The sequence below is a fragment of the Paraburkholderia sp. PREW-6R genome (assembly GCF_039621805.1).
Lineage (GTDB): Bacteria > Pseudomonadota > Gammaproteobacteria > Burkholderiales > Burkholderiaceae > Paraburkholderia.
On record NZ_CP155074.1, the window covers coordinates 2,062,149 to 2,118,520 of the forward strand.

At 62.9% G+C, this 56,372-nt stretch carries 53 protein-coding genes and 2 pseudogenes (1 of these 55 only partly in view); 21 read left to right on the forward strand and 34 right to left on the reverse strand.

The window, feature by feature from the left end; translation table 11 throughout:
* A protein-coding gene (locus AAGS40_RS24390; RefSeq protein ID WP_345815580.1) for a methyl-accepting chemotaxis protein crosses the window boundary here: on the reverse strand, positions 1 to 10 show its beginning. Its footprint begins 1,613 nt before the window's first position; 10 of the gene's 1,623 nt are visible here — the first part of the coding sequence; the start codon lies at positions 8 to 10; its stop codon lies beyond the left edge, outside the window.
* A gap of 270 nt (positions 11 to 280) precedes the next feature.
* On the opposite strand from AAGS40_RS24390, the gene AAGS40_RS24395 reads away from it, so the two are divergent.
* Entirely contained in the window at positions 281 to 715 is a 435-nt protein-coding gene (locus tag AAGS40_RS24395; RefSeq protein WP_345815581.1) for a PaaI family thioesterase, read from the forward strand.
* 28 nt (positions 716 to 743) lie between these two features.
* Here AAGS40_RS24395 and AAGS40_RS24400 read toward each other — a convergent pair whose 3' ends face one another.
* The 7 genes and pseudogenes from AAGS40_RS24400 to AAGS40_RS24430 form a co-directional block, all read right to left on the reverse strand.
* Positions 744 to 1,592 (reverse strand): ureidoglycolate lyase, encoded by an 849-nt coding sequence (locus tag AAGS40_RS24400; RefSeq protein WP_345815582.1) that lies wholly within the window; start codon positions 1,590 to 1,592, stop codon positions 744 to 746.
* A gap of 46 nt (positions 1,593 to 1,638) precedes the next feature.
* On the reverse strand, positions 1,639 to 2,382 hold the full coding sequence (locus AAGS40_RS24405; RefSeq protein WP_345815583.1) for an SDR family oxidoreductase: 744 nt from the start codon (positions 2,380 to 2,382) through the stop codon (positions 1,639 to 1,641).
* 45 nt (positions 2,383 to 2,427) lie between these two features.
* Entirely contained in the window at positions 2,428 to 3,264 is an 837-nt protein-coding gene (locus AAGS40_RS24410) for an amidohydrolase family protein (protein ID WP_345815585.1), read from the reverse strand.
* A gap of 7 nt (positions 3,265 to 3,271) precedes the next feature.
* Entirely contained in the window at positions 3,272 to 4,312 is a 1,041-nt protein-coding gene (locus AAGS40_RS24415) for an aldo/keto reductase (RefSeq protein ID WP_345815587.1), read from the reverse strand.
* A gap of 73 nt (positions 4,313 to 4,385) precedes the next feature.
* Positions 4,386 to 5,705 carry a UxaA family hydrolase gene (locus AAGS40_RS24420; RefSeq protein ID WP_345815588.1) on the reverse strand — a complete coding sequence of 440 codons (1,320 nt, stop codon included), beginning with the start codon at positions 5,703 to 5,705 and terminating at the stop codon, positions 4,386 to 4,388.
* A gap of 42 nt (positions 5,706 to 5,747) precedes the next feature.
* Positions 5,748 to 6,074: a UxaA family hydrolase gene (locus AAGS40_RS24425; protein ID WP_345816560.1), complete on the reverse strand. Its 327-nt coding sequence runs from the start codon at positions 6,072 to 6,074 to the stop codon at positions 5,748 to 5,750.
* A 33-nt stretch (positions 6,075 to 6,107) separates the two neighbouring features.
* Positions 6,108 to 6,395, reverse strand: a pseudogene (locus tag AAGS40_RS24430) (hypothetical protein); the annotation flags it as partial.
* A 362-nt stretch (positions 6,396 to 6,757) separates the two neighbouring features.
* Here AAGS40_RS24430 and AAGS40_RS24435 point away from each other — a divergent pair.
* Positions 6,758 to 7,546, forward strand: a complete 789-nt coding sequence (locus AAGS40_RS24435; RefSeq protein ID WP_345816562.1) for an IclR family transcriptional regulator — start codon at positions 6,758 to 6,760, stop codon at positions 7,544 to 7,546.
* A 182-nt stretch (positions 7,547 to 7,728) separates the two neighbouring features.
* Positions 7,729 to 8,274: a hypothetical protein gene (locus AAGS40_RS24440; protein ID WP_345815589.1), complete on the forward strand. Its 546-nt coding sequence runs from the start codon at positions 7,729 to 7,731 to the stop codon at positions 8,272 to 8,274.
* 7 nt (positions 8,275 to 8,281) lie between these two features.
* Here the strand turns inward: AAGS40_RS24440 and AAGS40_RS24445 are convergent, their stop codons facing one another.
* The 5 genes from AAGS40_RS24445 to AAGS40_RS24465 form a co-directional block, all read right to left on the reverse strand.
* Entirely contained in the window at positions 8,282 to 10,813 is a 2,532-nt protein-coding gene (locus tag AAGS40_RS24445) for a GNAT family N-acetyltransferase (protein WP_345815590.1), read from the reverse strand.
* Between the two features lie 241 nt (positions 10,814 to 11,054).
* On the reverse strand, positions 11,055 to 12,656 hold the full coding sequence (locus AAGS40_RS24450) for a peptide chain release factor 3 (RefSeq protein WP_345815591.1): 1,602 nt from the start codon (positions 12,654 to 12,656) through the stop codon (positions 11,055 to 11,057).
* 811 nt (positions 12,657 to 13,467) lie between these two features.
* Positions 13,468 to 13,761: an H-NS histone family protein gene (locus AAGS40_RS24455; protein WP_345815592.1), complete on the reverse strand. Its 294-nt coding sequence runs from the start codon at positions 13,759 to 13,761 to the stop codon at positions 13,468 to 13,470.
* Positions 13,762 to 14,143: 382 nt separating this feature from the next.
* The gene (locus AAGS40_RS24460; protein ID WP_345815593.1) at positions 14,144 to 14,347 is read right to left on the reverse strand and encodes a hypothetical protein; all 204 of its coding nucleotides are present in this window, start codon (positions 14,345 to 14,347) and stop codon (positions 14,144 to 14,146) included.
* A 543-nt stretch (positions 14,348 to 14,890) separates the two neighbouring features.
* Positions 14,891 to 15,127 carry a hypothetical protein gene (locus tag AAGS40_RS24465; protein WP_345816563.1) on the reverse strand — a complete coding sequence of 79 codons (237 nt, stop codon included), beginning with the start codon at positions 15,125 to 15,127 and terminating at the stop codon, positions 14,891 to 14,893.
* A gap of 469 nt (positions 15,128 to 15,596) precedes the next feature.
* On the opposite strand from AAGS40_RS24465, the gene AAGS40_RS24470 reads away from it, so the two are divergent.
* The 3 genes from AAGS40_RS24470 to AAGS40_RS24480 all read left to right on the forward strand — a co-directional run bounded on the left by AAGS40_RS24470 (position 15,597) and on the right by AAGS40_RS24480 (position 18,441).
* Positions 15,597 to 16,997: a GntP family permease gene (locus AAGS40_RS24470; RefSeq protein WP_345815594.1), complete on the forward strand. Its 1,401-nt coding sequence runs from the start codon at positions 15,597 to 15,599 to the stop codon at positions 16,995 to 16,997.
* A gap of 81 nt (positions 16,998 to 17,078) precedes the next feature.
* Complete coding sequence (locus AAGS40_RS24475; RefSeq protein WP_345815595.1) at positions 17,079 to 17,351, forward strand: hypothetical protein; 273 nt, start codon at positions 17,079 to 17,081, stop codon at positions 17,349 to 17,351.
* 439 nt (positions 17,352 to 17,790) lie between these two features.
* Entirely contained in the window at positions 17,791 to 18,441 is a 651-nt protein-coding gene (locus tag AAGS40_RS24480) for a hypothetical protein (protein WP_345815596.1), read from the forward strand.
* A gap of 126 nt (positions 18,442 to 18,567) precedes the next feature.
* Here AAGS40_RS24480 and AAGS40_RS24485 read toward each other — a convergent pair whose 3' ends face one another.
* Positions 18,568 to 18,876 carry a DUF3253 domain-containing protein gene (locus AAGS40_RS24485; protein ID WP_345815597.1) on the reverse strand — a complete coding sequence of 103 codons (309 nt, stop codon included), beginning with the start codon at positions 18,874 to 18,876 and terminating at the stop codon, positions 18,568 to 18,570.
* 119 nt (positions 18,877 to 18,995) lie between these two features.
* Here AAGS40_RS24485 and AAGS40_RS24490 point away from each other — a divergent pair, with 119 nt between their 5' ends.
* From AAGS40_RS24490 to AAGS40_RS24520, 7 genes and pseudogenes are all read left to right on the forward strand, one after another.
* Positions 18,996 to 19,397, forward strand: a complete 402-nt coding sequence (locus AAGS40_RS24490; protein WP_345816565.1) for a RidA family protein — start codon at positions 18,996 to 18,998, stop codon at positions 19,395 to 19,397.
* A 413-nt stretch (positions 19,398 to 19,810) separates the two neighbouring features.
* Entirely contained in the window at positions 19,811 to 20,338 is a 528-nt protein-coding gene (locus tag AAGS40_RS24495) for a DinB family protein (protein WP_345816566.1), read from the forward strand.
* A gap of 313 nt (positions 20,339 to 20,651) precedes the next feature.
* A complete protein-coding gene (locus tag AAGS40_RS24500) occupies positions 20,652 to 20,903 on the forward strand; it encodes a hypothetical protein (protein WP_144112933.1) in 252 nt (83 codons plus the stop codon).
* 382 nt (positions 20,904 to 21,285) lie between these two features.
* Positions 21,286 to 22,278 (forward strand): DedA family protein/thiosulfate sulfurtransferase GlpE, encoded by a 993-nt coding sequence (locus AAGS40_RS24505; RefSeq protein ID WP_345815598.1) that lies wholly within the window; start codon positions 21,286 to 21,288, stop codon positions 22,276 to 22,278.
* Between the two features lie 98 nt (positions 22,279 to 22,376).
* Positions 22,377 to 24,101, forward strand: coding sequence for an FAD-dependent oxidoreductase (locus AAGS40_RS24510; protein WP_345815599.1), 1,725 nt, complete (start codon positions 22,377 to 22,379; stop codon positions 24,099 to 24,101).
* Positions 24,102 to 24,269: 168 nt separating this feature from the next.
* Positions 24,270 to 24,536 (forward strand): hypothetical protein, encoded by a 267-nt coding sequence (locus AAGS40_RS24515; protein ID WP_345815600.1) that lies wholly within the window; start codon positions 24,270 to 24,272, stop codon positions 24,534 to 24,536.
* A 148-nt stretch (positions 24,537 to 24,684) separates the two neighbouring features.
* A pseudogene (locus AAGS40_RS24520) lies at positions 24,685 to 24,909 on the forward strand (hypothetical protein); the annotation flags it as partial.
* A 449-nt stretch (positions 24,910 to 25,358) separates the two neighbouring features.
* Here the strand turns inward: AAGS40_RS24520 and AAGS40_RS24525 are convergent.
* From AAGS40_RS24525 to AAGS40_RS24545, 5 genes are all read right to left on the reverse strand, one after another.
* Complete coding sequence (locus AAGS40_RS24525) at positions 25,359 to 25,616, reverse strand: hypothetical protein (RefSeq protein ID WP_345815601.1); 258 nt, start codon at positions 25,614 to 25,616, stop codon at positions 25,359 to 25,361.
* A gap of 295 nt (positions 25,617 to 25,911) precedes the next feature.
* Positions 25,912 to 28,935, reverse strand: a complete 3,024-nt coding sequence (locus AAGS40_RS24530; protein WP_345815602.1) for an FAD-linked oxidase C-terminal domain-containing protein — start codon at positions 28,933 to 28,935, stop codon at positions 25,912 to 25,914.
* 22 nt (positions 28,936 to 28,957) lie between these two features.
* On the reverse strand, positions 28,958 to 29,707 hold the full coding sequence (locus AAGS40_RS24535) for a 2-keto-4-pentenoate hydratase (protein ID WP_345815603.1): 750 nt from the start codon (positions 29,705 to 29,707) through the stop codon (positions 28,958 to 28,960).
* Between the two features lie 44 nt (positions 29,708 to 29,751).
* Positions 29,752 to 31,038, reverse strand: coding sequence for an MFS transporter (locus tag AAGS40_RS24540; RefSeq protein WP_345815604.1), 1,287 nt, complete (start codon positions 31,036 to 31,038; stop codon positions 29,752 to 29,754).
* A gap of 185 nt (positions 31,039 to 31,223) precedes the next feature.
* Positions 31,224 to 32,444 carry an aminotransferase class V-fold PLP-dependent enzyme gene (locus AAGS40_RS24545; RefSeq protein ID WP_345815605.1) on the reverse strand — a complete coding sequence of 407 codons (1,221 nt, stop codon included), beginning with the start codon at positions 32,442 to 32,444 and terminating at the stop codon, positions 31,224 to 31,226.
* A gap of 161 nt (positions 32,445 to 32,605) precedes the next feature.
* On the opposite strand from AAGS40_RS24545, the gene AAGS40_RS24550 reads away from it, so the two are divergent.
* Positions 32,606 to 33,319 (forward strand): GntR family transcriptional regulator, encoded by a 714-nt coding sequence (locus AAGS40_RS24550; RefSeq protein WP_345815606.1) that lies wholly within the window; start codon positions 32,606 to 32,608, stop codon positions 33,317 to 33,319.
* 88 nt (positions 33,320 to 33,407) lie between these two features.
* Here the strand turns inward: AAGS40_RS24550 and AAGS40_RS24555 are convergent, their stop codons facing one another.
* The gene (locus AAGS40_RS24555; protein ID WP_345815607.1) at positions 33,408 to 34,046 is read right to left on the reverse strand and encodes an HD domain-containing protein; all 639 of its coding nucleotides are present in this window, start codon (positions 34,044 to 34,046) and stop codon (positions 33,408 to 33,410) included.
* Between the two features lie 234 nt (positions 34,047 to 34,280).
* Here AAGS40_RS24555 and AAGS40_RS24560 point away from each other — a divergent pair, with 234 nt between their 5' ends.
* Entirely contained in the window at positions 34,281 to 35,243 is a 963-nt protein-coding gene (locus tag AAGS40_RS24560) for a GlxA family transcriptional regulator (RefSeq protein WP_345815608.1), read from the forward strand.
* Between the two features lie 79 nt (positions 35,244 to 35,322).
* The gene (locus tag AAGS40_RS24565; protein WP_345815609.1) at positions 35,323 to 36,081 is read left to right on the forward strand and encodes an SDR family oxidoreductase; all 759 of its coding nucleotides are present in this window, start codon (positions 35,323 to 35,325) and stop codon (positions 36,079 to 36,081) included.
* Positions 36,082 to 36,498: 417 nt separating this feature from the next.
* Here AAGS40_RS24565 and AAGS40_RS24570 read toward each other — a convergent pair whose 3' ends face one another.
* The 5 genes from AAGS40_RS24570 to AAGS40_RS24590 all read right to left on the reverse strand — a co-directional run bounded on the left by AAGS40_RS24570 (position 36,499) and on the right by AAGS40_RS24590 (position 42,655).
* Positions 36,499 to 37,794: an MFS transporter gene (locus AAGS40_RS24570; RefSeq protein WP_345815610.1), complete on the reverse strand. Its 1,296-nt coding sequence runs from the start codon at positions 37,792 to 37,794 to the stop codon at positions 36,499 to 36,501.
* A gap of 50 nt (positions 37,795 to 37,844) precedes the next feature.
* Positions 37,845 to 38,756: an NAD(P)-dependent oxidoreductase gene (locus AAGS40_RS24575; RefSeq protein WP_345815611.1), complete on the reverse strand. Its 912-nt coding sequence runs from the start codon at positions 38,754 to 38,756 to the stop codon at positions 37,845 to 37,847.
* A complete protein-coding gene (gene ilvD, locus AAGS40_RS24580) occupies positions 38,753 to 40,480 on the reverse strand; it encodes a dihydroxy-acid dehydratase (protein ID WP_345815612.1) in 1,728 nt (575 codons plus the stop codon). Before ilvD ends, AAGS40_RS24575 begins: the two co-directional genes overlap by 4 nt.
* Positions 40,481 to 40,545: 65 nt before the next feature.
* Complete coding sequence (locus AAGS40_RS24585) at positions 40,546 to 41,325, reverse strand: SDR family oxidoreductase (protein WP_345815613.1); 780 nt, start codon at positions 41,323 to 41,325, stop codon at positions 40,546 to 40,548.
* A 10-nt stretch (positions 41,326 to 41,335) separates the two neighbouring features.
* A complete protein-coding gene (locus AAGS40_RS24590; protein WP_345815614.1) occupies positions 41,336 to 42,655 on the reverse strand; it encodes an MFS transporter in 1,320 nt (439 codons plus the stop codon).
* A 238-nt stretch (positions 42,656 to 42,893) separates the two neighbouring features.
* On the opposite strand from AAGS40_RS24590, the gene AAGS40_RS24595 reads away from it, so the two are divergent.
* Positions 42,894 to 43,859: a LysR family transcriptional regulator gene (locus AAGS40_RS24595; RefSeq protein ID WP_345815615.1), complete on the forward strand. Its 966-nt coding sequence runs from the start codon at positions 42,894 to 42,896 to the stop codon at positions 43,857 to 43,859.
* A 242-nt stretch (positions 43,860 to 44,101) separates the two neighbouring features.
* Here AAGS40_RS24595 and AAGS40_RS24600 read toward each other — a convergent pair whose 3' ends face one another.
* From AAGS40_RS24600 to AAGS40_RS24615, 4 genes are read right to left on the reverse strand one after another with little or no spacing between them, the layout of a single operon-like run.
* On the reverse strand, positions 44,102 to 44,467 hold the full coding sequence (locus tag AAGS40_RS24600; RefSeq protein ID WP_345815616.1) for a response regulator: 366 nt from the start codon (positions 44,465 to 44,467) through the stop codon (positions 44,102 to 44,104).
* Between the two features lie 23 nt (positions 44,468 to 44,490).
* A complete protein-coding gene (locus tag AAGS40_RS24605) occupies positions 44,491 to 45,033 on the reverse strand; it encodes a hypothetical protein (protein ID WP_345815617.1) in 543 nt (180 codons plus the stop codon).
* Positions 45,030 to 45,764 carry a methyl-accepting chemotaxis protein gene (locus AAGS40_RS24610; RefSeq protein ID WP_345815618.1) on the reverse strand — a complete coding sequence of 245 codons (735 nt, stop codon included), beginning with the start codon at positions 45,762 to 45,764 and terminating at the stop codon, positions 45,030 to 45,032. The genes AAGS40_RS24605 and AAGS40_RS24610 overlap by 4 nt, the downstream gene beginning before the upstream one ends.
* A gap of 49 nt (positions 45,765 to 45,813) precedes the next feature.
* Positions 45,814 to 48,222, reverse strand: a complete 2,409-nt coding sequence (locus AAGS40_RS24615) for an ATP-binding protein (RefSeq protein WP_345815619.1) — start codon at positions 48,220 to 48,222, stop codon at positions 45,814 to 45,816.
* A gap of 449 nt (positions 48,223 to 48,671) precedes the next feature.
* Here AAGS40_RS24615 and AAGS40_RS24620 point away from each other — a divergent pair, with 449 nt between their 5' ends.
* A complete protein-coding gene (locus AAGS40_RS24620) occupies positions 48,672 to 50,090 on the forward strand; it encodes an inorganic phosphate transporter (RefSeq protein ID WP_345815620.1) in 1,419 nt (472 codons plus the stop codon).
* A gap of 153 nt (positions 50,091 to 50,243) precedes the next feature.
* A complete protein-coding gene (locus AAGS40_RS24625; protein ID WP_345815621.1) occupies positions 50,244 to 50,519 on the forward strand; it encodes a hypothetical protein in 276 nt (91 codons plus the stop codon).
* On the opposite strand, the gene AAGS40_RS24630 is transcribed toward AAGS40_RS24625, so the two are convergent.
* From AAGS40_RS24630 to AAGS40_RS24640, 3 genes are all read right to left on the reverse strand, one after another.
* Positions 50,516 to 51,034 (reverse strand): hypothetical protein, encoded by a 519-nt coding sequence (locus tag AAGS40_RS24630; RefSeq protein WP_345815622.1) that lies wholly within the window; start codon positions 51,032 to 51,034, stop codon positions 50,516 to 50,518. The genes AAGS40_RS24625 and AAGS40_RS24630 overlap by 4 nt on opposite strands.
* Before the next feature lie 218 nt (positions 51,035 to 51,252).
* Positions 51,253 to 51,732, reverse strand: a complete 480-nt coding sequence (locus tag AAGS40_RS24635) for a nuclear transport factor 2 family protein (RefSeq protein ID WP_345815623.1) — start codon at positions 51,730 to 51,732, stop codon at positions 51,253 to 51,255.
* 11 nt (positions 51,733 to 51,743) lie between these two features.
* Positions 51,744 to 52,421, reverse strand: a complete 678-nt coding sequence (locus AAGS40_RS24640) for a TetR/AcrR family transcriptional regulator (RefSeq protein WP_345815624.1) — start codon at positions 52,419 to 52,421, stop codon at positions 51,744 to 51,746.
* 120 nt (positions 52,422 to 52,541) lie between these two features.
* On the opposite strand from AAGS40_RS24640, the gene AAGS40_RS24645 reads away from it, so the two are divergent.
* On the forward strand, positions 52,542 to 53,192 hold the full coding sequence (locus AAGS40_RS24645; RefSeq protein WP_345815625.1) for a YceI family protein: 651 nt from the start codon (positions 52,542 to 52,544) through the stop codon (positions 53,190 to 53,192).
* Positions 53,193 to 53,269: 77 nt separating this feature from the next.
* Here AAGS40_RS24645 and tdh read toward each other — a convergent pair whose 3' ends face one another.
* Positions 53,270 to 54,301, reverse strand: a complete 1,032-nt coding sequence (tdh, locus tag AAGS40_RS24650) for an L-threonine 3-dehydrogenase (RefSeq protein ID WP_345815626.1) — start codon at positions 54,299 to 54,301, stop codon at positions 53,270 to 53,272.
* 13 nt (positions 54,302 to 54,314) lie between these two features.
* Entirely contained in the window at positions 54,315 to 55,514 is a 1,200-nt protein-coding gene (locus tag AAGS40_RS24655) for a glycine C-acetyltransferase (protein ID WP_345815627.1), read from the reverse strand.
* A 159-nt stretch (positions 55,515 to 55,673) separates the two neighbouring features.
* On the opposite strand from AAGS40_RS24655, the gene AAGS40_RS24660 reads away from it, so the two are divergent.
* A complete protein-coding gene (locus tag AAGS40_RS24660; RefSeq protein ID WP_345815628.1) occupies positions 55,674 to 56,312 on the forward strand; it encodes an XRE family transcriptional regulator in 639 nt (212 codons plus the stop codon).
* The last annotated feature ends 60 nt before the right edge of the window (positions 56,313 to 56,372 follow it).

A 56,372-nucleotide genomic window follows, 5' to 3' on the forward strand; every position in this document is an offset into this window, starting at 1 on the left:
TGCTGAACATCGTGAATCACCTGAGAGCAAAGAATGACGGGACCTACGCCTAGGGTTAACGGCAATCGGCAATTTTGCTTGAGGTCAATGGCGGTGAGGATCCGCGCGGACGCGCCTTTCATCGGCCAACGTCGCGATTCACGTCATTCGGCGCAACAATGCCAAAGAGATATTTCTGATTCACCTTGACGGCGTCTATAGGCGCTTCCTAGAGTGGGTAGGGACTGCACAACGCACGTCAGTGCGTATCCCACTGCGGGCCCTGCCCGAAGGAAACACGATGACCGACCTTCTCGACCGGGCTCGCGGCGCATTGCATGCCCAGCCATTCAGCATGCTGCTAGGCGCCGAGTTGATGCACACGGGCACCCATGAACTGACGCTCAGCCTGCCGATTCGCGACGACCTGCGGCAACAGCATGGCTTCGTGCATGGCGGCGTCATCAGCTATCTCGTGGACAACGCGCTGACGTTCGCGGGCGCGCTCTCGCTGGGTCCGAAGGTCGTGACGGGCGAGTACAAGATCAACTACTTGCGCCCGGCGATAAACGGCACGCTGATCGCGCGTGCGAAAGTGGTGTACGCAGGGCGCCATCAGGCGACCTGCCAGTGCAACGTGTATGTGATGGATGGCGACCGTGAAAAGCTGGTAGCCGTGGCGCAAGGCACGGTGAACCGAATCGGCGACACCGGCGCGCACGAGCCGGCGGGCTGATCGCACAGCCCGCCGTTCCTGCAGCGAATTATTCTGCCGCGTAAGTTTTCTGCGTCTGCTCGCCGAGGCCTTCGATGCCGAGGCGCACCGTCTGCCCCGGTTTCAGATAGACCGCTTCCGGCTTCACGCCCATGCCCACGCCCGGCGGCGTGCCGGTCGAGATCACGTCGCCCGGTTGCAGGCTCATGCACTGCGATACATAGGAGACCAGCTTCGCGACGCCGAACACCATCGTCTTCGTGCTGCCGTTCTGATAACGGTGGCCGTCCACTTCGAGCCACAGGCTCAGATTCTGCGGATCGGCCACTTCGTCGCGCGTGACCACCCACGGGCCGATCGGGCCGAACGTGTCGAAGCCCTTGCCCTTGTCCCACGTACCGCCGCGCTCAATCTGCCATTCGCGTTCCGAGACGTCGTTGATCACGCAATAGCCGGCGACGTAATCGAGCGCGTTGGCTTCGTCCACGTACTTGGCAGGCTTGCCGATCACGACGCCCAGTTCCACTTCCCAGTCGGTCTTCTTCGAACCACGCGGAATTTCGATGTCGTCATTCGGGCCGATGATCGCGCTCGTCCACTTGTTGAAGATGACCGGTTCGGTCGGCACCGGCAGGTTCGATTCCGCCGCGTGGTCCGCGTAGTTCAGGCCGATACAGATGAACTTGCCGATCTTGCCCACACACGGTCCCATGCGCGGATTGCCTTCCACGACCGGCAGCGAGGCCGGGTCGAGCGCGCGCAGTCTGGCGAGGCCCGCATCGGTCAGCGCGGCGCCGTCGATATCGTCGATCACGCCAGACAGATCGCGAATCTTGCCTTGCGCGTCGAGCAAACCTGGCTTTTCCTGGCCCTTCGGGCCATAACGAAGCAGTTTCATCTGGCACTTCCTTATCAGTGGTGTTCGATTCGTTGATGGGCGGCGGTCAGTTCGACCAGCCACCGTCGATCACGTGCGCGTGACCCGTGGTGAACGACGACTCGTCGGAAGCGAGATACAGCGCCAACGCGGCGATCTCTTCCGGCTTGCCGATGCGGCCCATTGGCTGACGCGCAACAAAGGCCGCCTGCACGGCTTCGAGCGATGCGCCCTGCGCCTCGGCCTGCGCGACGATCCGCTGTTCGAGCGAGGGCGAGTGCACCGTGCCCGGGCAGATCGCGTTACAGCGTACACCACGCGTGATGTAATCCGCAGCGACGGACTTGGTCAAGCCGATCACAGCCGCCTTCGACGCGCTATAGGCGAAGCGGTTCGGCACCCCCTTCACGCTCGACGCCGCCGACGACATGTTGATGATCGAGCCGCCTCCGCGCTCCAGCATGGCCGGCAAAAACGCGCGGATCATGCGGTACATCGCCTTTGCGTTCAGGTCGAACGCGAAGTCCCAATCTTCCTCGCTGCATTCGAGAATCGTGCCGGCGTGCACATAGCCCGCGCAATTGAACAGCACGTCGACGGCGCCTATTTCAGCGGCCAGCGCCTTGATGGCTTCGCCGTCGAGCACGTCGAGCTTGCGCGCCTCGACCGGCTTGCCGGCCAGGCCGTCGAGGCGAATATCCGTCGCGATCACGCGCGCGCCTTCGCGCGCGAACATCTCCGCGGTGGCGAGCCCGATACCTTGTCCCGCTGCGGTGATCAGTGCCGTCTTGCCGGCCAGTCTTTGTGTCATCTGCGACTCCAGGTGAAAAGGCTTCGAATCGTCAAAAGTGAGCGGCTATTCTCCCAGCCTGTAGAACGCGACGGCGTTGCCGCCGAACACCGCATCGCGCTCGGCCTCGTCCAACGACGCGAGCAGCGACTCTGCCGTCGAATGCCACTGCGCGTAATCGCCGTTCAGATTGAGTACGGGCCAGTCGCTGCCCCACATCAGGCGCGTAGGACCGAACGTCGCGAGAAGATGCTCGACATACGGCCGCAGCGTTTCCTCGCTCCAGCCCGGCGCCGCTTCGGTGGCGAGACCCGACAGCTTGCACTGCACGTTCGGTAACTGCGCGAGCCGTGTGATCGCGTCGGCCCAGCTTTGCCAGCCAGCGCGGCCATCCCGGACCGGCGGCTTCGCGCCGTGGTCGATCACCATGCGCAGCGCGGGAAAGCGCTTTGCCAAGGTTTCGACATGCTCGGCGTGACGCGCATAGATCAGCGCGTCGAACGCAAGGTCGTGCGCGATCAGGGATTCGATCGCAGGCGTGAGATCGGGGTTCGCGATCCACGTGTCGTCGGGCAGATCCTGCAACATGGGCCGCACGCCCTTGAACTTCGGATCGTGTGCAAACGCCTCAATCAATGCCGGCGCGGTGGGCAACAGCAACGGCACCCAGCCGACCACTCCCGCGATCGACGTCTCGCTACGCGCGAGATCGAGCAGATAACGCGTTTCGTCGATGGTGGGCGCGGCCTGCACGACGACTGTTCGCCCGATGCCCGCCTGCTCGCGCAACGGCTTGAGATCGGCCGGCGCGAACGGCCGGTACAGCGTCTTCAAGTCCGGAGTAAGCCACTCGTAGTCGCCCCGCGCGGGGTCCCAGTAATGCTGGTGAGCGTCGATGGACATCGTCGAATCAATCCTCTGGCGCGGGCGCACGCGGGTCGAGCAAGCCCTGTTCGCGCAACGCGGACCACAGGCCCGCCGGAATCGGCTGTTCGAACGACGCCGCGTTTTCACGCAATTCGTCGGCACTGCGCGCGCCGGTCAGCACGGTGGCGACCGCCGGATGCGCATACGGAAACTGCAAGGCGGCGGCCGCGAGCGGCACGCCAAACGAACGGCACACCGCCTCCAGCCGTGCAACGCGCTCGATCACCTCGCGCGGCGCATCGCCGTAATTGAATTTCAGATCGCCCTCGACGCCGCGCGCCAGAATGCCCGAATTAAACGCGCCGCCTAACAGGATGCTGACGCCGCGCTGCTCGCAGGCCGGCAACAGGTCCTCCAGCGTGGTCTGTTCGAGCAGCGTATAACGCCCCGCGAGCAACGCGCAATCGATATCGAACTCGGCCAGCGCATCGAGGATGACCGCGCCTTCATTGACGCCAAGCCCCACCGCTTTCACCGCGCCGGTGGCGCGCAACCTGTCGAGTGCGCGAAAACCGCCGCCTTCGGTCAACTGCTGCCAGTAGTGTCCGTTGTGCTCGCCATGCGTGACGCGGCCAATGTCGTGTACCAGCAGGATGTCGATCTGGACAATGCCCAGCCGCTGCTGGCTGTCTTCGAACGAACGCAGAATGCCGTCGTGCGTGTAGTCGTAGATCGCCTCGAAAGGGAGTGGGTTTTGCCAGCCTTCCCTGTCGTCGAGCGGCGTGGTGCGCGGCACGAATCGACGCCCCACTTTCGTGGACAGCACGTAGTCGGCACGGGGATAGCGGCGCAATACGTCGCCCAGCCGATGTTCGGCTTTGGTATTGCCATAGTGCGGCGCGGTGTCGAAGTAGCGCACGCCGGCGTTCCACGCTGCGGCGACGGTTGCGTGGGCTTCCTCGTCGGAAAGATCGCGGTACAAGCCGCCTAACGGCGCCGTGCCAAGGCCCAGGCCGGTCACTTTCAGGCCGGTGCGGCCAATCTCGCGCAGCCGCGTGATCTTCGAGCCGGTAGTTGCCGTCATCGGGCGCGTCTCCTGTTGTAATGATGGTGTGGCGGTAAGCAAGCGCGACTGAGGTTACGCGCGCTCGCGCCGTTCAATGCGGCTCAATTGCCACCACACGGTGCATCTGACCCGTGCTTGGCGAAACCGGCAAACACGCCGGTCCGACCGGCTCGAACGTCTTGTAAGTCAGAATGAATTCCTGATGTCCGAGCGTTTCCGACTTCGACGCCGCGCCGAGCGACACGGCCACGGTCTGCTCGAATACTTCGCGACCCACTTCGTCGAGCGTACCGCGGCCTTCGAGAATGCGGCCCGCGTCCACGTCCATGTCGCCGGAAAGATTGCGATACGTGGCCGGATTTGCGCAAATCTTGATCACCGGCGAGATCGCCGAGCCGACCACCGAGCCGCGTCCCGTCGTGAACAGGATCACGTGCGCGCCGCACGCGATCAACTCGCCGATTTCGGCGTTGTCGCTGATATTCGGAAAGCCGAAGCGCGGCTCGCCGTCGGGCACGACGTCGAGCAGGTAAAGACCGCCGGTGGGCGGCACATCGCCGGGTTTGACGATGCCGACAATCGGTGACGCGCCACTCTTCGCATACGCGCCGAGCGACTTTTCCTCCAGCGTGGTGAGGCCGCCGTCCGCGTTGCCGACCGCAAAACTGCCGTGACCGAGAATCGAGTAGTAGCGCGCCGCCTTGGCCACGCATGCGACGATTTCCTCGCCCAACTCCGGTCGCGCCGCGCGGGTCTTCATATGAAACTCGCAGCCCACCAGTTCGCCCGTTTCCTCGAAGATGCACGTGGCGCCCGCGTCGATCAGATGATCGAACGCACGGCCAACGGCGGGATTGGCGGTAATGCCGCTCGTGCCGTCCGAGCCGCCGCAGATCGTGCCCACCACCAGTTCGCTCAGCGCCATCGGCACCCGTTGCTGCGCGGCGAGTTGTCCGCGCACGCCGCGAATCCAGTCCACGCCGTATTGGATCGTGCTGCGCGTGCCGCCCTTCTCCTGAATCGTCAGCACTTCGACGGGACGGCCGCTTGCGCGCACCACATCGACGAGATAGTGCTTGTTCATACTCTCGCAACCGAGCGACACGAACAGCACGGCCCCCACGTTGGGATGCGTGGTCAGCCGCTCCAGCATCTTTTCCGCGTAGCCGTTCGGATAGCAGCCCGGAAAGCCGATCAGATGAACCGGCGGGTCGCGCTCGGCGGACGGGTCGTCGAACGCGTCGAGCGGCTCGCGAAACTGCGTGACGATTTCACGCGCGACGTGGTGCGCGCATTCGACCAGATAGGCGACCGCGACTACATTGCGGATACCCTTGCGGCCGTCGCTGCGCAGATAACCTTGCAGCATGGGTGGCGAGGCGGCGGCAGATGCTACGGAAGTGTCAGTCATGATCGTTCCAGCGCAGCGCATGGCCGCGTGATAGTGAGCGCATCAGTGATGGATGAACTCATGGCCCGCGTCGTGCGTATAGGTGGGCAGGTAGTCGCTTTCGAGGTTATGCGTGTGCAGATGCTCGCCGCGCGCCACCGCGCCGGTCACATGACCGATCACGGCGCCATAGCGCAGCACTTTGTCGTCTTTCGCAAGCTGCCGGCGCGCGAGTTTATGACCCAGGTCGATGGTCCTCGCGAGCGTCACGATCTCGCCTTCAATCTCGATCTGCGTGCCCGCGTCGAGGCGTGCTGCCGCGATCAGACAGTTGTCGGCGGGACTGAGCAGTATGAGTCGCGGATCAGTGGACAACAAGGGGCTGGTCAAATGGGTTCTCCGTGAAGCTGCGGTTTGGTTCCGGCCTTCGCCACTCGCAAGACGCACCACCCTCAGCGAGCCGAGAATGATCGCGCCGTAGATCGCCCGAATCCCGAATGACGGCACGCGCACCAGCGTCAGCAGGTTCTGTACGACGCCAGGCAACAATACGCCGGAGCGTACGCCGAGCCGGTGGGAATGCAACACAAGCGCGGCAATCGCAAACGCCGCGGCCGCGAGCTACACCGAAAGCGGCGGTGAGAGCACGTTCGTGGCTGCAAGCGAGGAAAACGACGGTGGCATATCGAGCGATGTGCCGCCTCTGCGGGCCGACCACGATGCCTTGCACGCCGAAGTTCAGGCGGCGGCCGCCGCGACGGCAAAGGACGAACTGCGCAACAGGCGGATGGCCGCTTGCGGCCCGCTCGCGAGCGATAGGGTTGTCTCCTGACTGCTTATCAATGTGGGAACTGCGTGAACCGGAACATGCGTCCTGCGCTGGTTACCAGTCATGGTGGTCATTCATTCACCAATGAACGTATTATTCATATACGGACTTTTCGAAGTCAAGGGATGTGCACTGCACCAAGCGTCCGTGTTTTCCCTAGGCGGCCGTCGCCTGTTAGGAGATTCGCGACGCACTTACGCTCGTGCACCAGATAATGAGAAGAACTTACGTACACTCGCTTGCAATGGACGCAGAAGACAAAGACGACGCCGACCGATACCGCGCTCCCGCGCTCGATAAAGGTCTCGATATCCTCGAACTGCTCGCCGAGCAGAAAGAAGGGCTTACGCGCGCCGAAATCACCAAGCTGCTGGGACGCAACGCGAGCGAGATGTACCGGATGCTCGAACGGCTGGTCGCACGGCAGTACGTGGTGCGCTCGGCCGGCGGCGATCGCTATTCGCTGAGTCTGAAGCTATATGCACTCGCGCATCGTCATCCGCCGATGAACCGGCTGATCTCCGAAGCGCTGCCGCTCATGCAGCGCTTTGCCGATGCTGCGGAGCAATCGTGTCACCTCGTTGTCTACGACCGTGGCAATCTGCTGGTCATCGCGCAAGTGGATGGACCCGGCACGTGGGGCATGTCGGTGCGGCTAGGCTCGCGCGTCGGTTTGATCGACACGGGTTCGGGCCGCGTGATGCTCGCGCTTCAAAGCGTCGAACAACGCGAACAGATGCTGGCCGAACATACGAAGGTAAAAGGCGAGGTGACGATCGATCGCGACGCTCTGGAAAACGCTTGCGAACGGATCCGGCTCGCCGGGTTTTCGCAGAAGGACAGTCAGCAGACGTTCGGCGTGACCGACGTGACGTTTCCGATTCTGGGCCCCTCCGGCCAGGCCATTGCCGCGCTCACCTGCCCGTATTTGCGGCGCATCGACGAATACGTTGCGCCGACGCTGGAAGCAGCCACGTCGCTACTGCGCGAGACGGTACAGGCGCTGTCCATGTTCCGCGAACGCGCGGCCTGATTTTCAGGCTTGCAGAGCGCAACGAACCGTCACGAGCCGTCACGAGCCGTCACGAGCTGTCGCGGGCTATCACGGGCCGCACGCACGATCGGCCGTCAGCCGTTTTCGCACATGGTTTAGAATGGCGACCCTCTCAAAAATCACGCCGCATGAGACCCCTTGTGCGCGCTCATCGACTAGCAATGGCGAAACTTCTGACCGATTCCGAATTCCAGCGTTTCTCTGAACTTCAGCAGAAGCAGTCGAGCTTCACGATCACGCCCGAGGAAGCCGACGAACTGCGCGATCTCGTCGCTCACGCGCAAAAGCGCCGTGACGATCGCGCAGCGGCGATGCAAAGCATCGAGACTTTCATCCGGCAATTCGACATCAGCCCGGACGAACTCTTTTCGCCGGAACAGATCGGCGAAGCGGCCCGCACCTATGGGCTGATCCCGGCCGCGAAGAAGGAACGCGTTCTGCCGCCGCAGTTCACGTACAACGGCAAGCCGTATCAGTGGACCTCGCGTGCGCTGCCGGACGACATCCGCGTGCCGCTTTTCGACGCGTTCAAGGCGGGTGAATCGGTGAAGTCGTTCATCGCCACAGCGAAGGATGCAACCCGCTGTGCGGCGACCATCGCGCGTCTGGAACGTGAGACCGGCGCGGTGTATGCGGATGCGTGGCTGGAAGAGCTGTCGGTGACGCGGGCACAGGTCAATGACGCGGCGGGGAAGCTGGCCGCTTGAGCGTTCGCTACGCGCTCGCAGGCTGAGCGGCTTCAGGCGCGGGCCCGTCCAGCGCCAGTCTGAAGCCCACCACCGCCGGGTCTTCGGTTTGCGTGATCGTGAAACCGAAGGCCCTCGCGAGCGAAATCATCGGCGTGTTTTCGCGCAACGCTTCGCCAACGAGCCAATGGATGCCGCGCGCTTTCGCATACCGGATGATCCTGTCCATCAATAGCCGGCCCAGCCGCCGGCCTTTCTGATCGGAACGCACCGCAACCGCAAACTCGGCCGTCTCGTTGTCGGGATCGGCAACGGCGCGCACCACGCCGAGTGTCCGTTCGAACCCTTCGCTGTGGACGGTAGCGATCAGCGCCATTTCGCGGTCATAGTCGATCTGGGTCATGCGCGCCAGTTGCGAATGGTCGAAACTGCCCACCGTGCCGAAAAAGCGCAGCCGTAAATCCTCCGGCGTCATCGCCTCGACAAAATCGTGGTGGGCGGCTTCGTCTTCCGGACGGATCGGCCGCACCGTGACGCGTAACCCCTGCCAGTCCAATGTTTCCTCGAAGCGGCGCGGATAAGGCACGATCGCGAGGCGGCTGCGCCTCGCAGCAATGCTGAGCACCGGGTCCACTACCGCGACGTGATCGCGGTACACGCTCAGCGTCAACGACAGCCCGACGATCTCCTTCACATCGCACACCGCTTGCGATAGCGCCGTAAGGGCGGCCAACGCAGGCTCCGGCGCAACGAGCCGCGCGTACGGTGAACGCGTGACGATGTCGCGCGCAAGCACGGGGTTCAGCGGTGGCAGCCCATACACGCGCAACGGCTCGGAAACCCCGTCCGACGATGGCGCCGTGAAGCGGAACACCGGGCCGAAATTGTCGTCGTCGTGGAGGTCGACGGCGATGCCGACGATCGGCTTTGTCTCCGGCACGGCTTGCTCGCACGCGCCGGTCTTCCCGACTTGGTGCGCAACTGTGTCGCCGCTGCTCGCTGTGCCCTCTTCCGCGCCTTTGGCCACGTTCGTCTCGGCGACCTTGGCCGCCCGCCGCTCGGCAAAACCGGAAGGCGCCGAGTCTGCCGGCCGGCGTTCGACCTGGAGCCCAAACCGCGACAGCAACCGCGCCGCTGCGTCGCCGGTTAGCTGGTGCTCACCTGCCGCGAGCGCCTCGCGGGCCTGCGCCTGCGCGGCGTCGATCGCTTCCGGCACTTGTGCCGGCAGACCTTCCGGCGTCTGCATCAGCAATTCGCGCCCCATCCGATAATCGACGAGACGGGCGAACGCGCGGGCGAGCCGCTGCGGCGTGGTATGCACCGGAATGCCTTGTGCGTGCAGCGCGTCGCGCGTGGCGGAATCCACGCCGCCGAAAAAGCATGCAAGCAGTCCGCGATACGCAACGCCCTGACTGGCGATCAGCGCCCGCGCGACTTCGCCGACCGGCGCGCTGTGCGTCGATGCATGCACGACGAACGCCGTGCCTGTGCTGCGATGGTCGGCGAGCAGTTTGAGCGCCGTGCCGAAGTGTTCGGGCCGCGCGTCGTCGCCAAGCTGCAACGGATTGCCGCCGACCGCGTGCGGCAGCACCGCTCGCAATGCACCCGACGCCTCGGGCGGCCACGTCGCCAACGTGTCGCCCGCCGCGGCGAACGCGTCACGGGCAAGCGTGGCGAGGCCGCGGTCGCTCGTAATGAGCGTCGCACTGGCGCCCGCCGCTACGCGGCCCACGCCGAGCGTTTCGATTTCGTCGAGCAGATCGTCGAGCGAGTCCACGCGCACCATGCCCGCGCGCCGGAACGCGGCGGTGTAAAGCGGGTCGGCGGGATCGGCACGTCCCGAGCGCAGCGCCAGTACCGGCTTGTTACGCGCCGCCGCACGAGCCGCCGACATGAACTTGCGGGCAGCCCGCACCGTCTCCAGTTCGAGCAGGATCGCGCGCGTGCCGGGGTCGCTCGCCAGATAATCGAGCACGTCGCCGGCGTCGACGTCCGCTTCGCCGCCGAGCGCGACTGCATGCGAGAAACCCAGCCCACGTGCGCGCGCCCAGCCGAGCACGGCGTTCGTCAACGCGTTCGACTGCGACACCCAGGCCACGCCGCCCGCCTTCACCGTGCACGAAGGTGCGCCGAGTTGCGCGTGCAGCGCCGGCGACACCACGCCGAGACTGCCCGGTCCGACGATTCTCAGCAGGTGTGGCCGCGCCGCCGAAAGCGCGTGGCGCAGCGCGAGCCGATCGTCATCGCTGCGCGCTTCGCCGACGATGATCGCCGCGCGCGTGCCCAACCCGCCGAGCTGATGGATGATGCCGGGCCACGTGTCGGGCGGCGTGCAGATCAGCGCGACGCTGGGCGGCTCGGGCAGATCGCCCGCGTTGTGAATCACGGGGCGGCCGTCGAGCGTCTCGTATTTCGGATTGACCGGCCATAGCGGCCCCTGGAAGCCGCCTTCCAGCACGCGCGCCCACACCATCGCGCCGATGCTGCCCGCACGCGCTGACGCGCCGATCACAGCGACGGACTTGGGGCGAAACACGGCGTCGAGATTGCGAACGGTCACAGGCGCTCCGTGAATGGACGACGCGGCGGCAGATGGCACGCGCCTTCGTCAGAATAGGCGAAGTCGCGGGATGGCGCTTTGGGTCGTCGTCATGGCGCGCACCCAAACACGTTCAGGCGTTTGCGGGATGGATGCGGGGGGGGGATTGAAGCGGGATTGAAGCGGGATGAAGCCGCCCGGCATCGAGCGGCTGTGGGGCCGCGCGACAGAGATGCTCGCGCGGGCACCCGTCATGGATGCTTTACATCGCTTTCTTGAACGGCGCGCCCGAATGCTCGCGCAATTCATTGAACACGATCTTCGGCCAGGCCTTCTGCGCGACTTCGATTTCCGACACATGCGAAGCGAGATACGTCGGCGCGTCCGATGCGTCGAGTGCAATCCGCGCCGCGTAGGAATCGGTGAAGCGGCGCAATTCCGCCGGATCGTCGCTTGTGACCCAGCGCGACATGCGGTAACGCGCCGGCGCCATCCGCACATCGACCTTGTATTCCGTCGACAGGCGGTGCGCCACCACTTCGAACTGCAGTTGCCCGACCGCGCCGAGAATCATCAGGCCGCCCACTTCGGGACGGAACACCTGAATCGCGCCTTCCTCGCCGAGTTGCTTGAGCGCCTCGCCAAGCTGTTTGGCGCGCATCGGGTCGACCACTTCCACCGTCTGGAAAATTTCCGGCGCAAAGAATGGCAGGCCGACGAACTGCAACTGCTCGCCTTCGGTCAACGTATCGCCGAGACTCAGCGTGCCGTGGTTCGGAATACCGATGATGTCGCCCGGATACGCCTCGCTCACCGTCTCGCGGCGCTGCGACAGGAACGTCACCACATTGTTGGCGCGAAACGTTTTGTTCGAGCGCGTCACCTTGACGGCCATGCCGCGCTCGAAACGCCCTGAACATACGCGAATGAACGCCACGCGGTCGCGGTGCGCGAGGTCCATGTTCGCCTGCACCTTGAATACGACGCCAGTGAACTTGGGTTCGTCCGGCATGACCGGACGCTGCACGGTCATGCGCATGGAAGGCGGCGGCGCGAGATCGACGAGCGCGTCGAGAATTTCCTTCACGCCGAAGTTGTTGATTGCCGAGCCGAACAGCACCGGCGACTGGTCGCCCGCCAAAAACTTTTCGCGATCGAAATCGGGCGTCGCGCCGGTGATCAGGTCGATCTCTTCTTTCGCCTTGACCCACGCATGGCCGAAGCGGCGCTCGCCTTCCTCGTCGCTCAAAGCCTGCAGCGTTTCCACTTCGCCGCCCGCCTTTTCTTGCCCGGCACGGAACAGGCGAACCTGATCGCGTTGAATGTCGTAGACGCCCTGGAAATCCTTGCCCATGCCGATCGGCCAGGTGAACGGCACGGCGGCGACGCCCAGATGCTGCTCGATTTCATCGAGCAGTTCGAGCGGCTCGCGCACTTCTCGGTCGAGCTTGTTGATGAACGTGACGATCGGCGTCTTGCGGCTACGACACACTTCGAGCAGTTTCAGCGTCTGCGCTTCAACGCCGTTCGCGCCATCGATGACCATCACGGCCGCGTCGACCGCAGTCAGCACGCGGTAAGTGTCTTCAGAGAAGTCTTCGTGGCCCGGCGTGTCGAGCAGATTGATGACGGCGTCGCCGTACTCGAACTGCATCACCGAACTGGCTACCGAAATGCCCCGCTGCTTTTCGATCTCCATCCAGTCGGACGTCGCGTAGCGGTTGCTCTTGCGGCCCTTCACGGTGCCGGCGATCTGGATCGCGCCCGAGAACAGCAGCAGCTTCTCTGTGAGCGTGGTCTTACCCGCGTCCGGGTGGGAAATGACCGCGAACGTGCGGCGGCGTTTAAGTTCGGAGACTGACATCGGGTCTGGCGGTCACGGATAGGGGTTCAGGCGGTTCCGGGCGACTTGCGGCGGCCGGTGTGCCGCGTCTGGCGCGGCGGCGTCGAGCTGCGGGCGTGGGCCGCAACCCACATCACATGGCCACTTCGCCGCGTCGGAATCAGGTCACGAACAAGCGTTCGACCATACGGGAATCGCCGGCGCAGAACAGCGCAGGGAACGAATGATACACGTCATAGGCCGCGGCGTAGGGAAAAGGCGGGTGGTGCGGCGCTTCGGCCGTAGGCGGCAAGGCGCGCCGGCTGTCTGCGTGGGAAATCGAAGAGTCGCTGCATTAGATGAGATGCGGAGGTCGGATTTCTGCATTCGGCGTACGCAAAGGTGAGCGTTTTCGGGACCTGATGTCACGGCGCTGGAATCGCAGCTAACGGTGAACCTGCAGGCTTCGGCTTCCGCACCAAAAACCTTGGACCAACCGGGAAACAAAACACTTGGCACGAAAACGGAATGACCTTGCGGCGCGCAGCGCAAATGTTTCGGATCGCCTGGGAACGCCCGTCCGCAAAGGCCGATGCGGGTTTTCGGCTTGTCGCCTTAAGCAACGCCCGCACTCGAAAAATTGATAGAACACGGTGCAGCAGATGGCAACACCTGGCTCACCGAACCAAAGCACGTCATTGGCAAACGCCTGGCGGGTGATACGAATCACCGGGCTCATTCATCCAAAGGTGAGCGTTTTCGGGACCACACCAACGGTGCGGCAAATTCTCCGCCCGGCATCACTTCAAACAAGCGGCGCATTCGGTCCGAACGTGCCGACAGCGGCGTTATCTCAGGTTTTGATCAGAAAGCGTTCGCGATCCTTGCCGGCGAGCCACGCTGGCGAGCGCCCACGTCCGCTCCATGTCTGGCCGGTTGTCGGATCGCGGTACCTCGCGACCGACGTGGCCTTGCGGCCGGCAACCGGTTTGCCTGTGAAACCGAGTTCTTCGGCGGTCAGATCGTACTCGGCGATCTTCTGTTTGATCTCCGCGATGGCCTGCGCGACTTCCTGCTCGCGCGCCGCAGCGACTTCCTGATGGAGCTTCTCGAGTTGAGCCGTCAATTGCTTGTAAGAGGCTGCCATGGCGATGCTCCGGTCGATTTGACAGACTGCAGTGCGGACACTATCAGACGAATAATGCGTCGGATAGGAAAACGCGAAGCGGACGGTGCGCGCGGCTACAACCAAGGGAACCGTGCGCGCAGGCATTGGTGCGTGCGCGCGCGGCAGGCCGCCGCTTTTCGGCAGGCACCACGGGCCGGCGCTTCGAACGCACGACAAGCCCCTTCTGTCAGCAGGAGGGCGTCGGCGCGTTTACAGCGCTGTTACTGAACGCGATCGAGATCAGCGTGTCGCGCTCCAGCGGCAGTTGGGCATCCTCGTCGCGGGGACGAAGCGGCTCGAATGGCTCAGCGCCCCGCGCTCATACGAGCACGACGACGTCGCCATGCCGTTGCACGGACGGTCAGCTTTTTTCTCGTTGTTCCAATGCCGAAAGGGCAGCGTTCAGACGTTTAACCCGGCTGGCCTGGGCCGGAACTCGCACGGCGCCCGACACCGACTCGATGCGATTACGCCAATAAGATAACGGGATACGATCTTCAGCAGAGATATGCGAAATGACGTGCTCAAGATGTTGAATATCTTTTTCCAGCTGATGGTGATTCATTGCTTTTTCTTCCCCGGATTACTTTTATAGAAACATTTTTGAGAGCAAGCGTACAGCACAAACCATGCCGCGCGCCAGAAAATAATCAACCAAGGAAAATGTTTCTCGTCGATCAATAAATCAAGCGAGGTAATCAGCAAAATATGCCTGAGACGCGCTTTCCCAAGTCCGCAGAACCAGAATACTGCTGACCCACTTCGCGTTCCGTTGGCTTCCGCACCGAATTCGCAGAATGGTGAACCGAATGTGTTTTTTACAAAATAACCCAGTAACGAATAATCCAACCACCGGTTTAAATTTATTATGCAGTGCGGTCGAACAGGTAAGCCTTTCTCCAGAAAGTGGCAAAGCGTTTCCGCATGCAGACATTTATACCGGCAAACGGAGAAACCGGGTTATTTGCTTATTTGTATGCCGCTAGTCGGTAAATCGTGGAGTGGACGACAATGGCACGCCGCAGAAACAGGCGGCGCGGAAGAGGTCAGATCGGCGCGTGCGCGAGAGGCACGCAAGCTCGATCTGGAAGAAAAGGCGGCTGCAGTGTTATTTGGCGCGGCAGGCGTAGAGCAGATTGAGCGTCCCGTTTTCGCTCGACTGACTCACGACGTCGAACGCGCCATTACAGGCCGCACTGGCCTGCTGCACGCATGAGTCCGATCCCACCGGGCACTGAACAAGCGTGGTTGGGCGTCCATCCGACAGGAACAGCGGCGGGCTGCTGCTGCAGGCGCTCAGCGCGGCAAAGCTGCCGACTGCCAGCGCGGCGAGAGCGAGCCGCATAGGTAACACCAATGTGCGCTTAGGCGCCGCTTCGCGCATGCGTGTGCGCAACGTTTGCCGCGCGCTTTCGGTACGTTCCATGTGTGCCATTTGATACCCCGATCACGACTCGTTCTTCGATCGCCCGATTGTGCCACGCGGCAATTGCGCTGAGTCATCCCGGCATGGTCCGACTTCATCAATCTTCGATACGACGGGTGGCAGTCATCTTGCAGCGCGTAGCGCAGCCCAGCTCACGGTTCGCAAACCAACGCCCGCGTGGACAAGGTTCCACCTCGTCGACGCCGCACCAGCCCAATGACGTTCCATTCTGAAGACGTTTGGGTACAATCTGCTGCACTGCGCCATGCCGAATGCCGGCCACTGGGCCATCGACCATGACAGCGCGCGCGGCACAAGCCTGCACTGACTGCCGCGCCGCCGCGCGTTGAATGGCGTACACGTAAAACAACCAAGTTTTGGAGACTCAATGTCCTTTGTCATCGTCCTCGCCGCCCTGGCGTTTCTGATGTTTGCCGCCTATCGCGGCTACAGCGTGATCCTCTTTGCGCCAATCGCCGCGCTCGCTGCCGTGCTGCTGACCGATCCGGCCGCCGTCGCGCCGGTCTTCACCGGCATCTTCATGGACAAGATGGTCGGCTTCGTCAAGCTGTACTTCCCCGTGTTTCTGCTGGGCGCCGTATTCGGCAAGGTGATCGAACTGTCCGGTTTCTCGGAGTCGATCGTGGCCGCCGCGATCCGCTACATTGGTCGCTCACGCGCCAATGCGGTAATCGTCGCAGTGTGCGCGCTGCTCACCTACGGCGGCGTGTCGCTGTTCGTGGTGGTGTTCGCGGTCTATCCGTTTGCCGCGGAACTGTATCGCCAGAGCAATATTCCGAAACGGTTGATGCCAGGCGCAATCGCACTCGGCGCGTTCTCGTTCACGATGGATTCACTGCCCGGCACACCGCAAATCCAGAACATCATCCCGACTACCTTCTTCAAGACGACGTCGTGGGCCGCGCCGGCGCTCGGTGTCATCGGCTCGCTGTTCATCATCGTGGTCGGTCTTACGTATCTGGAGTGGCGCCGCCGCCAGGCCATGGCAACCGGCGAAGGCTACGGCACGGAGCTGGTCAACGAGCCGGAGCGCGTTGAGTCGAAACAATTGCCGCATCCGCTGCTGGCCGTCGCGCCGCTCGTTCTGGTTGGCGTGGCCAACTTCCTGCTGACGCGCTGGATTCCGAACTGGTACGGCGCGTCGTACACCATCGCGCCGGACATCCTGCCGGGCATTCATGCACCGGTCACGACGACGATTAAAAGCGTGGTCGCTATCTGGGCCGTGGAAGGCGCGCTGCTGCTCGGCATCGTGCTGGTTATCGTGACGGCGTTTGGCCGCGTGAGCGAGCGTTTTGCGATCGGCACGAAGGCGGCCGTCGCGGGTGCGCTGCTGGCCTCGCTGAACACTGCGTCGGAATACGGTTTTGGCGGCGTGATTGCCGCATTGCCGGGCTTCCTCGTGGTCGGCAACGCGCTCAAAAGCATTCCGAATCCGCTCGTCAATGCCGCAGTGTCGGTCAGTTCACTCGCAGGCATCACCGGTTCCGCATCCGGCGGCATGAGCATCGCGCTCGCGGCCATGTCGGATACGTTCATCAAGGGCGCGGAGGCCGCGCATATTCCGATGGAGGTGCTGCACCGTGTCGTCGCGATGGCGAGCGGCGGCATGGACACATTGCCGCACAACGGCGCGGTCATCACGCTGCTGGCGGTCACCGGCCTGACGCACCGTCAGTCGTATCGCGACATTTTCGCGGTGACGGTTATCAAAACGCTGGCGGTGTTCTTCGTGATCGGCGTGTATTACGCGACCGGGCTGGTTTGAGTCGCAGTTGAGGGTACTCCTTGCCGGGTTGCCAATGCCCACTTGCGCTAGACTCCTTCGAGCAACGGCAAGGAGACTTCAATGATACGCAAGACACTCAATGCCTCGCGGCTTCAGCAGGAAGTTGACCGGCGAATCCATCGATTGCAGGCCATCGTCGGGGACGGCGTCAAGATTCGTGTGCCTCGGCCTCAGTTGCAAGACCCGGATAAGAGCGGCTGTAACTGGACCATGACGCACTTCGGCAACGCGCTCGGCTTTGACCGTGACATCGAGGGCGTGCTGAAGTCCGTACGCGCTGAATATAACCTGAGTACGGAAGTCAAACAGTCCGGCAATCCGTTCGATGACTAACCGCGAATGACATCGGTTCGCTATCTGTCTTTACGCGTGCGACACGGGCGTCCGCTTACGCTCGACATTGCGATTGGCTGAGAAATGGACCTATGGATTCAACCTTGTGCGCGATGTGCCGAACTCGCCGGAATGTCAGCGACCAAGCCCCCACATCAAGACCTGGCGCTCGACGGGCGAGGCGTCACGCCGGATCCGCGAGCACAGGAGCATTACACGTGTGGCAGATGTCGCGCCGCGTTCGCACGCATACGGTCAGGGCCGTCCAATCGGCAAATCTGGATGCTTCTGAATGCAGGTCAGCACTAGCGCACTGCAAACCAAGCGGCGCCGCCAAGACATTCAATGAATGTCGCGCACTCCGCTTCCAGCGGCGCATCGCCGCGGTCCGCGGCCAGGCGTGGCCCGCTGAACACTCACTGGCTCAGAGGAGAAAACAGTGCATCTGAAAGACGGGTCCGCCTGGCTGCTGTGCATGGCCGCGCTTGCGTCGACCGCTGCGCAGGCAAGCGACATTCAATGCTCGACCACGCAGCAACCGGCAGAGCGTGTGATCTGCGACCATGCCATTCTGAACAACGAATACGACGACATTTTCGCGCAGCAACAGACGCTGTTAAGCGCCGGAAAGGTGTCGCCCCAGCAGATCGCCCTGTGGCGGCAATCGCGGAACGTTTGCACCGACGTCCACTGCATCGACACACTATTCGCGCAATGGAAAGCCACCGCTAAAGCGATTCAGACCAGTGCTGCGACGGCACAGGCTCCCGCTCTGGTCCCGCCAACCGCTTTGGCGCCGGTCGGACCGACGTCTGACGCCTACCCTGGCGATTCCACTGCCAATGCGCTTGCTGCTTCTGAAGCAACGCCCATCTCCGAAGCGTCTTTGGTGCGTCAAGGCAGTGCGGCAGGCGTTGCGCTTCCGCAACCCGTCGCGAGTCAAGCCTCTTCGCCCGGCGCTGCTTCCGCTGCGACCGGCGCGAGCGAATCTCATGCAGGCACGGCAGGATTCAACAGTGTTGTCGCGCCTGTCGTGCTCATCGCTATAGCGCTCGGCGCGTTTTTGTATCGCCGCAGCAGAAGATCATGACGCAGTGGCGAAAAACGTAGCGTCTCTTAAAAGTATGCGCTGACAACGTTTTCACTCACGGACTCCTCGCAAATCAGATCGTGGCGCCACGTGTAGTCAAAACGGTTGAATCCAACGCCGAGCGTTTTATTCGTCGCCCGGTTCCGGTGCGCCGCCAGCACCGCCGCGCTCAAATGCGGGCCCGCGCCGAAGCCGGATGGGCCCGTGGTCGATCTGCGCGGGTGGTACTGCCGCATCGCCTTGCGTAATGCGGATCACGTGCGCCCGCGCGAGCCGTGCCGCCACGGTGCGCACGGCGGGCATCAGCGCTCGCCAGCATGCCTCGTCCGACGACAGCGCGCGTGCTACGTCCGATGGACAGATCGACGCCTGGGCCCGTCGCGCCGACAGCAATGCCAGCAGCTTCTGCTCGATATCGCGCTCGTCATGATTCATGTGCCCGACCTGCTTGCTGTGTCCTCACGCGGCGCCCACGCGAACATGCCGCGCCGCCGCGCAATTTGATGAGTTAGCCTAGCGCCTCGTTCCTCGACATGGAAACCGCGTCCATCGCCATGAGTTCAAAACCCGCTTTCTGGATGATCCCGACCGCGCCGACACCGGTCGGCCCGTTTTCCCATGCCACCGAAGCCGAAGGCTGGGTCTTTCTCACCGGCCAGATGCCGACCTCGCCGAGCGACGATACCGCGCCGCTCCCCGAAGGCGTGGTCGCCCAGACCCGACGCGTCATGGACAACCTTGTGCTGGTCTTGCAGGGATTGGGCCTGGATTTGCAGCACGTGGTCTCGGCCCGCATTTTTCTGACTGAGTTCAAGCGCGACTATGCGCCGATGAACGACATTTACCGCGCCTACTTTCCTGCCGACGCGCTGCCCGCGCGCACGTGCATCGGCGTCACGGCGCTCGCGCGCGACGCGCTCGTGGAGATCGACTTCATCGCGCGACGGCCGGGGTGAGCAAACCGCCGCTGAACACCCGCGTCGATCCAGATTCGAAGGCGCTCGAAACAGCGGTGGCGCCCCAGCCGCGTGCGCCATCACCCGACATTGATCTGATAGATCGGCGTTACTCCCACCTCGACAGTGCACTATTGGCGCAGCACGATACACGTGTCAGTGCCCAGGTGTTTGCGTAGGGCCGGCTGACCCGAGTAACAACGGCGTTTAGCGGCCCGTCCCATTCCGGACGGGCTATTTTTTTGGGCGCAAGCGTCGGCTGCCTTACCCTTTGAAGAAGTGTGCTCCGGTCTCGCGCGAGGCCGAACGCTCACGCCAACGGGCAGTCCGAATGTCATCACTTGTCCCTGGAGACCGGCTTGACACTTTCGCAGCGTTCCGGCGCCGATCCGCTGACGTCGCACTTCACGGCGATGGCGCGCAATAACGCGTGGTCGAACCTGCGTCTCTACCGCGCGTGCCTGACGCTGAGCGATGACGACTTCGCCGCGCGCAGAGTCAGCTTCTTTCCGTCGCTTCAACTCACGCTCAACCATATCCTGCTGGTAGACCGCTACTACTTCGACGCGCTGACCGCGGGCGGCGCAGGTCTCACCATTTTCGACAATGAACTGCCCTATCCCCGCGCAGCGGATCTGTGGGATGCACAGGCGCGGAGCGACGAGCAACTGCTCGCCTTCTGTGCATCGCTGACCGGCGCGGATTTACAACGCGAGGCGCGGATCGATCGCGGTCCGTCGGTTGGGGTCCAGCGGGAGACGGTCGGTTGCGTGCTGCCGCATGTATTCGTCCACCAGATTCATCACCGCGGGCAGGCTCACGCGATGTTGAGCGGCACACCGGCCGCGCCGCCGCAGCTGGACGAATTTTTCCTCGACGCCGACGCCCCGCTGCGCGCCGCCGAACTGCGCTCGCTCGACAGCCGGCGGCCGACGCGTTAGCGCGTGATCGGGCTTGCGTGTCGCCCGGCGCTTAACCCCGATGCGCGTCACCAGCATGACAGCGGGCGAGAACGCTTGCGCCGGCTTGGGGCATGAAAAATGCATCTCTGGTTTGCCGGAGTCGCGTTAAACTGGTTGAGAAAGCAGACACCGCGGCGGGCGACGCCCGCGCGTCGTACGAGGCGCGGCGCGAGTAAGGCAGGCAGGCGCGGGTGAACCGCCGGGAAAAGCGAAGCGTCAGCTTGGCGCGACAGACGGCGCACCCTCCTGCCCGTACAATGGTTCGATCAACAACGGATTAAGGACAACTTCGATGCGCACTACCGGGTCCTCCGGGTCAATGGCCCTGCTCACCGAATACGACGACGCAACGTCGCGCGAACTTCGCTCGCTGCGCCTCGAATCGACAGAAGACGGCAAAGGCATTCTTTTGATCGAAGTCGATGAACGCAAGCCTGGTATACACCGCGAAGTGCGCTATGAAATCACGCCGGCTGAATTGATTGCCGCGATTCGCGCGCACGGCGCCGAGTTGCCGGGCGAGCAGCATAATCATCGTCAATAGAGCGGGCCGCATGGCATAGCGCTTCGGCGTTTATGCCACGCGCAGCTCCAATCTGCTTCACGTTGCGTCACGCGTTGCTTTCTATATGGTATGAAAATCGTGGCCGGATCAGCCGATCCGGCCACCATAGCGAAACCGGGTCGCGCATGTTCTCCGCGCCCGCTGGTGCAATACAGCGCGTCACCGCTTTCGCCTGATTTTCCTGGGCTGGCACTCAGCGCCTTTGATCAACTTTTCGCACGTAGTCATCGTGCGCCTGGCACCCGAATAATGGATACGACTTCACGGCGTTTGCACGTCGCGAAAATGCGTCCATAATCCTTGCATTCTCCTGCGCTTTTCCCTACTGCGCCGCGCCCGAAAGGGCGGCGGATGTAAGCCAATGCTACATGATCTTGTCGAGCAATATGGGCCGGCGCTCGTGTTCGCCAATGTGCTGGCCGCCTCGCTCGGGCTTCCGGTTCCGGCATTGCCGTCGCTGGTGCTGTTCGGCGCAATGGCGGCCATGCATCCGGGGTCGGTGGGCACCCAGTTGGCGCCGGTGCTGATCCTGTCGATATTCGCCACGCTGATCGGCGATAGCGCATGGTATCTGGCCGGACGCATTTACGGCGGGAACACGTTGAAAGCGATTTGCCGCCTGTCGCTCTCGCGTGACACCTGTGTCAAGAAGACCGAACGCTTTTTTGGGCGCTGGGGTGTGCGGGTGCTCGCCGTGGCAAAGTTCGTCCCGGGGCTGTCGATTGTGTCGATTCCGATGGCAGGCGCAATGGGCACGCGTTATCGCACGTTCCTCACGTACGACGGCATCGGCGCGGCACTCTGGTCCGGCACCGGCCTGATCGTCGGCGCGCTGTTTGCGCAGCAGATCGACATGATGTTCGCCATCGCCGGCCGGCTTGGCCGCACGGCTGGCCTCGTGGTCGTCGGGCTGCTGCTGGTGTATGCGGCTTACCGCTGGTATCGCCGTCGGCAGCTGATTTCGAAACTCGCGTCCGCGCGTATCGAAGTCGACGAACTCGCCGCGCTCGTCGCCGCCGGCAAGACGCCGGTTCTTTTCGACATCCGCTCGCAGGAAAAGCGCAAGCTCGATCCGTGGGTGATTCCCGGCTCGCAATTCGCCGATGAGCGGCAACTCGACGAGATCGTGGCAACCTATCCGCACGATCAGAAGTTAGTGATCTACTGTTCATGCCCGAATGAGATTTCCGCGGCGTGGATGGCCAAGCAACTGAACGAAGCCGGCTTCGCCGATGTGCTCCCCTTGCGCGGCGGCATGGAAGCCTGGCGCGACTCGGGCAAGCCGGTGGACGCGCTGCCCGAGATGCCGCCGCCAGTCGTCGCGGTCGAGGACGCCGCGCCGAAGGCCATATAGCGCAGCGGCGCATCCTGACGCGCGCCTCGCGCGCCGCGCCGCTTCGCGTGCCATTCGATCAGTCTCGATCAATCAATGAACACCGAAGGAGCGGTTCGATGCTTTCGACTCAAGAACCTGAAGCACCCGAAACCCAGCAGCAGGAGGTCGTGGCCGACGCGCCGTTCTCGTCGCTCGCCACGCGTATGCATCAGATGTTCCCCACGCTCACGTGCGCGGAGATTGATCGTCTGCGCCCTTTTGGCGAAGTGGGCCACTGGGACGCAGGCGAGCTACTGTTTGAAACCGGTTACACCGGACCCGGCATGTTCGTCATTCTCGAAGGACGCGTGAAGGTTTATCAGCGCGACGGCATCGGCCGTGAAGTGATGATTGGCGAACACGGCGTGGGGAAATTCCTGGCCGAAGTCGGGCAACTGTCGGGGCGCCCGGCGCTGGTCAACGGAATGGCGCTCGACGCGGTGGATGCACTGCTGATCCCGCCGGAACGTCTGCGTGCATTGATCGTCGCCGAGGCCGAACTCGGTGAGCGGATCATGCGCGCGCTGATTCTGCGGCGCGTATCGCTGATCGAAAAAGGTGCGGGCGGCCCGATCCTGATCGGCAATAGCAGCGATTCGCGGCTCGTGATGCTACAAGGGTTCCTGTCGCGCAACAGCCATCCGCATTCCGTGATCGACGAACGCGACGAAGACGCGCTGCGTCTGATCGAGCAGTTCGCGGCGCAAAAAGAAGACATGCCCCTCGTCATCTGCCCGGACGGCACGGTGCTGCGTCACCCGAGCATGCCCGAACTGGCTACGTGCCTCGGCCTGCTGCCCGACCTCAACGACTCGCATGTGTACGACGTGGCGATCGTCGGCGCGGGCCCGGCAGGCCTGGCCACCGCGGTGTATGCGGCGTCGGAGGGTCTTTCGGTCATCGTGCTGGATAGCCGGGCGCCTGGCGGCCAGGCGGGCGCCAGTTCGCGGATCGAAAACTATCTTGGCTTTCCGACCGGCATCTCCGGCCAGGCATTGGCGGGCCGTGCGTTCGTGCAGGCGCAGAAGTTCGGCGCTCACGTCGCAATTCCGGTCAACGTGAAACGGCTGCACTGCGATACGTCGCCGCATCGGCTGGAACTGAAGTGCGGCGGCCACATTTCGGCACGTGCAATCGTGATTGCGAGCGGTGCGGTGTACCGGCGCCCCGCGCTGGAAGGGCTCGATCGTTTCGACGGTCGCGGCGTCTACTACTGGGCGTCGCCGGTCGAAGCCAAACTGTGCAAGCGCCAGGAGATCGTGCTGGTGGGCGGCGGCAATTCGGCCGGCCAGGCCATCGTCTATCTGGCGACACATGCCGCCAAGGTGCACGTGCTGATCCGCCGCAGCGGCTTCGAGGCGACCATGTCGCGCTATCTGATCGATCGTATCCGCTCGCTGCCGAATGTATGCGTGCATCCGAATTCGGAAATCGGCCGGCTGGAAGCGGACGAAAGCGGGCTGTCGTCGGTCGGGCTGAAGGAGCCGTTGCCCGACGGCACCGATCATTTCGACACGCGGCATCTGTTCCTCTTCACCGGCGCGGATCCGAACACCGACTGGCTGCGTACCTGTGGCGTCGAACTCGACGAGAAGGGTTTCGTGCTGACCGGCACCCGCGCCGACGGCATTTCCGCCTGCGATCTCGCGACCACGGTGGAGGGCGTGTACGCGATCGGCGACGCGCGCGCCGGCTCGACAAAACGCGTGGCCGCCGCGGTTGGCGAAGGAGCGGCCGTCGTCGCGCAGATTCACCAGCTGCTGGCCGTTTCGGCGGGCGAAGCCGTCGCTCTGGGCGCGTGAGCAGGTGCGCACGTGCGATTGAATGCGGCGGCGCCGCCTCTGACGGCCGCCGCCGGGTAATCCTTCGTTACAGACGCCTTCAACTCGTTGCACCTGTGCTGCTTTCTGTCTCGTAAGATCGTCGTCAGCCATTCGACAGCGAATGGCCTGCTCTTACAGGAGACACGCATGCTCAAACGCGCGATCGTTTTCGCCGCCTTCGGCCTGGCCGCCGCCAGCGTTTCCAACGTTGCGCTAGCGCGGGTGAATGTCGGCGTATATGTCGGCACGCCTGGCCCGGTCTACGCCGCGCCGCCCGTTTATGCGCCGCCGCCCGTCGTCTACGCGCCGCAACCGGGATACGGTTACCGCGACGATGGCTACCGCGGCCGCCGCTGGCACCACGATCATTGGCGTCATCGTGGCTGGGAACGTCACCACGGCAGGGGGTGGTAACGCAACACGCCAACAGGCTCCCGGAGCCCGCGCTGTTCGAGCGCGTCAGTCACGCTACCGTAGCGTCCGCTAATTCCGGCAGCCCTTGGCCTTTCATGGCCGCGCCCGTCACAGTCACTTCACACAGGAAGCCGTGACCGACGCTCACGTGAAGACGCTAGCACGCTGCGCAGCACGCACGGTGCACCTGGCCACGCAAAGCCCGCTGACGCCGCCTCGTCGCTAAGCCGTGAATGCCGACGTGCTCGACGCGATTCGCCGCATCGCGCAACTGTAGGTCGACACCATTCACGTAGTCGCGCGCAGCCCGTACCTGGTGCTGTTCAGACGGATTGGCGCGCATCCACAACAATGGCTGGACGAGCATCTCGCGCGAGGCGGAGTGGCTTGACGCGCTGAACGTGAACTACGACGCGCGAGCGTAAAGGCGCGACGGCGGTAAGCGCTCCTGCTCCGTCGACGCCAACGACGCTCAGTGGAACGCCACGCACCCCAGCGACAACGAAAAGATACCCAGCACGATCGATCCGCCGCGTTGCGCTTTGGCGGGATTCGCGCGGCTCCCGTCAGAACGCGTCCCGACACTGGAATGGACACGAGGTAGCCGCTGAGTCCGACGGCGATCAGCGGCAGGAAGCGCCGCACGTCCTGGCGCAAACCGGCCGCAGCAGGCGGCGTTTGGGTAGGCCCCGGCGAGATCAGAACGACGACGATGCCGCCAGAGAGCAAGCCGGCAACGGACGCGGACAGCATGAAAAAAGCGCAGTACTGGAAACGGTGCGCGTTGTAACACAGCGCGTGAACCGAGAAATTCCGCCGACGCTAGTGGTCCAGTTTCGCCCGCAACTCGCGTGCGGCTTCGAGCAGTCCCTGATAGCCCGAACGGGCATGCTCGGGCAGATCAGGATCACCGACAAACGCGCCGAGCGTTTCGATCAGGCTGTACAGAATGCCTTTGGCGGCACCGGATGCAATACCGCCCGACGACACCTGCTGATCGACGTGAGTCAGCGCCGCGTCGAGATGCTCGAGGTCGGGCCGGTCGCCCGTGGAAGGCTTAGGCGTTACGTCTTGCGTCATAAGAAACCTGCTCCGTTTGATGCAAATTGAAGCGCGCGGGTGCGCGTGGATGCGTGGGGTGCGTCGCGGCTCGATGGACGGTGACCCAGCCAGCCTTTCACGTTGTTATATACCGATCGGGCGGTGTCGTCTATTCGTGATCGGCTTGGCGGTGACCGGTGTCAGCACTTTATCCCCGCCCGCAATCCACGGGCTCGATCCCTTCGTCTGCATCACGCCTTACCATGACCACTTACCAGTAGGCGGGTATCAGGCAAAGCGGCAGGCGCGGCGTCGTTGCAACGCCACCGCAAAATCATCGCAACGCAAGAGCCAACACCCGCGCCACGTGGATCGCTTCCACACCCGCCCCATCATGAATCTGATGCCGGCAACTCGTGCCATCGGCGACCATGATCGTATTGCCGTCGATCTTGCGTACCGCCGGCAAGAGCGACAACTCCGCCATGGCCTGCGAAGTCGCATAGTGCTCGGCCTCATAACCGAAGCTGCCAGCCATCCCGCAGCACGACGACTCGACAACAGATACCTTCAACTCCGGAATCCACTTGAGCACGGTTTGCACGGGCGTGAACGCATCGAACGCTTTCTGATGACAATGCCCGTGGACGAGCGCCTGCTGCTTGCTCAAGGGTTTGAGCGTGAGTTGCAAACGGCCGGCCTCACGCTCGCGCACCAGGAATTCCTCGAAAAGAAAGGCCTGCGTGGAAAGCCGCTGCGCTTCATCCCCAAAGCCATATTGCAGGAATTCGTCGCGTAACGAGAGCAGACAGGAAGGCTCCAGCCCAACGATCGGCACGCCGCGATCCACGAACGGTCGGAACAGGTCGAGCATGCGCCGCGCTTCCCGTTTCGCTTCATCGACGAGGCCGGCGGCGAGAAACGTGCGCCCGCAGCATACGGGCCGCTCGCCCCGCCGTGCATTCAAATGCACCGTGTAACCCGCTGCTTCGAGCACCTGCTGCGCGGCGCGCGCGTTGTCCGGTTCCATGTTGTTGTTGAACGTGTCGACAAACAACATCACCTCTTTCAGCGCGTTGCCCGAAGCCGGCTTCGTCTGCGCCGGCGCGTCGGAGAGAAACGACTTGCGAAATCGCGGCAATGTGCGCTCCGGCGCGAAACCCACGGCACGTTTGAACCACGCCGATACCACGGGGACGTTGTCAGCCAGCGCCATCAATCCCGGCATGCGGCTCGCGGTTGCCGCATAACGCGGCATGAAGGCCACCAGTCTGTCACGCAGACGCAGGCCATGCTGCTTCGCGCGTGCCGCTCGTGCTTCGATCTTGAACTTCGCCATATCGACGCCGGTCGGACAATCCCGCTTGCAGCCTTTGCATGACACACAGAGATCGAGCGTCTCCTTGACGTCGTCGCTGGCGAGTCCGGCCTCGCCGAGCTGTCCGGTTATCGCAAGCCGCAGCGTATTCGCCCGTCCTCGTGTGAGGTGCTGTTCGTCCTTTGTCACGCGATAACTCGGACACATCGTGCCAGCGTCGAACTTGCGGCAATGGCCGTTGTTATTGCACATCTCGACGGCCTTCGCGAGACCGCCCGACAGATCGCTGCCGCTTCCCGGCAACGTCTCGACGCCCGTCAACGGATCGCGCTCCACATTCCATGCCGACCAGTCGAGCGCCGTGTCGATCTTGCGCTCCTGATAACCGGGAGCGAAACGGAAGTTGCGCGCGTCGTCCATTTTTGGCGGACGCACGATCTTGTCGGGATTGAAGCGGTTCTCCGGATCGAACAGCGCCTTGATCTCGCTAAACGCCTGGTTCAGGCGCGGCCCGTACTGCCATGCCACCCACTCGCCGCGACACAAACCGTCGCCATGCTCGCCGGAATAGGCGCCTTTGTAGTCGCGCACCAACGCGGCGGCTTCTTCCGCAATGGCGCGCATCTTTTTCGCGCCGTCGCGCCGCATGTCGAGAATCGGCCGCACGTGCAGCGTGCCGACGCTTGCGTGCGCATACCACGTGCCTTCCGTGCCGTGACGATGAAACACCTCGGTCAGACGGCTCGTGTATTCGGCGAGATGTTCGAGCGGCACCGCACAGTCTTCGATAAAGGACACCGGCTTGCCGTCGCCCTTCATGCTCATCATGATGTTCAGGCCGGCTTTGCGGACTTCCCACAGCGCTTTCTGCGCGCCGGCGTCCGGCATTTCGACCACCGAGTCGGGCAAGCCGAGATCGGCCATCAATTCCGTGAGCTGCCTGAGCGACGCGAGTTGCGCATCACGGCTTTCGCCCGCGAACTCGACAAGCAGAATGGCTTCGGGCCTGCCGACGAGCGCCTTTTCGATCACCGGCCGGAATGCAGGATTGCTGATCGCCAGATCGATCATGGTCCGGTCGACCAGCTCCACCGCCACCGGTTTCAGCTTGACGATGTGCTGCGTAAGTTCCATCGCCTGCCAGAAAGTCGGAAAGTTGACCACGCCCAGCGTCTTATGCGCGGGCAGCGGCGCGAGCCTGAGCGTCAATTGCCGGCTGAACGCGAGCGTGCCCTCCGAGCCGACAAGCAGATGCGCGAGATTCGCCACGCCGTCATCGGTATAGGCGCGCGGGCTCCGACAATCGAACACGTCAATGTTGTAGCCCGCCACGCGACGCAATACCTTGGGCACGCGCGCCGCGATTTCGTCGCGCTCGCGTAACGCGATCTGCTTTACGCCTTCGACTAGCTGCTGCAGACGCGCGCCTTGCGGTGCGTCGCGCAATGAAGCGAAGCGCGCTTCGTTGCCATCGGCGAGAATCGCGTCGATCGCCTCGACGTTATGGACCATGTTGCCGTATTCGATCGAACGCGAGCCGCACGAATTGTTGCCCGCCATTCCGCCGATCGTGCACTGCGCCGCCGTTGAGACGTCCACGGGAAACCAGAGGCCGTGAGGTTTGAGCCACGCATTCAGATGATCCAGCACGACGCCGGGCTCCACCGTCACCGTGCGCGCGTCGGCATCGAAATCGACGATGTTGTTCAACCATTTGCTCGTGTCGATCACCAGCGCGTCGCCGACCGTCTGTCCGCACTGGCTCGTTCCCGCGCCGCGCGCGAGCAGCGGCACCTTCTCGCTGCGCGCGATGTCCAGCGCAATGCGCAGATCGTCCTGATCGCGCGGCACGACTACGCCGATCGGTGTGATCTGATAGATCGATGCATCGGTCGCATACCGGCCGCGGCTTGCCACATCGAACAGCACGTCGCCGCGCAGCGATTTGCGCAGATGCTGTGCCAGCGGGCTCGTCAGGCGCGCGGCGGACGGCACCAGATGGATCGGTTTGACGAGCAAAGTGGAAGTGGGGTTCGTCATATCGTCGGCCTGTCGAAAACGGCTAGTACAGCGTCAAGCTGACCGGCGCGAGCCCTTCTATGCGGCCGCTCGCCGTGCCCGCCTTGCGTGGGAAAAACATGCCGGTGTACGAACCGGTGGTAATGACCATGTCCGGCGTCACCGTCACGCCTCGCGACGTCGCGTGATTGACGAGCCACGTCAACAGGCGGCGCGGATCGCCGGCCGGATTGGCCGGCGCGGACTCAACCACGTCGTGACCGTCGAAACTGAAGTGCAGCGACGGCGCCTCGAACGGAAAGTCATCGCGATAGGGCGAAAATTCGCCCACGATCAGCGCGCCGTGGTTTTGCAGATCGGCGAGCTGCGCGAGCTTGTCGACGTCGGGCCAGTGAGCGTAACGGCTCGCGACAATTTCGATGGTCGCGCCGACCGAGCCGATGCTCGCAACAACGGTCGCGTCATCGTACGGCGCGGTGGACGGCTCGAAAAGGCGGTTGAAGCGAAACGCGATCTCCAGTTCGAGCCCGAGCGGCGCAAAGGCCGAGCGCGGCAGGCGCGCGCCGTCCGCATGCAGATCGACGTGCGGCAGCGGCGCACCCTGAATCGGGCCGCTCGCGGCTTTGGCGCCGATCTTCCAGCCGCCGATGCGCGCGTCGCCTTGCTGCAGGATTTCGTGCTGGATTGCGTAAGCCGCGTCGGCGGTGGCGGGTATCTGTTCCGGCGCCAACGCATTCAGCGTCGTGTGATCGCGGCGTGCGTCGGCGAGAAGCTGGCTTAAAGTGGAGGTCATGGAACCGGCAGTCTGTAGAGGGAGAAAAGTGCGTCGCCAACCGCTCACACGCCGAGGCTCGGGGAAACCGGCGCTTTGTCCGCATTCCCAAGTGCGAACTTGCTCTCCGGCTGCATGCGGAATGCGAGCACCACCCCTATCGCCATCAACAGCATGCTGCCGACGAACGGCAGTTCCCAGCTTCCGAAGTAATCGATCAGGAAGCCGCCCATCACGGGCGAGATGATCGCGGCGAGCGCAGAACCCGTGTTCATCATCCCGCTCGCGGTGCCCGAGTATTCCGGCGCGATATCCATTGGAATCGCCCACATCGGGCCGATCGTCATTTCGGCGAAGAAGAAGCCGGACGCGAGACACGCCATCGACAGATACAGGCTGTGCGTGAACATCAGCGGAATCAGTGAAACCAGGCAGAAGAACATGCAGACCGACACCATCCAGCTACGCGCACGCTTGAGGCTGCCCGTGCGCGTAAAAATCCAGTCTGTGACGATGCCGCCGAGCGTGTCGCCGATCACGCCGGCAAAGAACACCACCGACGCGAAGATCGCCGACTTCTGCAATTGCAGGTGGTAGCTGTGCAGGAAATACTGCGGGATCCAGCTGAGAAAGAGCCACAGCGTCCAGCCATAGCAGAAGTACACGATCGTCACCGGCCACATGCGGCGAAACAGTTTGCCCCACGGCACACCGGCCGCCTTCGGCTTGGGCGCGGGCAGGATGTCGAGTTCCTCCGTCGTGATGCGCGGATGGTCCTTCGGATGTTCGGTGAAGGTCAGCGCCCATACCACTACCCATAGCAAGCTGAAAACGCCGCAAATGTAGAACGATTCGCGCCAACCCCACGTCGCCATGACCAGCACGATCAGCGCGGGCGCGACCGCATTGCCGATGCGCGACGCCGCGTGCGTGATCCCCTGTGCAAAGCCGCGCTTTTCCTTCGCGACCCAACGCGCCATCGCGGACGTCGCCGCAGGAAACGTGGCGCCTTCACCGAAACCAAGGAGCACGCGCGCCGCCAGCAGTGACACGAGGCCGCCGGCGAAACCGGTCAGCAGCGTTGCGATGCCCCACACCGCGCCGCAAAACAGCAGCGTGCGTTTCGCGCCGAAGCGGTCGCTGACCCAGCCGCCGATAATCTGGAAGATCAGGTACGGATAGGCGAACGCCGAAAAAACCAGTCCGACTTCCGTATGCGACAGATGAAATTCCTTGCCGAACCCGGCGGCCGCCGTACTGACATTGACGCGGTCGAGATAGGTGATGAAGTACATGATGCAAAGCATCAATAGAACGATACTGCTCGCACTGGTCACACGAAACCGCTTCATCGTCTCTCTCCATTGCATGTGTCGACGACGCGCCACTTCTGGCGCCGGCGCCGGTATCCGCGCGGCGCAGGACGCCGCGGTACATCGCAAGTCTTCGTTCCTGGCCTTATCGAGGCGTGGGTTTCGGCGGGAAGGGCTTTGGCGCCCTCCCCTGCGGACCTCTATTCAGGACCTTCGTGTTGCGCTCAGGCGGCCGCTTTCAGACCCGCCGCCTTCGACGGCTGGCTCAACCACTCCATCGCGGCAGGCATGCCGCTTTCCTTGAGCGGCACACCGGCAAGCCGCAGACCCATCTCGCAGCCGGCGAGCGTGGCAAGCAGCGTCAAATCGTTACAGTCGCCAAGATGGCCGATGCGGAACATGCGGCCTTTCATCTTGCCAAGGCCGGTGCCGAGCGACATGTCGAAGCGTTCGTAAATGAGCTTGCGCACCGCGTCGGCGTCCACGCCGTCGGGCATCATCACACCGGTGAGGACCGGGCTATAAACCGCCGGGTCCGCGCACTGAATCTCCAGTCCCCACGCGCGGACCGTGCGGCGGGTCGCTTCGGCGAGACGCTCGTGACGGGCGAACACGTTGTCGAGCCCTTCGCCGAGAATCATTTCCAGCGCTTCATTCAGGCCGTACAGCAGGTTCGTGTTCGGCGTGTAGGGCCAGTAACCCGTCTTGTTCATTTCGACGATGTCGGTCCAGTCCCAGAAACTGCGCGGCAGTCTGGCCTGCTTGCTGGCGGCCACGGCTTTGGGCGAAATCGCGTTGAAGCTGATGCCCGGCGGCAGCATCAAGCCCTTTTGCGAACCCGACACGGTGACATCGACGCCCCACTCGTCGTGGCGATAGTCGGCGCAGGCGAGACCCGAGATCGTGTCGACGAGCAGCAGCGCGGGATGGCCGGCCGCGTCGATCGCACGACGCACGGCGGCGATATCCGATGTCACGCCCGTGGACGTTTCGTTGTGCACGACGCAGACCGCCTTGATGCTGTGTTCCGCGTCGGCACGCAGACGCTCCTCGATCATCTGCGGCTGCACGCCGCGACGCCAGCCCTCGATACCGGGCAAACCGAGGAACTCCGGCTTCAGCCCAAGGCTCTCCGCCATCTTTTTCCAGAGCGTGGCGAAGTGGCCGGTTTCGAACATCAGTACGTGATCGCCGGGGCTCAACGTATTGGAGAGCGCCGCTTCCCATGCGCCCGTACCCGACGCCGGATAGATCACCACGGGCTGCTGCGTCTTGAAGATCTTTTTGATGCCGTCGAGCACCTTCAACCCGAGCTCGCCGAACTCCGGCCCGCGGTGGTCGATGGTCGGGTAGCTCATCGCCCGGAGAATGCGGTCGGGCACCGGGCTCGGCCCGGGAATCTGCAGGAAGTGGCGGCCGGCGGGATGAAAGTCGAGCTTTAGCATAAGTCTTCTCCGATTGAATTTTGCATGCAAAAAACTATATCAGACGATCCATGACGGTCCCAAGACGAAAATTGCCTTTTGGGCCCGGTGTTTACCCGCGCTATTAACTAACGGACAAGGTTCCGATAAAATTCGCGTTGATATAGCTTGAGGGTTTTTGAATGCAAAATTCGGATTTCGGTACGAGCGTCGCGATTGCCCCACTGATGCCCAAGGTCGAGCGCCAGCGCCTGCATGACACGGTGGTGGAGCACATCCGCAGCTTTATCGTCGAAGGTGTTCTGGAGCCGGGCAAGAAGCTGAACGAGCGCGAACTGTGCGAGACGCTCGGCATTTCGCGCACGCCGTTGCGCGAGGCGCTGAAGGTGCTGGCGGCGGAGGGGCTGATCGAGATTTCGCCGAACCGGGGCGCGTCGGTGTCGAAGATGTCGGAGGCGGAGTTGCGCGAGACGTTCGAATTGATGAGCGGTCTCGAAGCGTTTTCCGGCGAACTGGCCGCGGAGCGGATGACGGCAGCGGAGCTGGCGGAGATCAAGGCGCTGCATTACGCCATGCTCGCTTGCCGGACGCAAAACGATCTGCCCGGCTATTACAGCCGCAATCAGGCGATTCACGACAAGATCAATGAAGCCGCGCGCAATTCGGCATTGCGGCAGACGTACATCGCAGTGAACCGCCGTTTGCAGGCGTTGCGGTTCCGGTCAAATTTTTCGGTGCCGAAGTGGGACAGCGCGATTCACGATCATGACGAGATGCTGAAGGCGCTGGAGGCACGTGACGGGAAAAAGCTCAGCGCGATCCTGAGGCAGCATTTGCTGGACAAGCGGGATGCGGTGTTGCAGGTGCAGCAGGCGGTAGCGGGCTCCACGTCGTAGCGCGAAGGTTCTTCACCGAAGACCGGGCGGGACCGCCCGGTCCAGCGGGAAAGAGCGCAGCGCCCCGCTCATCGGCTCTGCCCGCCGATCAGTCTTTCCATGCGGACCCGAGAATGATCGAACAGAAATTGCCGCGATGGTAATGCGGGTCCTTCAGCGCCAGCACGTCCGCCTTGACGTTACCGAAGGTCGTCTCCGGCTTGTGGATCGTGCCTTGCGCAAAGGCCTCGATAATGCCTTCCTTGAAATGCGCGCCGCGCGGATGAGCATGAATCACCTCATGCCGCTGCTGTTCGGTGAATTCGTCGTAGGCAAGACCGAGCACGTCCATTTCGACACCCGCCGTCACCAGTGCGATCACCGGCTTCATATGCTTTGGAATGCCAGGCGTCGTATGCAGCGCGATCGACGCCCACACCTGGTCGATGTCATCCTGGCCAATGCCGTGGCGCTGCAGGAAATCGCGCGCGGCATTCGCGCCGTCCACTTCGAAGCGCTCATGCTCGCTGCTGTACGGCGCGACGAGTCCCATGTCATGAAACATGGCGCCGATGTAAAGCAGTTCCGGGTCGTACTTGAGCTGCCTCCTCTCGCCGGCCAGCGAGCCGAACAGAAAGACGCGGCGCGAGTGATGATACAGCAGTTCGGTTTCGGTATCGCGAACGAGCTGCGTAGCTTCGCGCGCCATCATGCTGTCGGGAATCCTGATGCCTGCAATCGTGGTCATGACTATGCTCCTTGAACGAATCGAGTGAACGGAACGCGCGGCCTTTGTGCGTTGAAAGCGCGTTTGGTATGCTGGCTCGCGGCACGTCTTCCTTGCTACCCGAGGCTGCGCCGCCAATGAGATGCAGTATTGGCCAGCGGGCTTGCGCGGGCAATCGCGGCGCACCGCTGAACACTGCCAAACGCACCGCGTTGACTGCCGCGCTGCCCGTTCATCGTCAAAGGAATGCTTTCGATGCCCACCGTCGCGATCGCGATATTTCCAGGCGTGCAGGCGCTCGATGTCGCCGGTCCCGTCGACGTGTTTTCCGAAGCCAACCGTTTTCTCCCGCCCGCGGACCATTACACGGTCACGCTGGTGAGCGCGGAGCCTTCGCCGCTGCGGGCGTCGAACGGCATGACGCTGACCGCCGACGCAACCTTCGATAGCGCGCGCGATCCATTCGATCTGGGCCTCGTCGCCGGCGGCCCGGCGCTGCCCGAAGGCGAAGCGCCCGACGCGCGGCTGCTCGACTGGCTGACTCACGTGGCGACACAGTGCAGCCGTTACGGGTCCATCTGCACCGGCGCGTTCGCGCTCGGTCATGCGGGCCTGCTCGACGGCCGCAACGTCACGACGCATTGGCAGCATGCGGCGCAACTGGCCGAGCAGTTTCCCGAGGCGCGCGTGGACTTCGACCGCATCTATCTGCGTGACGGTCCGCTCGTGACGTCGGCGGGTGTAACGGCAGGCATCGACCTGTCGCTCGCGCTGGTCGCCGAGGATCATGGCGCGCCAACGGCGCTGGCCGTTGCCAAGCGCCTCGTGGTGTTTGCACAGCGCCAGGGCGGCCAGTCGCAATTCAGCCCCTACCTGAGCGCGCCTGCCGACGACACCTCGCCCGTCGCCAAAGTGCAGGCACACGTGATGGAGCGGATTCGCGAAAGCTTCACCGTCAAGCAACTGGCGGATGTCGCGGGAATGAGCGCCCGCAACTTCGCGCGCGTGTTCGTACAGGAAACGAGGATCACGCCGCATGAATTCATCGAGCGTGCGCGGGTGGATGCCGCCCGCAAATTGCTCGAAAGCAGCGGCGCGGCGCTCAAGGCCATTGCGTACGATTGCGGCTTCGGCACCGCCGATCGCATGCGGATCGTCTTCACAAAACGTATCGGCGTGACGCCTATGCAATATCGCGAGCGTTTTCGCCCTACCTGAACGGGACGGGCAAGCCACGCGTCAAAACATGACGTGAGAAAATGCGCGCTGTTCAAGCCCAGATCACAGGAACCCGCCCATGACCTCCACGACCCCGATCCGCGCGATCGTCACCGGCCACACGCGTGGCCTCGGCGCGGCGCTCGCCGAACAACTGCTCGCGCGCGATATCGCAGTGCTCGGTTTGTCCCGCTCGCGCAACGCCGCACTCCACGCCCGCTTTCCCGCACTGCTCAAGGAAATCGAACTCGAACTGGCCGACCCTGCTCGCGTCGCGCAATTGATCGCGACGGATGCCCTGCGCGAATTTGCCAGCGGCGCGCAGACCGTGCTGCTGATCAACAACGCCGGCATGGTGCAGCCGATCGGCCCGATTGAAGGACAGGACGCTGCGGCCATCGCCAGCGCAGTGAGCCTGAATGTTGCCACGCCGCTCATGCTGGCAAGCGCGCTCGCCGCCGCCACCACCGGCGCGAGCGATCGTCGCATCGTGCATATTTCGAGCGGCGCGGCCCGTCACGCTTACGCGGGCTGGAGTATCTATTGCGCGACGAAGGCGGCACTGGATCACCATGCGCGTGCTGTTGCGCTCGACGCCAATCGCGCACTGCGCATCTGCAGTCTCGCGCCGGGCGTCATCGACACGAACATGCAGGCGGAGATTCGCAGCAGCGGCGCCGAGCAGTTTCCGATGCGCGACAAGTTCGAAGACCTCAAGCGCAATGGCCAGCTAGTGACGCCTGACCAATGCGCAGCGCAATTGCTCGATTACGCGTTGAGCGATGCTTTCGGACAGACGCCGGTTGCCGATATCCGCGAGATCAACAAGCCCGTTTGACGGGGCGCGAGTGTGCTCCCGAAAAGCCTCACCTTTAGCTGGGCAGCCGGCATGTCGCGTGCCGTTCGTCACATAAGGCGCGCAGCTGGACCCACGTTTTAACGCCCGGCAGCCTCTGATTGAGGTCTTAAGCACGGGCCATGCGCAGCGTTAGCGCAGAACTGCATGGCGCGAAGCCGCCACCGCGCCATGCATCACCGCACTTCCCGAAAAGTCTCACCTTTCGCTCGAAACGGTCGGCCTGCGGCGGACGTCGCAACTCATGCCACTCCCGAAAACGCTCACCTTTCACCTTGAGGGGCAGGTCGCAAACGCATGCTGGGCGTAGCGCGTACCCCACCAATCCGTCGACTCCCGCAAACCCTCACCTTTCACGAGTGCCGACCTTAATTGCGCCGTGTCACACCGAGAGCGAAGCTAGATTTTCCCGCTCACTGCTTTCAGCCCGAAGCTCGCGGCAAGCGAAAGCGCTGCGCAAGCCGCCATGAAATACGCAGGCGCCGCGACGTTGCCGGTAGAGGAAATCAGCCACGTCGCAATGAGCGGCGCCGTGCCGCTGAACACGGTAAAGCTCACGTTGAACGTCAGCGCGACGCCGCTGAAACGCACGCGCGTCGGAAACATGTCGGCGATGATGCAGGCGAACGTGCCGTTGGCAAGACATGCCGCCACGCCCGCCAATGCGAGTAAAAGCACGACGTCGGTCGTGTGATGGCTTGCGGCGAAATAGAACGGATAGCTCAGCACCATCAGCAGCAGTGATCCGAAGCGCAACACGTAGCGCCTCGGCATCTTGTCGCCGATCCAGCCCGATAGCAGGATGCCTGTCGATACCACGGCGAGCCCCACGTTCTGCCCGATCGCGACGCGCCGCGGATCGTAGTGCAACACGCGGTCGAGATAAGCCGGCATGTGCGCGAACAGCAGACCGTTGAATGCCGCAACCACCGCCGTCGTGCCGATGCCGAGCAACACGGGGCGCCAGTGTTCGCGCAGCAATTCCGACAGCGGGTGCCTCGCCGCCAGATGTTTCATCTCGGCAAACGCAGGCGTCTCTTCGAGCTTGCGACGCAGCCAGAAACTCAGCAGTCCAATGGCGCCGCCAAATAGAAACGCAATCCGCCAGCCGTACGCGGCCACGTCGTCGCCACTCAGCAGGCTGTGAACAGACAGGTTGACGGCAGCCGCCAGCAACACGCCCGAGTTCACGCAGAAAAACACGATACCGCAAACGAATCCAGCGCGGCGCGGCACCGTTTCGACCACATAGGTAATCGAGCCGGGCAACTCGCCGCCGAGGCAGAAACCTTGCACGAGCCGCAGCAGAATCATCAGCAGGGTCGCGCTGATGCCCCACGACGCGTAAGTGGGCACGATGCCCATGCCGATGGTGCACATGGACACGACGATCACCGAGACGATGAACACGCGGCGTCGTCCGTACCGGTCGCCAAAATAGCTGAGCACAACACCGCCCACAGGCCGCGCCAGATAACCGACTGCGAACACGGCGAACGACAGCACCAGCCCGACAATCGGATCGCGCATCGGAAAGAACGCACGCCCAATGAACTGCGCGAAGATGCCATACACGACGAAATCGTAGAACTCGAGCGCGCCGCCGAGACTCGCGAGAACGATCATGCGCCACTGCGAGCGCGTGAGCCGTGTGGGTGCTTCGTCGGGAAGTGACGCGGATTCGAGACTGGACATGGTGGTCTCCTGCGCGGTGGGTTACGGTCGCGGCGAGTGTGCTCGCGTGTTCAACATGACGGACTGACCGCCTGATCGAGCAGAACGCGAACGATCTGTGAGATGTCGTCTTCGCCGCGTCCTTGTCCGACTGCTTCCTGCAAAAGCTTGCGCACTTCGCCCACCGCGCGTAACGGCGCATGCGAGTCATGCGCCAGTTGCGCCACTGCATCGAGATCCTTGAGCATCGTGCGGATCGTGCCCGACGGATTCGCAGGGGGCGTCAGCATGCGTGGCAGCAACGTTTGCAGCAGCACTGAATCCGCCCAGCCGCCTTGCAGTGCGGTGGGCATCGCGGCCGCGTCGATGCCGGCGCGCTGCGCCAGTACACATGCTTCGGCGATGCCGGCAATGGTGGTCACGACGATCGCCTGATTCGCAAGCTTGGTCGCTTGCCCCGCGCCCGTCGCGCCCATGCGCGTCACGCGCGATGCGTACGCGCGCAGCACCGGTTCAACCGCGGCGATCGCGGCGGGCTCGCCGCCGCACATGATCGCAAGCGTGCCGGCCGCCGCGCCGGCGGTACCGCCCGACACCGGCGCGTCGATCCACATGCCGCCGGTCCGCTCGTGCCAGCGTTGGGCGAAACGGCGCGTGGCGTCCGGCGCGATCGTCGAATGGTCGAGCAGAATACGCGGCGCATTCGCTGCACAGGCGAGGCCGTGCTCGCCGAACACCACTTCTTCTACTGCTTGAGCGTCGCCCAGGCACAGCATGACGACGTCACACTGCGCGGCCAGCCGCTCGGGCGACCCGCTCACCTGCGCGCCCTGTTCCTGCAGATGCGTGAGTTTGTCCGCCGAGCGATTCCACACGCTCAACGCATGGCCCGCGGCCAGCAGCCGGAGCGCCATGGGTTCGCCCATCTTGCCGATGCCGCAAAAGCCAGCGCGCGGCGTGTCCGGGAGCAACGCTGCGCTCATGCGTCCTCCTCGCCGATCGACGCCTCGTACGGCCATTCCACACCACCCGAATGCGTGACCGCACCAAGGTTCGCGGGGCGCACCAGCGCTTCGTATTTTTCGAGCACGCCACCCAGGCGGCCACGCGAGAACGGCGTCGTTTCGCTGGCGCGCCGCGCGAGTTCTTCGTCGCTCAGTTCGACGTCGAGCGTGCCTTTGTGCGCGTCGATATGGATGCGGTCGCCATCGCGCAGCAAGCGGATCGGGCCGCCCGCTGCCGCTTCCGGACCGACGTAACCAATGCACATGCCCCGCGTCGCGCCGGAAAAGCGCCCGTCGGTCAGCAGCGCCACCTTCTCGCCCATACCCTGACCATAGATTGCCGCCGTCACGCTGAGCATCTCGCGCATGCCGGGGCCGCCCTTCGGCCCTTCGTTGCGAATCACCAGCACGTCGCCTTCCTGGTAAGTGCGTTTCGAAACGACCGACATGCACGCCTCCTCGGTTTCGAACACGCGCGCGGTGCCGCTGAACACGAGCGACTTGAGGCCCGCTGTCTTCAGACATGCGCCGTCCGGCGCGAGATTGCCGCGCAACACGACGAGGCCAGCGTTCTCGCTCAACGGCTCGTTATGCGCACGCACGACGCGGCCATCCGGACCCGCGAACGCTTTCAGCGCGGTCTCGAGCGTCTCGCCGGTTTGCGTGAGCGTGTCGCCGTGCAAATGGCCGCCCGCGAGCAACGCGTTCAGCACCGCCGGCACGCCGCCGACGTGATACAGATCGAGCGCCAGATACTTGCCGCCGGGTTGCAGGTCGCCGATCAGCGGTGTGCGGGCGAGCACTTCGGAAACGTCGTCGAGCGTGAAGCGGATGCCGGCTTCGTGCGCGATTGCCGGAATGTGCAACGCGGCGTTGGTCGAACCGCCGGTCGCGGCCACGGCCGCGCAGGCGTTCTCCAGACTCTTGCGCGTGACGAGGTCGCGCGGCAGCGGGCCGCCGTTTTTCAGCGTGTTCATTACCGTTTCGCCGGCGCGCCGCGCAATGGCGATCCGCTCGCTGTAGACGGCGGGCACCATCGCAGAACCGAGCGGCGCGAGGCCGAGCGTTTCGGCGACCATCGCCATGGTGTTCGCGGTGAATTGACCGGGGCACGAGCCGGCGCCCGGCGTGCAGCGCTTCTCGATGCCGCGCAATGTGTCGAGCGACATGTCGCCGCGTTGCGCCGCACCCACTGCTTCGATTGCGGTGAGGATCGTGGCCTGCGTGCCGTCCGGTGCGATGCCCGGCAGCATCGCGCCGCCGAACAGGAACACGCCGGGTACGTTCACGCGCACCATGCCCATCAGGATGCCGGGCAGTGTCTTGTCGCAACCGGCCACGCCGACGAACGCGTCGTAGCAATGCGCACGCACGAACACCTCGACGCTGTCCGCGATGATCTCGCGCGACACGAGGCTAAAGCGCATGCCCGAATGATTCATCGACGTGCCGTCGGAGACCGAAATCGCGGAGCCGCGAATCGGCACGCCGCCACCCGCGGCGACGCCAAGGCGCACGTTATCCGACACCGACGCGAGCGACATGGAACATGGTGTGTTTTCGCCGAACGTATCGACGATCGCGACGAACGGCTTCCCGATAGCGGCGTCGTCCAGGCCGGTTGCCCTCAGAAACGCGCGATGCGGGGTGCGCGTGATGCCCTCGGCCACGGTACGCGAGCGGTGTTTGTGCAGATTGCTCATGAGTTGTCCTGTAGCTTTTCCTGATACGTGGCGCGGCGTTTTTTGCGCGAGGAGCGCGTGGCCGGCTAGCCGTTGAGCAGCAAACCATTCTCGAGGGCAATCACCTGGCCGGTCATCGCCGGGGCATGCGCGACGATGAACCACGCGAGGTCCGCGACTTCGCCGGGTTGCGACACACGCTTGAGCGGCGCGGTCTGCGTCATGTTGTCGACGATCCTTGCGTACGCCTCTTCACCGAGTACGCGGCGCGGCAAGCCGTCGTCGACCATGCCGGGGGCGAGCGCGTTCACGCGAATATGGGGCGCCAGATTGCGCGCGAGCGACAGCGTGAGCGTGTTGACGGCGCCCTTGGACGCGGCATAGGCAATCGAGGAGCCCGTACCGTTGAGCGAAGCCAGCGACGAGATATTGATCACCGACGCGCTGTGCGCAGCCGTCGACGAATCGCGCAGCACGGGCACCGCGGCACGCGTCATCTGGAACATGCCGATCAGGTTCACGCGATACACGCGCTCGAACTCGGCGTCGTCGATGGCCGCGAGATCGCCGTGCGGCACGAAGCGCGTGGTGCCGGCGCAGTTGATCAGCGCGTCGATGCGTTGCCATTTCGACGCCACGGTGTGCACCGCGGCCACGCAGTCGGCGTCGGAACCAACGTCCGCGTCGAAGATCAGCGTGTCGGCGCCGAGTTGGCGGCATTGCGCTTCGACGGCGAGCGCCGCGTCGCGCGTGCTGTCGTCGAAGTTGCCGATCGCCACTGCCCACCCGGCGCTCGCGAAACGTAGCGCCGTTGCTGCGCCGATGCCGGTCGCCGCGCCGGTGACCATACAGACCTGCTGCGTCATACTGCTCTCCTCATACTGTCTTGCGCTTGACCGGCATTGCCAGCACGATCACCGCCGCCAGCACCAGTGCGCACGCGAGCACGATCATGCCGGGCAGCAATTGCCCGGTCGCGTCTTTCAGAAAACCGATCACATACGGGCTCACGAAGCCCGCCAGATTGCCCGTGCAATTGATCACGGCAATGGCGGCCGCTGCGCCTACACCGCCCATCAGCGCAGTCGGGATGCCCCAGAACACCGGCGCAATGGAATTGATGCCGATGGCGGCAACCACGAGCGCAGCCATCGAGAGCCACACGTGCGTGCCAAGCAGCACCGACACCACCATGCCGGCCGCCCCGAGCAGTGCGCATGCGGCGACGTGAACGCGCCGCTCGTCGTGCTTGTCGGCGTGACGGGCGATCAGGATCATCGCCACTGCGCTGATCAGCGACGGCACCGCCGACAGCAGCCCGATATTCGCGACGCTCACCACGCCGCTTGCGCGGATCATCGTCGGCAGCCAGAACACGAGGCCGTAGTTGCCCATCGCAATGCAGAAGTACAGCAGGCCGAGCAGCCACACCTTCGGGTTGGCGAACGCGCCGCGCACGGTCTGATGCGCGCGCGTTTGCGCATCGGCTTCGAGGTCGCGAGCGAGCAGCGCTTTCTCGTCTTTCGACAGCCAGCTCACGGATTCAATGCGATCGTGCAGCACGAAAAAGGCGGCCACGCCCACCACCAGCGACGCAATGCCTTCGATCAGAAACAGCCATTTCCAGCCCGCAAGCCCCTGCACGCCCGCGAGTTGCTGCATGATCCAGCCGGACACCGGGCCACCGATCGCCCCGGAAACCGGGATCGCCGCCATGAACAGCGCAATGATCTGCGAGCGTTTGTTCGACGGAAACCATGTCGACAGATACAGCACGATGCCCGGAAAGAAGCCCGCTTCGGCGACGCCGAGCAGAAAGCGCAGCACATAGAACGACGTGGCGCCGCTCGCGAACATCGTCAGACAGGAGACGATCGACCACGTGACCATGATCCGTGCGATCCAGATACGTGCGCCGACGCGATGCAAAACCAGGTTGCTCGGCACCTCGAAAATGAAATAGCCGAGAAAGAAGATGCCGGCGCCCGCGCCGTAGACGGTTTCGCTCAGCGACAGATCCGTGAGCATCTGCAGCTTGGCGAAGCTCACGTTCACGCGGTCGATATACGCAACGATGAACGCAAGGAACAGGAACGGCACGATGCGCCACGCGAGCTTGCGATAGAGCGCAGTGCGTTGCGCGGGTTCTGTCGGGGCGGCGGGCCTGTCGGCCCCGCCGTAAAGAGGGGTACTCATGGTCGTCTCCTTCCGCGCGCTTGAATGCGCGCTGTGGTCGCGGCGTGCGTCACCAGGCAGCGTCTCCGGTTATACCCTGAGTCATGCGATCGAGTCGTAACTGCTATGCTCGACTCATGCGCTCTACGCCCCATCGTCCCAGCCGATAATGAAGATTAGCCGGGTTGAGCGCCGCACCGCAAATCACTGTTTCGGCGCGGGTCATTACCGCCGGGTTATGTTCTCCGAGTAAACACGCATGGCAACCGCTGAAAATGACGCCATCGACCGCTTCTTTCGCAGCGGTCTGAAACTGCCGCATCTGCGCATCCTGGTCAGCCTCGCCGATCTGGGTCAGGTCACGCGCGTCGCGGCCGCGTTTCACGTCACGCAACCGGCCATTTCCAAACAGATCGGCGAAATCGAAGAGGCGCTCGGCGTGCCGGTCGCGCGGCGAGTCGGCAATGCGGTGGAGCTGACGGGCATCGGCAGGATCATGGCCGCGCGCGGGCGCGAGATATTGCGGCATATCGAACTGGCCCGCCGCGACGTGAGCGCGTTGACGACGGGCACCGCCGGTCACGTTCGCCTTGGCGCAGTAGCGACAATCCCGCAGCCGATCATCGCGCACGCCGTGGAGCTATTCATGCGACGCGCGCCGTCCGCCACGTTTTCGTTCGTGGAGACGACGCTCGACAAGCTCGTCAAAATGCTCGACGAAGGCGACCTGGATCTCGCGTTGGGCCGTAATCGTGTTGCCGACGCCCAAGGCCAGTTGAGCCAGGAAACGCTGCTTCGCGAGCCGTTCGTCTTCGTGGTGGGCGCGAGTCATCCGCTTGGCAAGGTGGATCTGCAGGTGAACTGGAACGATCTGCGTTCGGCGCGCTGGATTACGCCGCTGCGCGGCTCGCCCGCCTTTGCGACCATGGCGGAGACCCTCGCCGGCCAAGGCATCTCGCTCGATCAGGGCGCAATCGAATCGAGTTCGCTGACATTGAATCTGTCGTTGCTGATTCGCGGCGAGTTCGTGTCGATCCTGCCGCTTTCGGTAGCGCGTCATCACGTGAGCCGTGGCCGCATGCGGGTGTTGCCGCTCGCGCCGCTCGAACCGCTCGGCGAGGTCGTGCTGGTATGGCGCGCAGACCCGTCCGCGCCGGCGGCGGATCTGTTTAGCGAATGCCTGCGCGAATCGTCGTCGGAATTACTGGAGGGTGAGGTGGAGTAAGGTGAGCGCGCTCACGGCACCAATTCGCACCTGAGCGATCCTGAAAAGTCTCACCTTTAACCCCGTTCAGCCGCAGAAACCAGGGCTGCCCGCTGTCGCGGCTGATGGCGGGTTCGCTCGCTGAGCGCGTTTTCAACCGGTTTGCGACGCGCTTCCGACGCGTTGCGTCATGTCAGCGCCGGTCTCCTGAAAAACCTCACCTTTGGCAGAAAGCACTGCAGTTTCTGCCTTTTCGCTCGCGCTCAGCTCGCCAGCTTGCGGAACGTCTCGAGCACGGCGTCGCCCCTGAACGGCTTCACGATCCAGCCCTTCACGCCGGCGGCCTTGCCGCGCTCCTTCATCGCGGGACTGCTTTCGGTGGTGAGCATGATCACGTTCACTGTCTTGTTCACGAGTTCACCGCGAATTTTCTCGACCATCGTAAGGCCGTCCATGTTCGGCATGTTGACGTCGCTGATGACCAGCCTGATGCCGGGGCTTGCCTTGAGCTTCGCTAGACCGTCCTTGCCGTCTACTGCGGTGTCGACGTCCAGTCCATTTTTCTTCAGAAAGCCGGCCACTTCGTCACGCACCGTGCTTGAGTCATCCACCACCAGAATTTTCGACATGATTTCGTTTCCTATGACAACCATCAGAACAGCTCGAGTTCACCGCTCGTTTCTTCGATCGCGCTAACGTCTGCGACAAAATCGACCGGCGCGTGTGCGCAAACACATATCGTCGCGCCGAGCCGTGCGGTCCCGTTGAGCGTGACCGAATACGACGACAGCAACCCCGGCTCCAGTTCCTGCAGATACGGCAGACAGCGCGCATTCAGCACATAGGGCGTGGACATGCCGAGATCGGGGAAATAACGCAGCAACTCCTGGTTCATCGCGCCGCAACACAGATTGCAGATCTCAAGGAACGCTTCGCGAAACGGCCGCTCATCGCCTTCCTTGAGGTAGTACTGGCGCGTTGCATCGTCTTCGTCGAAATGCAGGATCAGCAGCAGCCGGCAGACGATCGACGAAATGGTCAGCACGACCACCTGGGACGTCCGGCTTGCGTCGGGCGTGACTGCTTCTTCGGTGAGCGCGATTTCGCACGTGTCGGCGCCATCCGCCGGCAAGCGCGCGTGGGCCGCCTTGCGAAAAATGCGATCGAAACTTTCTTTCGCGTGGTCCGAGATCACACTGGCTCCTCGATCAGCTTCGCATGAAACTGGTTGGCCAGCGACTCGACGCTCGCAAGCGACGCCGCAATCATCTTGCCGCCTGCCTGAATGTCCTGAAACGTCGAGGTCGTGGTCAGGTCATTGCGATGCAGACTGTCGCGATAGCTCCTGGACAATTCTTCCGACCGCGCAGCGAGCGCGCGCACTTCGCCCGCGACCACGGCAAAGCCACGGCCCGCCGGTCCCGCGCGCGCCGCTTCAATCGACGCATTCAGCGAAACGATGACGACGTGACGCACGATCGACGACAGCTCCTGATTCTTCGCGTGCATGTCATGGTTTTGCGTCATCAGCGAAATCATCTGCTCATGCCAGCGCTCGAACGTCGCGCCAAGCCCTTTCAGACGCGTGGCCTCGCCAGCGAGATGCCGCGCCTGCTGCGCCCACTGGTCCTTGTCTTGCGTGACGGCTCTTAACGATGCGCGCAGTGCGTCGGCGTCTTGAGCGCACTGCGCCAACTCATCGCGAAGTTGCGTGGTCAATGACTGAAATGCGCTCGCGGCCTCGTCGCGTGTGCGAAGGGCCTCGTCGTAGTCCGCCTGCCTGGCGATGAGCGCGTCGAGCTGCGCCTGCAGCCCGGCGCGCAACCGTGCCGTGGATGTCGTCACATGCAGCCTGTGCAGTACGAATGCGATGAGTGCTGTCACCGCGCTGCCCGCCGCCGCTGCCAATAAGTACTGTTGAATCACAACTCATCCTTCAGAAGTCACGTGCTGCTGTCGAGCACATTGGTTGCGCTCAATCCGCCACTGCGTCGAGTTGCAGCGAGTCCGCTACATCGGACACGTCGGAGCCGCCATGCGTCTCGTCGCCGAGCGTGTCGATCGCGACGCTGTCCGGCAGAAAAATGATTGTCTGAAACGGACGGGACGCCGCGCCCTCGTGCTGATCCGTGAAGCGCAGTTCAATACGGCCGTTCTCGCGCCGCAGAAAATCACGTACCGCATCCATGCCGACGCCGCGTCCCGACATTTCAGTGACGCTCCGAGCGGTCGAGAAGCCTGGACGGAAAATCAACTCGGCGATTGCCTTGTCGTTAAGCTTCGCGTCGCGGTCGATCAGGCCGCGCTCGAGCGCGATGCCTCGAATCTTTTCGAGTGCGAGACCGCGGCCGTCGTCGCTGAGGGTGATCTGTAGCGCGCCGCTTTCCACGCCGACTTCGATCGCGATCGTGCCTGCCTCCGCTTTGCCTTGCGCGCGACGCGTTTCGGCGGATTCGATGCCGTGGTCCATCGAATTGCGCAACAGATGCATGAACACGTTGTTCAACGTGCCGGCCGCCTGCCCGCGCACGCGGTAGCCGTTGTCGTCGATCTGTACGTGCGGCGCCGGTTTGCCGAGCTCGCCAGCGAGCGAAGGCAGCGAGCCGAGCACGCCAGCGAGCGCTTCGCGCATGCTTACACTGTCGAGCGCGCGCAAGGTTCGTCGCACGTTATCGCGCATGGTTTGCAGTGCGTGCAGCTCGCTGCTGTCCGTCCTGTCGAGCAGGCTAGCAATGCGCTGGATCTGTTCTCGTTCGACCATCAGGTAGCGGCTCGAATTGCCCGCATCGTCTGCGCGGCCCCTGCCTTTGCGCCCGAGGCTCTGTTCGCTGATTCGCGCATAACTTTCGATTGCCTCGCGCACGCGCGTGAGCTCATGCATCAGATGATCCTGATCCCATGAGCGCTTTGCGTCGGGCTGACGCAGTTCGTGGTAGCTCTGCTCCGTTTCGTGCACGACGTGCGTCAGATGCTGGAGGTTATACGTGCGCGCGTTGCCCTTGATGGTGTGCATATTGCGGAACAGTTCGGCGATCGCGGCGTGATCCGGCGCCGAATGCTGCCGGATGATCTTCTCGTTCTCACTGACGAAACCGGCCGAGCTTTCAATAAAATGGTGGAACTTCTCTTCGCTGACCGCGAGAATTTCGCCAATCATGTCAAGGCGCCGGCGCTGCTCACCGGCTTCGGCGGCCAGTTTGCGCAACTCGGTCACGTCGCGAACGCAGAGCATCAGGCGGACGATCACGTCGTCCTCATCTGTAATCGCCGACCAGCTCAGGTCAAGAATCTTCACGCGGCCGTCCGGCATGCGCTTTGAGATTTCGCCGACCAGCAGGTGCTGATTGAACGCGAAGTTGATACAGTCCTCACCCAGACAGGCCTGGGCAGCTGCATCCACCTGCGACAGCGCGTCCGCGCCGAGGTCGGTGTCGGCGAAGACGAGATCCATCAGTCCGCGCCCGGCAATATGCGTGGTCTCGAAGATGTCTTCCAGATAGGCCGAGTACTCCGAGTGAATCACGGCGCCATCGACCAAGGTCAAGATACCCTGCTGCATGTTCTGCAGCATGGCCTGGATGTCGGCCGTCTTCTGCTTGAGTTGCGCGGAGCTTTGCTGGATCTTCTCGATCATGCCGTTAAACGCAACGATTGAATGGCCTATCTCGTCGAGCCGCCCGACCGGCACACGGCGCCCGAAGTCCTGGCTCGATGCGATCTCGCTCATCATGGCCTGCATGCGGCTCAACGGGCGGGTGATCTGACGGTAGAGCATCGAGCCGATCGAGGTCAGCAGAACGATCGCCATACCGGTGACAACGGCCAGTGCCGTTGTGGTGGTCGCAAGCGTGGCGTTCAGCGCGGTGATCGCGTCGTCTTTCTGGCGGTTCTTTTCGACACGCAACGTGTCGACAATGCCTTCCAGTTCATCGCGATACTGAGCGACGTTCGCGAACAGATAGGCTTGCGCCAGTTCGTTCTTGCCGTCGGCCTTCAATTTTTCTGTCTCGGCAATCGCGGAGAAATAGTTTTCGAGGCTGTCACCGGCTTGCGAAACGAGGCCCTTCTGGGCGGTGCTCGCGGCATCTTTGGCTTGCACCGCCAGTGCATTTTGCAGAGCGGCTTTTTTCTTTTTGAGCTCGTCCTGTGCCTGCGCGACCATGTTGGCGTCCGGCGCGTAGACCAGCGTCATCGTGGCAAGCTGCACGTCCTTGACCTGCGACACGAGATCGGCGGAGGCAAGCGCGCTCGGCACGACACCCTCGGTTACCTTGCGCACTTCAGTGGCGCTGCCGCGCGTTTGATAAACAGCGAAGCCGCCAATCGCCGACAACGCGACGAACATCAGAACAACCAAAAACGTAATGCGATGACGAATCGTCATTTGAACCCCCGAAATCTGGCCATCGCGTCCGCTCTCAATAGGAGCAGCGCGTTATATGCGAATGTGGTCTGCATGGTCTGCCTTTTCGCGACGCTGAGTATTGCCGCTCATTGTTACTAAGCGATGACTGAATTCCGGGAAGGTCCACGGAGCGTGGTTTTTCAGGGCAAGGACTTCCTCTAATTTTTTGCTCAAGTTTTTAAGCCGAATGCCGTTATTCACGCCCATTAATTATTGGCTCTGATTTATTGCCGGTTTGAATCGAAGAGCGAGAATCGACATACGGATCCAGGCAGACGGCCCCGGTAGATATGACGCTTCCTGCCGCTTGCCGTCGCCTTTACCGACTTAAAAGCTTCATCTTCTGCGCCTACGATCGAGCGTTCGCATTCACGGAGCTGCAGGCCGACATCCGCGAGCTTGTCCCCCAACCTTTTGCGGGAGCGCGAATGCTCGTTCATTTCACGCCGTCGTCGGCTATCGTCATCGCCATGCTGGTGGTGTGTTTCGTGATGGTGCTGGCGTTCGAGGCAACCAACGGTTTCCACGATTCGTCTAACGCTGTCGCGACCGTTATCTATACGCAGTCGCTCAAGCCGGTTCAGGCCGTGGTGTGGTCCGGGCTGATGAACTTCGTCGGCGTATTGGTCGGCGGAATCGCCGTGGCGTACGCGCTGGTACAGATTCTTCCGCCCGACGTCCTCACGCCGCCCGACGGCTCGCCAGCCGTGCCGATGCTGGTGTCGATCTTCCTCTCCGCGTTGCTATGGAACGTCCTGACCTGGGCGTTCGGGATTCCGAACAGCAGTTCGCATTGCATTATCGGCGCGCTGATCGGCGTCGCTTCCGCGGACGCGCTGTTGAAGTCGCGCGATCTGGGTCAAGGGGTGGACTGGCAACAGATCATCAAGGTGCTCGAAGCGCTCGCCGTCTCGCCGGTTCTGGGTTTCGTGCTGGCGGGCGGTCTTTATGGCCTGATGCGTCTGATCGTGCGGCGCGGCCATCTGTTCGAACCACCCAAGGAAGGCGAGCCGCCCGTGTGGTGGCTGCGCGGGCTGCTTATCCTCACGTGCACGTCGGTCAGTTTCTCGCATGGTACGAACGATGGCCAGAAGAGTATCGGCCTCATCATGCTCACGATAATCGGCCTGTTACCCGCTACGTATGCGCTCAATCCTGAGGCCACAGGGCAGCTCACGCAACTGAGCCAGCGCGCGTCAGCCGCCGTGCCGCTCGTGCAGAAATACGGTGACGACGTGAAGGATCACGCACTGAAAGCCGCGGCCGCGCTGCAGAATGCACAGCCGGAATTGCAGAAGCAGGCGTCCGAACTGAATGCCGGGTCCCGACCGGTGGATGGCGAACGCGCTACGCGGTCGCAATTGCGCGGTGATATCTACGAAGTGGTGTCGCAGTTAAAGCATGTCAGCGAAGCAAAAAGCGCCAGCGTGCAGGAGAGGAAGCAGGCCGCCGATCTGATGAAGCAGATGAGCGAGCCCGTGGAGTACGCGCCGTTCTGGGTACGCATGCTGAGCGCGCTGTGCCTCGGCCTCGGAACGATGGTCGGCTATAAACGCGTCGTGCGCACGCTCGGCGAGCGGCTGGGCAAGCAGCACATGACGCCGGGGCAAGGGGTCAGCGCGGAACTGGTCGGATCCATTCTCATTGGAACAGCCGGCTTCACAGGACTGCCGGTCAGCACGACACACATCGTCACTTCGGGCATTGCCGGAACAATGGCTGCCGGCGGCCAGGGGGTGCAAGCCGGCATGCTGGTGCGGATCGCATTGACATGGCTAGTGACGTTGCCGGTGACGATGGCGATGTCAGCCGGACTGTTCTACGTGCTTGCCAATCCGCGCTTTTGAGCCCCGATCCGGGCTCCCGGATTTCCTCACCTTCAGACATGAAGTGCGCGCACAGGTACGCAGATTTGCACCGCAAAGGCTCCCGAAAACGCTCACCTTCAGGTTTTCAGACCTGGCTCGGCTGGTGTTATCCGCAGTGATCCAGTGGGTTGGATGTCACGTCCCGACGTGCCATTACGTCGGAATCGCTTGCGGGAAGGTGAGCCGGCCAAGCAGGCGTCGATTGCTCGCGGACCGTATAGCGAGGACTCCCTGGAAATCCTCACCTTTGATGCGCGACGCACCCGGTCCTGGAACGTCTCACCTTTAGCCATCACGCGCTATTTCCTGGAACAACTCACCTTTGACGGCAGCGACGCCATCTCCTGGAATTCCTCACCATCCTGGATTGGCTCACCTAAGCGCTTCGGTGGTCAATGGATCGCCTAGAACTTCACCTTCAACTGAAAGCCGATCGTGAACGGAAGATCGTCCGAAGGAATGGGAGGAATCACGATGAAGTTCGCGCCGACACGCTTATATTCGACCATCACGATCGGCGCGGCCACGGGTCCGATGGTGTGGTTGTGGCCCAGTCCCCAGTTGCCATAGTTATATCCGGAGATAATGCCGCCGATCGCCGCGATCCGCACGATGCCCCAGTGTGCGAACTCAGGTGCCCACACTCCGCCGCCGTAGAACGAAGGTCGGCGCAATGAGTTGCGAAACCCGCCGGCCGTGACTGCCCACTGGTTGTTGAGCCAGCACTCGACGCCAAGCCCTGGATTGAACTGCTCGAAGTGTGTGTTGGGATCGGGGTTGATGTGATACGAGCCGAGCATGGCGTCGACCCACACGCCGCCGTCGCACCAATTGCCCGCGTGCGCAGCGGACGCGCCCGCACAAGTCGCCGCGAGTGCGAACGCAGTGTGTCGAATCGTTTTTTTGATCTGCCGAAATTGCATGTGTTCTCCGCCACCGGTCTGGCGCCGGCGCAACGATGTCCAGGTATGCTTGCAAGCCGCCGTCGCGCACTGTACCTCAAACCCGCACACTCGATGTTGAGGACACGCTCGGGCGCCCGGGCACAACGCGTGCCCCTGCCAGTTGAACGACGATAACGGAGAGCGATGGCGCAGCGATGAACGCGCGACGCGCGTCCATCTTTGAAGAGAAGGTGAAACTAGAGGCCGAGATCCGATAATCCCGGATGATCGTCCGGACGGCGGCCGAGCGGCCAATGGTATAACCGGTCGGCCTCGCGAATGGGCAGATCGTTGATGCTGGCATGACGGCGCGCCATCAGTCCGTGTTCGTCGAACTCCCAGTTCTCGTTGCCATACGAGCGGAACCAGTTGTTCGAATCGTCGTGCCACTCATAGGCGAAACGGACGGCAATGCGATTGTCCGTGAATGCCCACAATTCCTTGATTAAGCGGTAGTCGAGTTCCTTCGCCCATTTACGGCGCACCAGGCCGACGATCTGCTCGCGCCCGTGCGTGAACTCCGCGCGATTGCGCCACACGCTGTCCAGCGTATAGGCGAGCGACACGCGCTCCGGATCGCGCGTATTCCAGCCGTCTTCGGCGGCCCGCACTTTCTGGATCGCGGTGTCGCGGGTGAATGGGGGTAAAGGCGGGCGAGTTTCGGTTGGGTCGGCCATGTTGTTCCTCTTCAGATTTCGGAGCGCCGCGTGGGCGGACGCCGGGTTCGGGTGGGGTTCGCCGATTGGCGCGTTGACGCTTTAAGGTCGTCATCGAGCAGAGCCGCTGCGGCCGCGCGCGCGTCGAGCGCGGCGTCGGCCTGGCCGCTCACGAGTGCAACGGCGATCGCGCCATCCAGCAGGATCAGCCATTGGCGCGAAAGACGCGCGACGCGGTCCGCGTCGAACCCGCCGCGCTCTGCATACTCGGTGAACTGGCTTTCCACGAAGGCAAAGAGGCGCGCCTTGTGTTCCCGCGCGACGATCCGGACCGGATGCTCAGCAGAAGCGATTTCACCCGCAGCATTCAGGAACGCGCAGCCGTGAAAGTCCTCCGACATAAACCATTCGCGCAGCACGTCGAACATGCCGAGCAGGCGCTTGCGCGCGGTCTTGCCGCGCCGGTTCGTGCCTTCGATAAACCAGTTCATCCAGCGTGCGTCGCGCCGCTCCAGCGCGGCGGCGACCAGCGCGTCTTTCGATTCGAAATGCGTGTAAAAGCTCTTGCGCGCAGTGCCCGACCGCTTGACGATCGCGTCCACGCCAGTTGCGTGAATGCCGCCCGCGTAGATCAAGGCTTCAGCGGCGTCGAGCAGACGCTCGCGCGTACTGACGGGTGTCGCAGTACCAGGAGGAGGATCAGTGGCCATAAACGAAGAGTAGAACGATCATTCTCCTGCGTCAAGCATGATGTGATTGCCGTGACATGGCCGGCGCAGAGATGCGCGAGCTGCTATCTTGACGACGACTGGTTAAACGGAACGAACACTATGGTTCAGCTCACCGCTCGCCGCACGCTCGTGCGCGCACTGCTCGGCACCACGCTTCTGGCGGCAATGGCCTGTACGCCGGTGCGCGTTCTGACCCATTCGGTAAGCCAGAACGAGACACGCGTGCCGCCGGGTCAGTATGAGGTCGATCCGGATCACACCAGCATCACGTTCGACATCGATCACTTCCGATACTCACGGTTTACGATGCGCTTCGACCGGAAGAAGGGGCAGTTGAACTGGAACGCAGGCGGTCTGGATAAGAGCACGACGTCCATTACGATCGACGCCGCGAGCGTCGACACGAACGTGCCGCTGCTCGACAGGATGGTGAAAAGCGACAGCATGCTCGACGTGACGCGTTATCCGGACATCACGTTCGTCAGCACGAGTTTTCAGCGCACCGGCGAGTCACGCGGCACGCTGACAGGCGATCTGACAATTCACGGAGTCACGCAGCCGGTCATGCTCGATGTGACGTTCAACGGTTTCGCGCCCGACCCGTTGACGAAGAAGGACACGCTCGGTTTTACCGCGGACGGCCACTTCAGCCGCGCGAAGTTCGGTCTGACGACCTGGTATCCGGCCGTCGGCGACGACATTCACGTGCGGATACAGGCCGAATTCGTGAAAACGCCCGCAGGCGGCTAGCGCTGCGGGCATGTTGGGCGACGTTAGCGACAGGGTGTGCGTCGGCCGTCGCTGTCGTCACCGGCCCAACGCTCAACTCACGCAGCGGTCCAGTCGAGAATCACCTTGCCGCTTTCGCCGGAAAGCATCGTAGCGAACGCCTGCTGATAATCGTCGACCTTGAAGTGGTGGGTGAGAATCGGCGACAAATCCAGTCCGCTTTGCAGCATTGCAACCATCTTGTACCAGGTTTCGAACATCTCGCGCCCGTAAATGCCCTTGATTTCGAGCCCTTTGAAAATCACCTGGTTCCAGTCGATCGCGGTCTGCGCCGGCGGAATGCCGAGCAACGCGATCTTGCCACCGTGATTCATCGCTTCCAGCATGCTGGTGAAAGCGCTCGGCACGCCGGACATTTCCAGTCCGACATCGAAACCTTCGGCCATGTGAAGGTCCGCCATCACATCGCGCAATGACTCGCGCGAAACATTCACCGCACGCGTTGCGCCCATCTTTCGCGCGAGTTGCAGACGGTAGTCGTTCACGTCCGTGATCACGACATTGCGCGCGCCGACGTGTTTCGCGATGGCCACGGCCATGATGCCGATCGGCCCAGCGCCGGTGATCAGCACGTCCTCGCCGACCAGGTTGAACGACAGCGCCGTATGCGTGGCATTGCCGAACGGATCGAAGATCGCGGCCAGATCGTCGGAGATTTCAGGCGGAATCTTGAACGCGTTGAAAGCCGGAATCACCAGATATTCGGCGAACGCGCCCTCACGATTGACGCCTACGCCCACTGTATTGCGGCACAAATGGCGGCGTCCCGCGCGACAGTTCCGGCAGAAGCCGCACGTGATGTGCCCTTCGCCCGACACGCGATCGCCAATCGCAAAGCCGCGCACTTCCTCGCCCATTTCGACGATCTCGCCGACGTATTCATGTCCGACGTGCATGGGTACAGGAATCGTTTTTTGCGCCCAGTCGTCCCACTTCCAGATATGAATGTCGGTGCCGCAAATAGCGGTGCGCGTGATGCGGATCATCACGTCGTTATGACCGACTTCGGGCTTTTTCACGTCCGTGAGCGTGAGGCCCGGTGCGCGTTCGAGTTTTGCCAAAGCTTTCATGTGGGGCCTCCGGTCAGATCACGCCAAGTTCACGGCCAACGCGCGCGAACGCGTCCACGGCGCGGTCGATCTGTTCGGACGTGTGCGCTGCGCTCATCTGCGTGCGAATGCGCGCGCGTCCTTTCGGAACCACGGGAAACGAGAAGCCGATCACGTAGACACCTTCCTTGAGCAGCGCGTCGGCCATTTTCGACGCGAGTTGTGCGTCGCCGAGCATGACCGGAATGATCGGATGTTCGCCGGGAACGAGCGTGAAGCCGAGCGCGCTCATTGCGCTGCGAAAGCGCGCGCCGTTTTCGCGTACGCGCTCGCGCAGTTGCGCGCCTTCCTCGCTCGCCAGCAGTTCGAGTACTTTCAGCGAAGCCGCTGCGATGCTCGGCGTGAGCGTATTGGAGAACAGATAGGGACGCGAGCGCTGCCGCAACAGTTCGACGATTTCCTTGCGCGCCGCAACGTAGCCGCCCGATGCGCCGCCAAGCGCCTTGCCGAGCGTTCCGGTGATGATGTCGACGCGCGAGAGCACGCCGCAAGCCTCCGGCGTGCCGCGCCCATGTTCGCCGACGAAGCCGACCGCGTGCGAATCGTCGACCATCACGAGTGCGCCGTAACGGTCAGCCAGGTCGCAGATGCCGGCAAGGTTGGCAATGATGCCGTCCATCGAGAACACGCCGTCGGTCGCAATCAGTTTGAAGCGCGCGCCGGCGGCGTCGGCTTCCTTGAGCTTCGCTTCGAGATCGGCGAGGTCATTGTTCTTGTAGCGAAAGCGCTTTGCTTTGGAAAGCCGCACGCCGTCGATAATGCTTGCATGATTCAGTTCGTCGCTGATGATGGCGTCGCTCTCGTCCAGCAAAGTTTCGAAAAGGCCGCCGTTGGCGTCGAAACAGCTCGAGTACAGAATGCAGTCGTCCGTTTGCAGAAATGCGGCGAGCGCCTGTTCGAGAGCTTTATGCACAGTTTGCGTGCCGCAAATGAAGCGCACCGATGCCATGCCGAACCCGTCGTTGTCCAGACCCTGCTTCGCCGCCTGGATCAGACGCGTGTCGTTCGCGAGGCCCAGATAGTTGTTTGCGCAGAAGTTCAACACGTCCGCGCCGTCGACGAGGCGCACGTCCGACGCTTGTGGGCTGGCGATCACGCGCTCGTTCTTGTAAAAGCCATCGGCGCGTATTTGATCGAGAGTGCCGCGCACATGGGCAAGATAGTGGTCACGCATGAACCAGACTCCTGGAAGAATGAGAACGCACGCAACCCATGCTCGAGTTGGGCGGCCACCGAACGGCCTGTTATAGTCGGCTGTCAGGTTTATCGGATCTTTTCGTTTTTTCGAACTAAAATCCGGTATATCGAACAACTCTAAACGATAGGTCAGCGAATGGCAAGCTCGGGCACCCGCGACACTGCGGCGAATGCGGCGCCGGTTCCAGCAACCGCGTCTCGCGCCGTGGCGCTTCCGTCGACAGCGGCTCCGCCGCGTGTCGGCGAACAGATTCAGCGCTTGCGTGCAGAGCGGCGTATGACGCTCGACGATCTGTCGAGAGCGGCCGGCGTATCGAAGTCCATGTTGTCGGAGATCGAGCGCGACAAGGCCAACCCGACGATCGCGGTCGCGTGGCGTTTGACCAATGCGCTCGGCGTCAGCCTCGATTCGCTGTTCGCGCCGCAAAAAACGCCCGAAGCCATTGCGGTTTCCGGCCCGCACGAAATCCCGACATTGAACGGGCATGAGGCCAGATACCAGTTGCGTGTCTGGGGGCCTATCGAGCTGGCCGGCAAGTTCGAGTGGTACGAACTGACGCTGCAGCCAGGCGGAGCGCTCGTGTCAAACGCGCACGAGCCCGGCACGCGCGAGCACTTGACCGTGCTGCAAGGATCGATTGAAATCGAAGCGGCGGGAACGAAGAAGCGGCTGAAGGCGGCGGATACCGCACGGTACGTCGCCGACGAGCCGCATGCCATACGCAATGCAGGAAAGGGCGACGCGAAAGCATTGCTTGTCGTGATCCACGGCTGAACCGGCGGCGCAGCGATCTGCCGATTGGCGAATGTCGGCGAGCGGACGAGGTTGCGCGTA

Coding starts and splice junctions, on each gene's coding strand:
- AAGS40_RS24395 (WP_345815581.1), top strand. CDS start 281: ATGACCGACCTTCTCGACCGGGCTCGCGGCGCATTGCATGCCCAGCCA.
- AAGS40_RS24400 (WP_345815582.1), bottom strand. CDS start 1,592: ATGAAACTGCTTCGTTATGGCCCGAAGGGCCAGGAAAAGCCAGGTTTG.
- AAGS40_RS24405 (WP_345815583.1), bottom strand. CDS start 2,382: ATGACACAAAGACTGGCCGGCAAGACGGCACTGATCACCGCAGCGGGA.
- AAGS40_RS24410 (WP_345815585.1), bottom strand. CDS start 3,264: ATGTCCATCGACGCTCACCAGCATTACTGGGACCCCGCGCGGGGCGAC.
- AAGS40_RS24415 (WP_345815587.1), bottom strand. CDS start 4,312: ATGACGGCAACTACCGGCTCGAAGATCACGCGGCTGCGCGAGATTGGC.
- AAGS40_RS24420 (WP_345815588.1), bottom strand. CDS start 5,705: ATGACTGACACTTCCGTAGCATCTGCCGCCGCCTCGCCACCCATGCTG.
- AAGS40_RS24435 (WP_345816562.1), top strand. CDS start 6,758: ATGGACGCAGAAGACAAAGACGACGCCGACCGATACCGCGCTCCCGCG.
- AAGS40_RS24440 (WP_345815589.1), top strand. CDS start 7,729: ATGGCGAAACTTCTGACCGATTCCGAATTCCAGCGTTTCTCTGAACTT.
- AAGS40_RS24450 (WP_345815591.1), bottom strand. CDS start 12,656: ATGTCAGTCTCCGAACTTAAACGCCGCCGCACGTTCGCGGTCATTTCC.
- AAGS40_RS24455 (WP_345815592.1), bottom strand. CDS start 13,761: ATGGCAGCCTCTTACAAGCAATTGACGGCTCAACTCGAGAAGCTCCAT.
- AAGS40_RS24460 (WP_345815593.1), bottom strand. CDS start 14,347: ATGAATCACCATCAGCTGGAAAAAGATATTCAACATCTTGAGCACGTC.
- AAGS40_RS24465 (WP_345816563.1), bottom strand. CDS start 15,127: ATGCGGCTCGCTCTCGCCGCGCTGGCAGTCGGCAGCTTTGCCGCGCTG.
- AAGS40_RS24470 (WP_345815594.1), top strand. CDS start 15,597: ATGTCCTTTGTCATCGTCCTCGCCGCCCTGGCGTTTCTGATGTTTGCC.
- AAGS40_RS24475 (WP_345815595.1), top strand. CDS start 17,079: ATGATACGCAAGACACTCAATGCCTCGCGGCTTCAGCAGGAAGTTGAC.
- AAGS40_RS24485 (WP_345815597.1), bottom strand. CDS start 18,876: ATGAATCATGACGAGCGCGATATCGAGCAGAAGCTGCTGGCATTGCTG.
- AAGS40_RS24490 (WP_345816565.1), top strand. CDS start 18,996: ATGAGTTCAAAACCCGCTTTCTGGATGATCCCGACCGCGCCGACACCG.
- AAGS40_RS24495 (WP_345816566.1), top strand. CDS start 19,811: ATGGCGCGCAATAACGCGTGGTCGAACCTGCGTCTCTACCGCGCGTGC.
- AAGS40_RS24500 (WP_144112933.1), top strand. CDS start 20,652: ATGCGCACTACCGGGTCCTCCGGGTCAATGGCCCTGCTCACCGAATAC.
- AAGS40_RS24505 (WP_345815598.1), top strand. CDS start 21,286: ATGCTACATGATCTTGTCGAGCAATATGGGCCGGCGCTCGTGTTCGCC.
- AAGS40_RS24510 (WP_345815599.1), top strand. CDS start 22,377: ATGCTTTCGACTCAAGAACCTGAAGCACCCGAAACCCAGCAGCAGGAG.
- AAGS40_RS24515 (WP_345815600.1), top strand. CDS start 24,270: ATGCTCAAACGCGCGATCGTTTTCGCCGCCTTCGGCCTGGCCGCCGCC.
- AAGS40_RS24525 (WP_345815601.1), bottom strand. CDS start 25,616: ATGACGCAAGACGTAACGCCTAAGCCTTCCACGGGCGACCGGCCCGAC.
- AAGS40_RS24530 (WP_345815602.1), bottom strand. CDS start 28,935: ATGACGAACCCCACTTCCACTTTGCTCGTCAAACCGATCCATCTGGTG.
- AAGS40_RS24535 (WP_345815603.1), bottom strand. CDS start 29,707: ATGACCTCCACTTTAAGCCAGCTTCTCGCCGACGCACGCCGCGATCAC.
- AAGS40_RS24540 (WP_345815604.1), bottom strand. CDS start 31,038: ATGAAGCGGTTTCGTGTGACCAGTGCGAGCAGTATCGTTCTATTGATG.
- AAGS40_RS24545 (WP_345815605.1), bottom strand. CDS start 32,444: ATGCTAAAGCTCGACTTTCATCCCGCCGGCCGCCACTTCCTGCAGATT.
- AAGS40_RS24550 (WP_345815606.1), top strand. CDS start 32,606: ATGCAAAATTCGGATTTCGGTACGAGCGTCGCGATTGCCCCACTGATG.
- AAGS40_RS24555 (WP_345815607.1), bottom strand. CDS start 34,046: ATGACCACGATTGCAGGCATCAGGATTCCCGACAGCATGATGGCGCGC.
- AAGS40_RS24560 (WP_345815608.1), top strand. CDS start 34,281: ATGCCCACCGTCGCGATCGCGATATTTCCAGGCGTGCAGGCGCTCGAT.
- AAGS40_RS24565 (WP_345815609.1), top strand. CDS start 35,323: ATGACCTCCACGACCCCGATCCGCGCGATCGTCACCGGCCACACGCGT.
- AAGS40_RS24570 (WP_345815610.1), bottom strand. CDS start 37,794: ATGTCCAGTCTCGAATCCGCGTCACTTCCCGACGAAGCACCCACACGG.
- AAGS40_RS24575 (WP_345815611.1), bottom strand. CDS start 38,756: ATGAGCGCAGCGTTGCTCCCGGACACGCCGCGCGCTGGCTTTTGCGGC.
- ilvD (WP_345815612.1), bottom strand. CDS start 40,480: ATGAGCAATCTGCACAAACACCGCTCGCGTACCGTGGCCGAGGGCATC.
- AAGS40_RS24585 (WP_345815613.1), bottom strand. CDS start 41,325: ATGACGCAGCAGGTCTGTATGGTCACCGGCGCGGCGACCGGCATCGGC.
- AAGS40_RS24590 (WP_345815614.1), bottom strand. CDS start 42,655: ATGAGTACCCCTCTTTACGGCGGGGCCGACAGGCCCGCCGCCCCGACA.
- AAGS40_RS24595 (WP_345815615.1), top strand. CDS start 42,894: ATGGCAACCGCTGAAAATGACGCCATCGACCGCTTCTTTCGCAGCGGT.
- AAGS40_RS24600 (WP_345815616.1), bottom strand. CDS start 44,467: ATGTCGAAAATTCTGGTGGTGGATGACTCAAGCACGGTGCGTGACGAA.
- AAGS40_RS24615 (WP_345815619.1), bottom strand. CDS start 48,222: ATGACGATTCGTCATCGCATTACGTTTTTGGTTGTTCTGATGTTCGTC.
- AAGS40_RS24620 (WP_345815620.1), top strand. CDS start 48,672: ATGCTCGTTCATTTCACGCCGTCGTCGGCTATCGTCATCGCCATGCTG.
- AAGS40_RS24625 (WP_345815621.1), top strand. CDS start 50,244: ATGTCACGTCCCGACGTGCCATTACGTCGGAATCGCTTGCGGGAAGGT.
- AAGS40_RS24630 (WP_345815622.1), bottom strand. CDS start 51,034: ATGCAATTTCGGCAGATCAAAAAAACGATTCGACACACTGCGTTCGCA.
- AAGS40_RS24635 (WP_345815623.1), bottom strand. CDS start 51,732: ATGGCCGACCCAACCGAAACTCGCCCGCCTTTACCCCCATTCACCCGC.
- AAGS40_RS24640 (WP_345815624.1), bottom strand. CDS start 52,421: ATGGCCACTGATCCTCCTCCTGGTACTGCGACACCCGTCAGTACGCGC.
- AAGS40_RS24645 (WP_345815625.1), top strand. CDS start 52,542: ATGGTTCAGCTCACCGCTCGCCGCACGCTCGTGCGCGCACTGCTCGGC.
- tdh (WP_345815626.1), bottom strand. CDS start 54,301: ATGAAAGCTTTGGCAAAACTCGAACGCGCACCGGGCCTCACGCTCACG.
- AAGS40_RS24655 (WP_345815627.1), bottom strand. CDS start 55,514: ATGCGTGACCACTATCTTGCCCATGTGCGCGGCACTCTCGATCAAATA.
- AAGS40_RS24660 (WP_345815628.1), top strand. CDS start 55,674: ATGGCAAGCTCGGGCACCCGCGACACTGCGGCGAATGCGGCGCCGGTT.